A 57671-nucleotide genomic window follows, 5' to 3' on the forward strand; every position below is an offset into this window, starting at 1 on the left:
AGGGCATGTACTCGGTGATCACGGCCACCCGCAGAGCGGACCGCTCGGCGTCGCCGGGCGCCAGGCGATGCATCCGGTCCAAGGACCGCAGCGCCGCGGCTCACTGATCAGTCCGGTCGCGACCGCGGCGATCGAGCCCGTGACGATCCAGGCCGTGACGATCCGGGCCCTGGCGATCCAGACCGCGGCCGATCGGCAGCTCGGAGGCGGGCTCGCGGGCTCGATCTCGCTGGTGCGGCAGACGCACGGCGACGACCGCGACTCGGCCGGTCGCCGCGCCGCCGGTCGCAGCGGGACGGGCACAGAGCCGAGGGCCCGAGCGCGGTTGATCTCGCAGCGCGCGAGGTTGGACCTCACGTTTCGGCGTGCTGGTGGAGGTCGTGCCCGTTGAGCGCCCTACGCTTTCGCATATGGGGCGTCGGCTGCGTGGGAGGGCTTTCGCGGCCGAAGGTCAAACCGGTGCCTGCCCCGACCGCATACGGCGCGTCGGAATTCACGGCGCCAAAGTCTGGGGCGTATGAAGTTACTGCCACATTAGCGCGAATCGGTATGATCCGTATATAACGCCCCCACCCGCTACCCGACGTGGTCTCGAGAGGCCGGCGGTCCCGTGCGCGCGAGTACAGAAGCCGGAGCGGTAGCCGGAAGAAGCCGATGTTCGGCGAGGCGCCGAGGGTCGGGCCAGCGGACGTCGGTGGCCCAGCCGAGGCGCTCGAAAAGACGGATCACCCCGGCGGACAGGTCGATCTGGCCGCGGTCCACACCGTGCCGGGCGCAGGACGGATCGGAGTGGTGGGTGTTGTGCCAGCTCTCGCCCATCGACAGCAGGGCCAGCGGCCACAGGTTCGTGGCCCGGTCGTGCCGGCGGGTCGCGAAAGGCCGCCTACCCAGCAGGTGACACAGGGAGTTGACGCTCCACGTCACATGCTGCAACAGGAACACCCGGGCCAGCCCGGCCCATATCAGCGCCGTGACTCCCGCGGTCCAGGCGAAGCCGCCGATCGCCCAGCCGGCCAGAGCCGGCAAGGCCAAAGACGCCACACACAGCGCGGGGAACAACCCGGAGATACGGCGCATGACCGGTTCGGCCACCAGGTCCGGGGCGAAGTGGCCGACGTCGGTCGGATCGTCGCCGAACAGCCAGCCGAAGTGCGCATGGACCAGGCCGCGCAGTTGGCCCACGGGTCCGGTGCCGTACCGGTAGGGCGAGTGCGGATCACCGGGCCGGTCGGTGAACGCGTGATGCCGCCGGTGGGTCGCGACCCAGCTGATGGCCGCCCCCTGGAAGCTCATCGATCCCGCGACCGCGAGCCCCGCACGCAAAGCCGGCCTGGCGGTGAAGCTCCGGTGGGTCAGCAGTCTGTGGAAGCCGACGGTCACGCCGAACCCGGTCAGGAAGTAGAAGAAGCCCGCCAGAACCAGATCGGTGACACCGACCCCGCGCCCCCACAACAACCACACCGCGGCGACGAGCCCGAGCAGCGGCGCGATGACGAGCAGGGCCGTCACGGCCACCTGGACCCGGCGTTGCAGTGGCGTCGTGGAGGTCGGCGGATGGCCGGGAAACGGCTGAGCGCCGTCATAGGGAACAGCAGCCATGGTGGTCACCTCACTGGTGAATGCAGCGAGGCGGGTCACTGGACCGGCGTGAGGTCTAGACCTGATCGGAAACTCGGTCGACTGCGATGATTCGAGCGTTTCGCACATATTGTACGGCCACAGACCGGGCAGCGGCCAGGCACTGCGCGCAGCGGTGCCGCGCCTCGCGGGGAGAGACGCGGCACCGGTCCAAGGGCGCTACTCGGCGTTCACGGCGTGGCCTCCGATTGCCTCCTCCCGCGCGGGACCACCGCACCCCGGGTGGTGAGCAGGTCGTCGAAGAGTATTTGGTACTGCATCAGGGCTTCGCGCTTCACCTCGACCGGCATCGACGCCGGATCGGCCCGCATACGCTCACTGACCCACAGCGCTTGGCGGTAGCCGGCCAAGACGCCTCCGTGCTCGACCGAAAGCATCGCCAACTGCTCGCCTCGATCGTCGACGGGATAGCCCCTGGCTTCCAGCAGCCGACCGAGCAGCTGCTCGACGCCCGCCAGGGCGAACGCCGGGTCCTCGGGGAAACCGCCCCGGAGGCGCTCCCAGGACGAGATGTAGAGATCCCGGTCGTTCGCGCTGATCGGTTCCAGGCGCATCCTGCTGTGCATCTGGTTGCGCCGCGCCAGCTCACGGTCCGCGGCCCGCGTTCCGCCGTACTCGGACCGCACCCGGTCGTATTCGGGCCCGAACGCGGTTCGGACCTCGCGCCTGGTGTGGTCGCGCCGACCGCTGATCGCGACGACGGCGATGAACAGGACGGCGGCGATGAAAGTGATGATCGCGGCTGTGATCATGTGGGCCTCCTCAAAGGGGCTTCCGCCCATGAGTACCCGAATCGCCGGATCCAAACGGGGTGGCGCACGTACTTCGTGGCGGCACAGGCTTCAGGGCGCCTGGGGCTCGTGCGGCCCGGTCACTTGGCCTTGACGTGCTTGGTGATGCTGAGCTGGCCGACGTTGTCGGCGTCCATCGCCTCGGCCTTGCCCTGGTCGGCCAGCAGCGTGCCGTCGCCCAGCTCGAAACCGCGCTTGAACTGCGCGACCGCGTCCTTGAACGCCGAGACCGTGTCGTCGGAGAACTGACCGGTCTCGCGGACCGTCGCCAGAACGCCGGCGTGGTCGGTCTTCAAGAAGGCGATGAACTCCTTCTCGAAACGGCGCACAGCGGACTCACCACCCGACCCATGAAGTCGTCACCGACCGGCGTGGACAGGATCTCGCCGGTGCGCGTCACAGACTGGCCTTCTGCGATCCGCCCGTAGTCGCCGAGCACGACCACCCCGATCTCGCGGACATCCAGGTTCAGGGCGATGCCCAGGGTGCCGTCCTCAAACTTCAGCAACTCGTTGGTCATGGCCGAGGGCAGACCCTCGACCTTGGCGATACCGTCACCGATCACAGTGACGCCGCCGATCTCAGTTTTCGGGGCCGTCGACGTTTCGTAGGAAGCGACAAAGCGCTTCAACGCGTCCCGGATCTCGTCCGGACGAATGGTGAGCTCCACCATGAAGGATCAGACCGCCTTCACAGTGGTCATCGGCGGGCGAGCTGCCGTTCTCCGGCAGCACCCGGCTCGTAGGGCATCTCGTAATGATGGAACACGGCTTCCTCGTCCTCGAACGGCAGAATGTCGTCGGTGCCGATCGCCGGACTGCCCTTGACGAGCGACTTGGCGTAGTTGACCTTGACGTAGCCGGGTCCCACGATCACGCCGTCCAGGGGGACGAACACCAGGCGGTGGCGGGTGGGCATGCCCACCTGGACGGTGGCCATCGCCGGTTCGTCGGTACTGGTGTCCACGTAGACCGCCTCCAAGGAGCCGATCTTGTGGCCGCCGTTGTCGATCACATCGCAGGTGCGCCACTCCCGCAGGTCCGCTGTCTGGATCATCGTGCCTCCTCACACTGGCCGGGGGCGTGTCCCGCCTCGTCTTGCGACCTTGGCCTGTGTGCTCCCTTGTGCGCCGAACAGCGCAAACCAAACGTTGAGGAAGGATGTCACTTTCTGTGACATATCCACTCAAAGGGGACCAGCGAGTTCAGACCACGGCGTGAACAGCCTCGAATCGTCTAAGGGGTCTGCGTTTCGCCCCTGCAAGCCCGGCGCGAGCGGGACGCGATCCCGCTTGCAAGCACGTCGTGCGAGCGTGTCGACAATCAAGCGCCTGCTCGGCGCTTGACGGCCACGACGAAAGGCATGACATGGCAGCGTTCACTGGACTTCGCAGCAAGCTGGGACGGAAGACCGGCGTCCTCGTCGCGGCGTCGGCGGCCGTGGCGACCAGCTTGGCCGCGGCCCCCGCGCACGCTACCACCTCGTGGTTCTCCACGATCGTCAACGACGGCAGCAACAAGTGCATCGAGGTGTACCACTCCGAGACCACGAACTACGCCAACGTGGACCAGTACACCTGCAACGGCTCCGACACCCAGCAGTGGATGTTCGTCTCCGAGGGCTACAACTCCAACTCGCTGGAGCTCTTCGAGATCGTCAACAACAACAGCGGGAAGTGCCTCGACGTCTACGACGGCGGTACGGCGAACTACACGAACGTCGACCAGTACACCTGCAACCGGACCGGTGCGCAGCTGTGGTACTTCGGGGGCTCGAACCCCTCGTCCGATCCCGGACACGGCATCTCGTTGGTCCTCATCAACAACGGCAGCGGCAAGGCCCTTGACGTGCAGGGCGGCTCCAAGGCGAACTACGGGAACATCGACATCTACCAGGACAACGAATCGGACGCGCAGTTCTTCTCGTACTAAGAAACGCCACTTGCCCGTGACGAATGGCTAGAGTCGCGCCCATGAAGGCACGGAGCTGTCAGGTCTGCGGTGCCCCACTGCCGGTCATGGCCAGCAGCACGAGCGCGTCGTGCTCCGGCGTCCCGGGCGCGGCCTGATAAACCAGCATCCGCTGACTCCCCCCCACGAGGCCGAGTGCCTCGTTGGCGAGGGTGACCCGGCCGATCACCGGATGCTGGAAGTCAGTTGAGCCGGCGCGCTTGGGGCGTACCTCGTGGCGCTGCCACAGGGTGGTGAACTCGGCGCTGGCTTCGGAGATCTCGGCGACCAGTGCGGCGGTTCGGTCCGGGGCCGTCAGTTGGGCGGTGCGCAGCTGCGCCAGGCTGTTGGCGGCCACGCGGTTCCAGTCGGCGAACAGGGTGCGGGCGGTCGGGTGCAGGAAGGTGTAGCGGATCGTGTTGCGCCGGCCGGGGGGCCAGTCGTCCAGGCCGGGCATCAGGGCCAGGGCTTCGGGGTTGGCGGCCAGGAGGTCGTTGATCTCGTCGAGGACGTAGGCCGGGCTCGGGCGGAGCGACTCCAGCAGCAGGTGTACGCCCGGGGTGACCGGGCGCGGATCCGCAGGCGGGCGGCGGGCGGTGCGGCCGGCGGCCTGGTCGGCCAGGCCCAGCAGGTGGGTGTGCTCGTCCGGGGTCAGGTGCAGGGCTTTGGCCAGTGCGCCCAGGACCGCGTCGCTCGGTGCCTTCTCCCGGCCCTGCTCGATGCGGATGTAGTAGTCCACGCTCACTCCGGCCAGGGCGGCCAGTTCCTCACGGCGCAGGCCCGGGGTGCGGCGGGTGCTCAGTCCGCTGGGCAGGCCGACGTCGGTGGGGCTGATGCGGCCGCGCCGGTCGCGCAAGAACTGCGCCATGGCGTTCACCGCTTCAGTCTGCCATCGGTGATCGGGGCCGGGGTGGCCGTGGCACACCTAGGAACGCGGCGGTCTCGTCGCCGGTGGCCGGGCGGGACAGGCTCTCAGGCATGACAAACGCGATCATCATCGGCGGCGGCTCCGGGATGGGCCTGGCCCTGGCTCGGACGCTGCTCGCCGAGGGCATGGAAGTGACGATCGTCGGGCGGTCCGCCGAGCGGCTCGCCGCGGCGCGCGAGGGCTTGGAGTCGTCGACCGGTGGAAGGGTCGCGGCGGTCAGCGCCGACATCGGGCGTGAGGAGGACATAGCCGAGCTGTTCGCCGGGGTGGGCCGGGTGGATCATGTGGCCGTCACCGCCGCCGACGCGACCGGCGTCTACGGACCCACCACCGGCGTCACCACCGCGACCGCGCGCGCCGTCCTGGACACCAAGGTGCTCGGCGCCTGGCTGGTCGCCAAGCACGCGGCGGGGCGGGTCACCGGCTCCATCACCTACACCTCGGGCATCAACGCCTACCGTCCGAACGGCTCCAACACGATCATGGCCGCGGCCAACGGCGCCCTGGAGTCGCTGGTCTACGGCTTGTCGATCGAGCTGGCGCCGGTGCGCGTGAACGCGGTCTCCCCGGGCTGGGTGGACACCCCCATCTGGGACGCGCTCGGCATGGACAAGCTGGCGGCCTTCGCCGAGCTCGCGCAGCGGCTGCCGGCCCGCCGGATCGGCACTCCGGACGACATCGCCAAGGCGTTCTCGTCCGTCATGGGCAACAGCTACATCTCCGGCACCGTGCTGCACGTCGACGGGGGCCATCGCATCAGCTGACGTGATCTTCCGGAGAAATCATGGCAAACGGGTGCGGGATCTTTCCGGCACCCGCTAGCTTTGCGCTGCCGGGGGAGAATTCGGGCCCTGCGATCTACGCGCGAGCGGGAGGTGCTGGGTGGATCCGGCGACGTTGGTGGTGCAGGCGCTGGTCACCGGCGCCGGCGCGGGTCTGGGCGGCACCGCCTCGGCCGCGGTGTCCGACGGCTACGGCGCGCTGAAGCACGTGGTGGTCCGGCGGCTGGCCGGCCGGCACGCGGCGCTGGCGCAGATCCAGGCGATCGACAGCGGCGGCGGGTCCACCGACGGGCTGGTCCACGAGCTGGTCCACGAACTCGTCCTGGCCGGGGCCGTCGACGACCGGCTCCTGGCCGACGCGCGGCAGCTGCTGGCCCTGGCCGACCCGGAGGGCACCAGGTCCGGCACGTACCGGCTCGACCTGCGGGAAGCACGCGGCGTGCAGGTCGGCGACGGCAACACGCAGACCAACACATTCCATTAGGTGCCCGCTGGCGGGACGGCGGGCCGGGGGGAAGGCGAGAGTCAGCCATGCGGATCGGTCAGGCCAAAGGCGCGCAAGTCGGCGACGGCAACACCCAGCACAACACCTACCTGCCGCCACAGAAGAGCGGCGGACGGCACGGCACGCGGGACGACTCGTCGGTGACCGTCACCGCCGGCGACAATTCGACCGTCACCACCACGCAGAGGAACCTGAAGCTCTCGATCCCGGTGATCGGCCCGCTGTTCAGCTTCGCCTCGGTGCACCCGGTGATCGTCGCCACGACGGCCGTGGTCGTCCTCGGCGGCACGGGAGCGGTGGCGACCGGGGCGATGTCGGACTCGAAGAGCGGCGGGTCCACCGAGTTGGTGCGGGGGTTCCATCTCACGGTGGCCGAGGCCGGCGCGCAGCCGGTCGGCTACGACTTCTCCCACACGCCGCCGGTGCTGGCCGGGCCGAACACCGACGCCATCTACGTCCAGGGCGGATTCATCTACTCCACCGCCGGGAAGCTGGCCGGCTGGACGGGCGTGACCAACCCGACGGCGGCCCAGTGCCGCGACGCCATCGCCAAGCAGCCGGTGCGCGAGGTCGTCATCGGCGACGGTGACATGACGTGCTACCTGGACTCCGGGGGCGACGTCGGCTACTTCACGGTCACCTCCAGCCCGATGACCGGCGGCTACATCACCATCGACACCGCGCATCTGAGCTGATCCGCGAGTTCGGGGGCTTGGGGGCTTGGGGCTCGGGGGCTCGGGGACCGATCAGTCGGCGCGGACGATCATCGCGAAGGTCCGACCGACCGTCATCTCCTCGGTCCGCGGCCAGTCGGCTTCGCGCAGTGCCCGGGTGGCGGCCTCGTGGAGGTCGCCGTTCACGCGGACCTCCACGTCCTGCGACGCGGAGCTGGTGGCGAGGTAGAACTTGACGCCGTTCGGCCTGGCCGGGTCGAGGTCCGGGAGCAGGTGCGGGGCGACGAGTCGCCACGGCGGGTTCCGCATGAACCAGTCCTTGTGGGCCTCGTGCTCGTCGCCGACGCCCCAGCCGCCGATGAGGCCGGCGCTGACGGTCCAGCCGGGGACGCCGTGCGAGTGGTCGGGTCCGAAGGTCTCCCCGACCCTGTTGCGGGGTCCCTGGAACATGCCGATGACCGCGCGGGCCGTGGTGTCGGCCCAGGTCTCGACGCCGCGGTTCAGCGCGGTGTTCACATCCGGTCCGGGGATCTGGACGCAGTCCGGCACGTGGGTCACGGTCCCGTCGTCGTTCGCGATCGCGAAGACCAGCCGCACGTGCTCGGGATCCTGGTCGTTCTCGCAGGAGCCGAGGAAGACGATCGACGCGTTCGGTCCGGCCAGGAGCAGGCCGTGCTCCTCGTCCCGGTCGAGGAACCAGGGCCGGAACATCGCGTCCAGATAGGAGTTCGCCAGCCTCAGCTTGAACTCCGCGGCGGACATCGGTTCGGCCGGGGCATGCGGCGCCGAACGCGAGACTTGCCTCTTCAACCAGCCCATGCGCGCACTTTAGCGAGCGCCGCTTCCTCGGCGCACCGTCTGGGGGTTGATAGTCTTGCCGCATGGCGACGATCCGCAAGGCGGTCATCCCGGCAGCCGGGATCGGCTCGCGACTGCTGCCGCTGACCAAGGCCATCCCGAAGGAGATGCTGCCGGTCGGCGACCGGCCGGTCATCGAGCACACGGTGCGGGAACTGGTCGCGTCCGGGATCTGCGACATCACCATCGTGGTGTCCGGCGGCAAGGACCTGATCCAGCAGCACTTCCGGCCGAATCCGGCCCTGGTCGAGCAGCTGCAGGCGGCCGGCAAGACCGACTACGCCCAGGCCGTCGAGGACGTCGGCGAGCTGTCGCGGGCCGGGCACATCACCTACCTCGACCAGATCGGGCCCTACGGCAACGGCACGCCGGTGCTCAACGCCGCGCGGGGGCTCGGGGACGAGCCGATGCTGGTGCTGTGGCCGGACGACGTCTTCGTCGCCGAGGTCCCGCGCGCCCAGCAGCTCATCGCGGCCTTCGAGAAGACCGCGTGCCCGGTGCTGGCGCTGATGCCCATGGCCCGGGGCGACTCGCGGCGGTACGGGGTGCCGGACGTCCAGGAGGACCTGGGCGGCGGGCTGCTGCGGATCACCGGGCTGCTCGAGAAGCCCGAGCCCGAGCAGGCGCCCTCCGAGTTCGCGGCGATCGGCGGGTACGTCGTCACCCCGGCGATCATCGAGGAGCTCCAGCGGATCACGGACGAGTGGGAGCGGCACCGCTCCGGCGAGGTCTACCTGACCGACGCGATCAACGCCCACGCCGCTGAGCACGCGGTGTACGGGCAGGTCATCGCCGGTCAGTGGTACGACACCGGCAATCCCGCGGACTACCTGGTCGCCCAGTTCATGGCGGCGATGGCGCACCCCGAGTACGGCCCGATCCTGCGCGGGCTCTCCGCGCGCCACTCCGCGGCCGACTGACGCCGCTCGCGGCTGGTCCGGTCGACACCGACCGCACCGCCGATCGGGTCCACGCCGGCGGCCGCACCGTCCCTCACCAGACGCGCCGCCGGTACGCCCGGGACCTGGCCGCCACCCCGGCGGCGACGCGCGGGGCGGCGAAGACGGTCCCGCACACGAACCGCATCAGCGGCCCGAACGTACCCGCGGCCGGGAACCCGACGAAGTACAGTCCCGGGACCGACGACTGGAAATCGCCGCCCAGCACGGGCCACCCGCCGCGGCGCGCGAGCCTGGTCCGGATCTCCGGGGCCAGGAACGGAAAGGCTCCCGGCCCGATCCGGTATCCGGTCGCGGCGAGCAGGTGGTCGGCGTGGATCGTCCGCGTCGCGCCGCCGGGGCCCTGCACCCTCAGCGCGATCCGGTCGCCGACCACCGTCCCGCCGGCCACGCGGTGCTCCTCGAGGATCGGCACGACGCCGTCGACGCGGTCGCGCAGCCACCACGCGCCCGAGGGCCCGAGGATGCGCGCCACGAGTTCCTGGCGCGCCCGGCCCGGCAGAAGGCGGAAAGCGGCCGCCCCTTGCACGCAGGCGTACAGCGACAGGCCCGGGCCCAGGGGCGTGGGCGGCTTGGGCACCAGGTGCCGGCGGTCGACGACGCGCCCCACGCCGCGCAGATCCGGATCCGGGGCTTCCGCGAACACCACCTGCGGCCTGCGGGCCACCACGACCGGCAGCCCGCCGGACTCGGCCAGCAGCGCCGCGCTCTCCAGCGCCGACTGGCCGGCGCCGACGACGACCACCTCGCGGTCGGCGAGCGCCGCCATGTCGGCGTGCTCGGAGCTGTGCGACACGAGCTTCGCGCAGGGCCGGCCCTCCCCCGCGCCGGCGTTCGCCCTCCTGGCCAGGGCCGACAGGCTCGGCGGGACGTACGCGTGCCCGATCAGCCCGCTGGCCACGATGACCGCGCCGGCGTCGATCCGCTCGCCCTGCTCGGTGGTGACGACGAACCCGCCGAGGCGCTGCTCGACGCCGCACACCTCGACGGCTTCGACGTCGGGCACCAGGCGCTCGGCGAACCAGAATCCGTAGTCGGTGAACACACCGATCGGCACCGGGTCCACGCCTTCCAGCGTGGGCAGGCCGGCCTCGGCGCAGAAGTCGGCGAGGCTGTGGCCCGGCTGGGGAGCGGCCAGGTTGGAGGCGGCCGGGGCGGACTTGAGGTTCATGCCCTTGGGCATGTGGGCCGTCCAGGACCGCATGGTCCGGCCGAAGATCCGGACCCGCATGCCGTGGTGGCGGAGGAAGGCGCACGTGGACAGGCCGTAGGGACCGGCTCCGATGACCACGACGTCGACCGTGCTGTCGGCCGGACTCGCGGCCGGGACGGCGGCGTCGGGCCTGGAGACTGTCGCGGTCATCGCTGCTCCCCGTTGTAGGTGGGACGAGAGTGGGCGGGGCGGGATCCGACAGCCGTCCTGCGCACCGGCCGGCCCAGTTCGCTCACGATGGTGCGCAGCACACGCCAGCCGTCGGCCCAGGTCCTGAGGTGGCTCTCGCCGAAGGTGCGCGCGTACTCGTAGGACGGCACCTCGGCGAGCTTGAGGCGGGCCGAGGCCGCGTGCGCGGCCAGCAGCGTCTCGATCTCGAACCCGTCGCCGCGCTCGGCGGCCGCGCCGTCGGTGCCCGGCAGCCCCAGGCGGTCCACGCACCGCGCGCGGAAGGCGGTGTAGCCGTAGCAGAGGTCGGTGAACGAGGTGCCGTACAGCGCGTTCATCATCATGGCCAGCACGCGGTTGCCGGCGCGGCGCAGCGGGGTCAGGTCGCTGCTCCCGCCGCCGGCCAGGAAGCGGCTGCCCTTGGCGAAGTCGCATCCGGCGGCCAGGGCGGCGACGAAGTAGGGGATCTCGGCCGGGTCCGTCGATCCGTCCGCGTCCATCGTGACGATGATGTCGCCGCTGCACGCCGCGATGCCGCAGGACAGCGCGTTGCCCTTGCCGCGACGCGTCTGCTGGACCACGACCACGTCGGGACAGACCCGACGGGCCGCGGCGACGGTGCCGTCGTGAGATCCGCCGTCGACGAGGATGATCTCGTGCAGCAACGGGGCCGGCAGCCGGATCAGGACGTCCGGGAGGTTGCGCACTTCGTTCTTGGCGGGGATGACGACGCTGACCTTCAGCGCGGTGCCGGCTCGCGCCCTTGGTCGCGGCTCGGACGGGAACCCGGAGGGCTGCCTCTCCGGTCGCGGAAGAGGACGGAATCCCCCGGTGAGCTGGGTGCTGACGGGCTGCGGGAGTGTCGAAACCCCATCGGGCGACACCGTGTCTCTCGCAGGCATGGTGGCCTCACCTGTCCTCCTGACGCCCGCCGGGCGATCCGCGGGTCGCCGTACGGCGATGCGGTCCCTCGGCTCTGCTCGGTTACTAAGGGAAGATTCGGCGATCGAGATCCAGCGGCCTTCAAGGCCGCATCTGTATTTGCTCAATGCTGTGCGCGGCCGCGCGCGCCGCTCAAGGTGTGGCCCCAGCGGTTCGCGACTAGCCTGGGGTCCGTGTTCGGTGATCGGAACACCTGCTCGGAAGACAGGCGAGATGCGATCGCGGCGCTGGTCGACGCGCTGCGTCCGCTGGACCATGAATCGGCTGACCTTCTCCATGCGGCGTCGCACGAGTTGCGGACGCCGTTGACGAGCATCGTCGGTTTCACCGAGTTGCTCGGCGAGGGCGCGGCCGGACCGGTCACCGCACAGCAGCGGCGGCTGCTGGCCGTCATCGCGGACAACGCGGCCCGTCTGATGGCGATGGTGGACAGTCTCGAGCCCGCGCCGCACGATCCGCACGATCCGCACGGCCGGCGTCGGCCGATCGACGACTACAGGGCGGTCCGCCTTCCGCTTCCCGGCGCGGAACCGCAAGAGGAGGCCGCGCGGGAGACGCGATGGTGACCCGGGACAAAGCGCTGGTCATCGAGGACGCGGCGGACATCCGGCTGCTGCTGCGCGAGACGCTGGTCCAGTCCGGCTTCGAGGTCGCCGAGGCGGGGACCGGGACGCAGGGCCTGGACCTGGCCGCCGCGCTGCGTCCGGACCTGGTCACGCTGGACCTCATCCTGCCGGACATCGACGGGATCGAGGTGTGCCGGCGGCTGCGCACGATGAGCAACGCCTATCTCATCATGCTGACCGCGCGCACCGAGGAGGCGGACCGGCTGGTCGGCCTGGAAGTCGGGGCCGACGACTATATGGTCAAGCCGTTCTCGCCGCGGGAGCTGCGCGCGCGGGTGACGGCGATGCTGCGGCGGCCGCGGATGGACGACCCCGGAGCGGCCGCGGAGCCCTCGGTGCTGCGCAGCCGGGACCTGGTCGTGGACCGGGACATGCGGGAGGTGACGCTGGCCGGCGCCCCGGTCCCGCTCACCCGGACCGAGTTCGACCTGCTGGTCACGTTCATGAGCCAGCCGCGGCGGGTGTGGGAGCGCGAGACGCTGGCGCGGCAGGTGTGGCGGACCGAGTGGGCGGTGAACGACCACGTGATCGACGTGCACGTCGCCAATCTGCGGCACAAGCTGGGCCAGAGCGCCGACGGCGGCGGGCTGGTGCGCACGGTGCGGGGCGTCGGCTACCGGTTCGGCGCCGATGTCGATGTCGAGCAGAGTCCGCTGCAGGGCGGGAGCGGCGTGATGCCGCGGGCCGACTGATATCGGCGCCTGTACCCCGAGTTTCGTCATGCGGCGGGACCGTCGTGCTGCGGAGCGTTTTGCGGCGGGATCGTCATGCGGCGTGGTCGCGCAGCACGCCGGCCAGGTCCTCGGCCACGGCGTCGGCTTCGCGGCGCAGTGCCGCGATCGGACGGGAACCGGCCGCCCGGCCGTCCCGGTAGGCCTGCTCGATCCCGGCGACGAGGCCGGCCAGTCGGCCCGCTCCGAGCATCTCGCTAGCGACCCGCAGGTCATAGGCCGCGCGCAACCCGTCGGCGCGACCGCTCTCGCGGGGCTGCACGATGCGTTTCAAGCGGGGCTGAAGCAGGTCGAGGTACGTCGCGATGAAACGCCGCATCGTGCTCTCGCCGACCTCGTCGCGCACCCTCGCCAGGCGGACGCGGTCCACAGGTTCCGCGGGTCCTGACGTGGGAGTCGGAGGAACCATGGGCCCCAGCTTGAGCGGCGAACACCAAGCGGAGATCTGCTCCACGTCAGGTTCTGCTCAAACGGCCCAGGATGAGGGGTCACGGGTGTCGCCCCACCTGCCGTGGGTGATCTCCTGGAACAGTGGATCCCGTGTGGTGGGAGCGGTGGAACCAGTGGACGCTCACCGAGCTGCCGCTGCTCAACCAGGCTGTCATGCGGCGGCGCCGGCCGGCGCGGGATCTGGTCGCGCAGGCCCGGGCGGCGGTGCTGGCGGATCTGCCCGACGCCGGCGAGTACACGCCGCGGGAGGCACGCCGCGTCCTGGTGATGCTCGGGCTGCTCGGGGCCTCGGCCGCGCGGCACCACCAGGAGGCCGACGTCGCGCGCAAGGCCAAGCCGCAGGAGTCGTTCGGCGGGCTGGAGGTCGGGGCGCGGGGCGTGCCGTTCCTGAGCTACTTCGCGGCGGTGGCCGAGGCCTCCGGGACCGGACACCCGGGACGCGACTGCTACGCGTCGATCGTCAGATGGAATGTGCCCACCGCCGAGGTGCGCGTCGGGGGCGAGACGGTCACGGCCGTGCCGGGGGTCTTCGCGGACGACCGGATCCGCACCTACACCGGCGATCCCGGCGAGCTGGCGTTCCTGGAACTGCTGAAGACGTCGGAAGCCCTGGAGCTGGCGGCGAACGACGTGCTGGAACCGGTCGCGGACGGCTCCTGCGACATCCGCTCCGAGGAGGCGGCCGAGCGGGCTTGGGCCGCGACCCGGTTCCTGACCGCGCTGGCCACGGCCAACCAGGGGTTCGCCGCGCTGGCCCCGGACCACGGCGGGCTCGGCACCGAGCACTTCATGGACGTCTTCCGGCAGTTCGCGGTGCACTGGCAGCCCGACGACATCCCGCCCAGCGGCGCGCAGGACGTCCAGTTCCTGCGTCGCGACCTGCTGCTCGGCATCGACTTCCCCGGATACCACCACCACATGAGGCGCAACTACCCGGCGCTGCTGGACGAGGAGCGGACCTGGCTCGACCGGCAGGCCGCCCGGCCCGACCTGGCTGCGTCGCTGCTGCAGGCCTTCGATCTGTCGCCGCCGGAACTCGCCACGGCCACCCGGGACCAGCTACGGGACCTGGTGCGCGAGCATCCGGGGCTGACCGCCTGGTACTCGCTGCTGGCGGCGAACGCGAAGGTCGGCGGGGTGCACCTGATGCTGATGGAGAAGTACCTGTTCAAGCCGCAGCGCGCGCGGGACGAGTCCGGGGTCGGCGACTCGCCGCTGGTGTCCAACCGGCGCGGGACCAGCGGGATGGAGGAGCCGCTGCTGGTGCGGCTCACGCGGGCGCGGCGCGACCATCCGCTGCGGATGTTCGTGATGCTGCCGGCGGATGAGCTGAGCCGGAGCGCGCCGGCGGGCCATCCGGACGGGGTTCCGACGGTGCGGTACCGGGCCGGAGAGAGCTGAGGTGGCGGGCGGCATATCCGGAACGCGCCGGCGAACCACGCGCCCTCGCCCTTGGCCCGTCCGGTCGACACTCCGGTGGTGCGAACGCGGGATGCCACCGACAATGAACCGGGTCGCCCATGCTGCGGAGGCACTATGAACGGGCAGCGGATCGGCGGTGCGGCGTCGGCCACCGCGCTGAGCCCGGGCGCCGGAGCCGGCTCCGGGTCTTCGGCGCGCAAGCGGCGGTCCGTCGCGGGGCGGCTGCGGGCGCCGAGAGCGCTGAGGTTCGGGGCGCTCTTGGCCGTGGCCGGGGTCGGGACGTGCGCGGTCGCGGGGCGGATGCTGAGCGGACGGCGGTTGGCCGAACAGCATCTGGCGCAGGAGCGGCAGGAGACCGATCGGCTGCTGAAGGTCATCGACAACACCTCCGCGGTCATCTACATGCGCGACAACGAAGGCCGCTACCTGCTGGTGAACCGGCAGTACGAGCAGCTTTTCGGGATCCGGCGGCAGGACATCGTGGGGCTGACCGACCATGACCTGTTCCCCAAGGAGATGGCGGACAACTTCCGGGCCAACGACCTGCGGGCGCTGTCGCGGGGCGCGCCGATCCAGATGGAGGAGGTCGCGCCGCATCCGGACGGTGTGCACACCTACATCACCGTCAAGTACCCGATCCGGGATCTGGCCGGCCGCACCTACGCCATCTGCGGCATCTCCACCGACATCACGCCGCTCAAGCGGGTCGAGGAGAAGGAGCGGCGGCTCAACGCCGAGTTGGAGGGCCGGGTCCGGGACCGGACCGCGGAGCTGGAGGCCACGGCGCGGGAGCTGGACGCCTTCGCCTACTCCGTGTCGCACGACCTGCGGGCGCCGCTGCGGGCCGTGGCCGGCTTCAGCGAGATGCTGCTGGAGGACCACAGCGGGCAGCTCGACGAGGACGGGCGCGACTATCTGGACCGCGTGGTCGCCGCCACCAAGCACATGGGCCGGCTGATCGACGATCTGCTGAACCTGTCCCGGGCCGGCCGGGCCGACCTCTCCCGGCGTCCGGTGGATCTGAGCGCGATGGCGCACCGGGTGGCCGGCGAGCTGGCGGCGGCCGATCCGGAGGCGGCCGGCTCGGTGCGGATCTCCATCGACGACGGCCTGGCCGCGATCGGCGATCCGGCGCTCCTGGAGATCGTGATGCGCAACCTGGTCTCCAACGCGTGGAAGTTCTCCGCCAAGCAGCCGGAGCCGGCGATCCACGTCGGCTCGACCGAGCAGGAGGGCGGCACGGTCCTGTTCGTCCGCGACAACGGCGCCGGGTTCGACATGCGCCACGCCGACCGGCTGTTCGCGCCGTTCCAGCGCCTGCACTCCGCCACCGAGTTCGCCGGCAGCGGCGTCGGCCTGGCGCTGGTCGCCCGGATCATCACCCGGCATGGCGGCCACGTGTGGGCGGAGAGCGAGGTCGGCAAGGGCGCGGCCTTCTACTTCACGCTGCCCGGCGCCCCCGATCCACCGCCGGCCGCCGGGGCCGAGGTCCCATGACCGCCGGCATCTCCCACGAACTCAGGCTCCTGGTCTGCGACGACAGCGACGACGACGCGGTGCTGCTGGTCCGGCATCTGAGGCGGGGCGGCCTGTGGGTGGAGTACGAGCGGGCCCAGACCGCCGGCGAGGTCGCCGGGGCCCTGCGGGACCGTCCCCCGGACCTGGTGATCTCCGACTACGGCATGCCCGGGTTCACCGCGGAGGAGGCGCTGAAGCTGCTGCACGCCAGCGGCCTGGACGTGCCGTTCATCGTGGTGTCCGGCCTGATCGGCGAGGAGTCCGCGGTCACCCTGATGCGGGCCGGCGCCCACGACTTCGTCCTGAAAGGCCGCATGGTGCGGCTGGTGCCGGCGGTGCGCCGGGAGCTGACCCAGGCGTACGCCCGCCGCGAGCGCCGGGCCGCCGAGGAGGCGCTGCGGGTCAGCGAGGAGCGATACCGGCAGCTCACCGAACGCATCCCCGACGCGCTGTACCGGGTCCGGATCCACCCGAGGCTGGAGGTGGAGTACTTCAGCCCCACCACCTCGGTCATCCTCGGGCGGGACCCGGAGGAGCTGTGCGGCGATCCGAGCGCCGTCTTCGCGATCGTCGCCCCCGAGGACCGCGCGCTGCTCCGGCAGGCCTGGGAGAACCCGATGCCCGGGCCGCTGACGATCGGCTGGAACCGGCCCGACGGCACGAAGGTGTGGACGGAGCAGCGGGCCGTCGCCCTGAACGACGCCGAGGGCCGGACCGTGGCCATCGAGGGCATCCTGCGCGACATCACCGACCAGGTCGAGGCCTCCGCCGAGCGCGAGTCCCTGGAGCAGCAGCTGCACCAGGCCGAGCGGCTGGACTCGCTGGGCCGGCTGGCCGGCGGCATCGCCCACGACTTCAACAACCTGCTCGCGGTCATCCTCGGCCACACCGAGCTGGCGCTGGCCGAGAGCCCCGAGGACAGCGGGGTGCGGGCCCATCTGGAGCTGGTCCGGCGGCTGACCGAGCGCGGCGCCGGGCTGACCCGGCAGCTGCTGGTGTTCAGCCGGCAGGAGTCGGTGGCGCCGGAGATCGTGGACGTCAACGAGGCGGTCGTGCTCACCGAGCAGGTGCTGCGCGGGGCGATCGGGGAGGACATCGAGTTCGTCGCCGACCTGGCCCCGGACCTGTGGCGGGTCATGATCGACCGCAGCGAGCTGGAGCGGCTGCTGCTGAACCTGGTGGTCAACGCGCGCAAGGCGATGCCCGACGGCGGCTGCCTGACGGTCCGGACCCGGAACGTCCCGGCGGCCGGGCCGGAGTCCGGCGGCGCGTCCGGCAGCGCGTCCGGCAGCGCGTCCGGCAGCGCGTCCGGCAGCGCGTCCGGCGGCGCGTCCGGCGGCGCGTCCGGCGGTATGTCCGGCGGCGGCCGGTCCGGCGCCGGGCCGGGACCCGGGCCCCACAGCGAGTCCGACAGCGAGCCTGAGAGCGAGCCCGGCGCGGACAGCGGGCCGCGAGTGCGGTTGAGCGTGGCCGACACCGGGATCGGGATGCCCGCGAGCACCGTCGAGCACATCTTCGAGCCCTTCTTCACCACGGACTCGTCCGCGGGCATGGGTCTGGGGCTGTCGACCGCCTACGGCATGGTCACGGCGGCGGGCGGGCGCATCACGATCGACTCCGCGCCGGACGCGGGCACCACCGTGCAGGTGGACCTGCCGGCGGCTCCGGACGCCGTACCGCCGCCGCCCGGCCGGGAACCGGAACCGCCGACCGGCCGCGGCCAGACCGTGCTCGTCGTCGAGGACGACGACGACGTCCGCGAGCTGGTGGCCGTGATGCTCAGCCGGTCCGGCTACCAGGTCGTCGCGGCGCCGTCGCCGGAGGCCGCGCTGGCCCTGGCCGAACGATCGCCGGCCGGCCACGACGCGCTGGTGAGCGACATCGTCATGCCGGAGATGTCCGGGACCGCGCTGGCCGAACGCATGTGGGCCCGGCAACCGGATCTGCCGGTGCTCCTGATGTCGGGCTATACGGCGCGCGAGCTTTCGGAGGGCTTCGCGCCGGTGGGCCCGGTCTCGCTGATCCGCAAACCGTTCACGACCGCGGCGCTGCTCACCGCGCTGGACCAGCTGCTCCGTTCCGCCCGCCCTTGAGCCAACCGCCCGTGAGCGAACCGCCCTTGAGCAAACGCTGAGAAGCACTTGAGGGCGACCGGACCTGCGGCGCCGAGCGTGGGTGCTGAACACTTCGTACCCGGCGCGCGGGAGCAGCGATGGACGAGCAGAACACCCGGTACGCGCCTCCGACGCTCGGACCCTACGCCCCGCCGTCCCGCCGGCGGGCCCCCAAGGCCAAGGACCACTTCTCGCTCGCGGACCGGATCGATCCGAACGCCGCGCCGATCCTGGTCGCCCAGCTCGACCTCGACGATCCGGACCGGACTCCGATCCGCACGGCGCACGCCGGGCAGGTCATGGCCCTGGTCCGGCTGCACCGGCACCCTTTGGGCGTGGTGGGCACCCGCGTCGGCGCGGACCACGACCTGCGCGCGACGCTGCGCCGGGCCGCGGCGCGCGACCTCGCGCCGGAGATCAGCCGGCACCGGCGGATGGACTCCGAACCCATCGGGCGACCGGGCCGGCCGCTGGCCGTCAACGGCTACGCCGGGCTTCCCGCCTGCCTCAGCGGACGGGCCGCGGTCCGCGCCGACCCGCCGCCGATGAGCGTGATCATCGGCACCCGGGAGCGTCCCGCCGAACTGGAGCGCTGCCTGCGCTCGCTGTCGGCCTTGGACTACCCGCGCTTCGAGGTCATCGTCGTCGACAACGACCCGGAGACCGACCAGACCCGGCGGGTCGCCGACCGGGCCCCGGTCTCGGTGCTCTATCTGCGCCAGCCCCGCCGGGGCCTGGCGGCGGCGCGCAACCTGGGCGCGAAGGCGGCGACCGGGGCGATCCTGGCCTTCACCGACGACGACGTGACAGTGGACCGGGACTGGCTCCTGGCGCTGGCCGAGGCCTTCATCGATCCCCGCGTCGGCTGCGTGACCGGGCTGATCATGCCCGGCGAACTGGGCAACCGGACCCAGGCCATGCTGGAGCGGCGCGGCGGGTACTCCCGGGGCTTCGAGCCGCACGTGTTCCAGACCGGCCGGCGCAGCGAGGACCCGCTGTTCCCGTTCACCGCCGGCCGGATGGGGTCCGGCGCCAACATGGCGTTCGCGGCCCCGGCCCTGGAGCGGCTCGACGGCTTCGACCCCGCGCTGGGCCCGGGGACCAAGGCCCGCGCCGGCGAGGACCTGCTCGCCCTGTTCAGCACCGTCGCGACCGGCGGCCGGCTGGTCTACCAGCCCGACGCGGTGGTCTGGCACCACCACCGCCGCGACCCCGAGGCGCTGGCGGCGCAGGCCTTCGGGTACGGCGTCGGACTCGGCGCCTACCTGACGGCGGCCGTGATCCGGGAACCGGCGACGCTGCCCGCGCTGCTCCGGCGGCTGCCGCGCGGACTGGCCTACGCCCTGCGCACCTCCGCCCCGGACCGCGACGACCGCAGCGCCTGGCCGGCCCGCCTGGCCGCGCTGGAACGCCGCGGCATGCTCTGCGGACCGGCCGCCTACCTGCGCGGCCGCTGGCTGTGCCGAAACCTGCCGTCGGGAAAGGAGCTGTGGTGACCTCCACGGTCACCAAACCGCGGCCGCACGCCCGTCCGACCGGCCGCGGCCTTGCCGGCGTGCGCCTGCCGGCCTACCGGGACCAGCTGGTCCGCACCGGCCACCTGCTGACCCTCAGTTCCCTGCTGACCTCGGCGATCGGCGCGATCTACTGGGCTGTCGCCACCCGGGTGTACGGGCCGGCCAGCGTCGGCCGGTCGTACGCCGCGGTCTCGGCGATGACCCTGCTGGCCAGCGTCGGCGGGCTGAACCTGGGCAACGTGCTGGTCCGGTTCCTGCCGACCTCCGGGGCCCGGGCCCGCCGGCTGGTGACGATGATGTACCTGGCGGCCGCGTTCGGCGCCGCCGCCGCCGCGTTCGGCTTCGTCCTGCTGGTCCCGCGGCTGTCCTCCGGGCTCGCCTTCCTGCACGCGCCGCTGATCGGCGGCGGCTTCGTGATCGGCGCGGCGGCGTACGCGATCTTCATCCTGCAGGACGGCGCCCTGACCGGACTGCGCCGGCCCGGCTGGGTCGTCTGGGAGAACGCGCTGTTCGCCCTGGTGAAGATCTTTCTGGTGTCGGTCCTGGCCGTCACGGCCGCGCGGGCCCAGGGGATCCTCGTGTCCTGGATCGTGGCCCTGGTCGCCGCGGTGTTGGTGACCAACGGATTCCTGTACCACCGGCTGGCGGTCCTGGCCCGGACCGAGGCCGGGCCGGCCGGTCCGGTCCCGACCCCCACCGCCGGCTACATCACGGCCGACTACGCCGGGCAGCTGCTGTGGATCACCGCGAGCAGCCTGCCGCCGATCATGGTCCTGGACCGGCTGGGCGCCGTGGACAGCGCGTACTTCTCCGTGTCGTGGTCCATCACCAACGCGCTCTACATGTTCGCCATCAACATGGGGCTGGCGTTCGTGGTGGAGAGCGCCCACCAGCGGACGGTGGACCGGGCCCGGCTGCGGCACATGTTCCGGCACACGATGGTGGTGCTCGGCCCCTGCGTCGTCGTGGCGATCGCGGCCGCACCGCTGATCCTGCGGATATACGGCACCGAATACCAGCACGGGGCCACCGGCCTGCTGCGGATCCTGGTGCTGTCCGCGCTGCCGAACATGGTCCTGGTGATGGCCGTGAGCGTGGCCCGGGCGCGGATGCGCATGAAGGTCGTCGCCCTGGTCTACCTGGTGCAGTGCGTCCTGCTCATCGGACTGACAGTGGTCCTGCTGCCGGTGATGGGCGTGGCCGGCGCCGGGGTCGCGTGGCTGGCGAGCCTGACGGTCGTCGCGGTCGGCCTTTTGTGGAAGCGGCGGGCCTGGCTCACGAGCGACGCGACAGCGGCCGCCCTGGCTCCGACGCCGACACTGGCACCGGCACTGGCACCGAGCCGGGCCGCACTCCCCAGCGTCAGCGTGATCATCTGCGCCTACACCCTGGACCGCTGGGACGACATGCTCGCCGCCGTCGGCTCGGTACGGCACCAGACGGTCCGCCCGGACGAGATCGTCCTGGTCATCGACCACTGCCCCGAGCTGCTGAAGCGCGCGCAGGAGGAGATCGGCGGCATCAGGGTGGTGCCCAACCAGTGCCTGCGGGGGCTCTCCGGCGCGCGCAACACCGGGATCCGGACGGCCTCCCACGACGTCCTGGCCTTCCTCGACGACGACGCCGTCGCCGATCCGGACTGGCTGGAGCGGCTTCTGGCGTCCTACGAGAACGAGTCGGTGCTCGGCGTCGGCGGCCTCGTGACGCCCCGCTGGGACGCCGAACGGCCGGCCTGGTTCGCCCGGGAATTCGACTGGGTCGTCGGCTGCAGCTACCGCGGCATGCAGATCCCCGTCCGCAACTTCATCGGCGCCAACATGTCGTTCCGGCGCGACGTCGCGGTCCGACTCGGCGGATTCCGCACCGATCTGGGACGGGTCGGGACCCGTCCGGTCGGCGGCGAGGACACCGAGTTCTGCATCCGGGCCACCTCCGAGACCGAGGGCGGCTCGCTCGTCTACCAGGAGCGGGCCCGGGTCCGGCACCGCGTGCCCGAAAAGCGCGGCACCCGGCGCTACTTCCTGTCCCGCTGTTTCGCCGAGGGCCTGTCCAAGTCGGTGGTGCGGCGCATGTCCGGCGGCGGGGCGGGGCTGGCCTCGGAACGCGGATATCTGTCCAGCGCGATCCCGGCGGCGTTGGTGCGGCCGCTGCGCCGGGGCCCGGACCGGCCTTCCTTCGCCACGGTGCCGATGCTGATCGCGGGGGTCCTGTACACGGTCTCCGGGTTCGTCGTCGGCAGCGCGAACAAGAGCCTGGCATCGAGTGCGGTCGCCGCGCCGGTTGTCGGCGAACCTACACAGCCACCCGAACCCACACAGTCGCCCGAACTTACAGAGTCGCCCGAAGCCACAGAGCCGCCCGAAGCTCAGGAGCCGGCGCAACCGGTCGACTCGCCGGGACGCCCCGAACCCGAGGCGGCCGCGGCACCGGCCAACCCCCTCATCGCAGCCCACCCGGCGCTGCGGTGGACGCTTGTCGCGGCGACGGTGTCGGCGCTGGTGGTCGCCCTGGCTCTGTGGATCTATTCGCTGCACCACATCCCGCTGGACAAGCTCGGGGACCTCGGGCTGACCGGCATCCTGCCCGCCGGCTACTGGGCCGCGGCGGCCATCCTGACCGTCGGGTTCTGCCTCACCCTCACCGCGGCGCCCGTCCGCAGAGCGGTGTCGCCGGCCGCTTATGTCATAGCCCTGATCTTCATCCAGAACGCCACCCCGATCTTCGTGTACTCCACCCTGCGCTATCCCTGGGCCTTCAAGCACACGCAGGTCGCCTCCTACATCGCCGCGCACGGCAAGGTTCCCCCGCTGCCCGGCAGCAACATCCTGTCCGCGTACAGCGAGTGGCCCGGCTTCTTCGCCCTCAACGCGCTGCTGTCCAAGATGCTCGGCGTCCAGGACGCGACGTCCTACGCCGCCTGGGCCCCACTGGTGTTCAACCTGCTGATGCTGATGCCGCTGCTGCTGCTCTTCCGGTCGGTGACCCGGCGACGGGCCCTGATCTGGACCGGCGTCTGGATCTTCTACGTGGGGGCGTGGATCGGCGAGGACTACTTCTCTCCGCAGTCCTTCTCGCTGCTGCTGTACATCACGTTCATCGCCGTGCTGGTGCACAGGCTTACCGCCGGCAAGCACAGGCCCACCACCGGCAAACCACGGGTCACAGTCCCGGCAGCGCCCCGCTTCGAGACCGCCATGCTGCTGGTCATCGCCGCCGCGATCATCACCAGCCACCAGCTGACGCCGTTCATGCTCCTGGCGGCACTGGTCGCGGTCTCCTGCAAGCGCGCCTACCGCAAGGTCTCGCTGCCGCTGCTGGCCGGGACGGCCCTGATGGTCGTGGTGTGGGCCGGGACCGTCGCCCGGCCGTTCATGGCGGCGAACCTCAGCGGCTTCGTCAGCGCCGTCGGCAAGCTCGGCTTCGGGACCAGTGTCGGGGTGATCAAGCTGGGGACGGTGCCGCCGCACGTGGTGATGATCGCCAACATCGACCGCGCCCTGTCCGCCACGATCGTCGTCCTGGCGCTGCTCGGCATGCTGTGCCGGCGCTGGCCGGCCCGCGTCGCGCTCATCCCCCTGGTCCTGGCGCCGATCCCGATCTTCGCGCTGACCACCTACGGCAGCGCCGTGATCTTCCGGGTCTACCTGTTCATGCTCCCGGCCGCCGCGCTGCTGGCGGCCGCCACGCTCGTGCCTTGGCGCGCCGCGTGGGAGTCGACGCACCACCTGGGGCGCAGGCTGTTCAACGGCGGCGTCCGCGTCGCCGGGGCGGGCGCCCTGGTGGTGATGTTCGTCGCGTACACCTTCGGCAACTACGGCAACGAGCTCGTGAACTACTCGCCGCCGGACCAGGTGGCCGCGGCCGAGTACATGTACTCCGTGGCGCCGCCGCACTCGCTGATCCTGGCCGCCAACGACGAGTTCGACCGCGCGTACACGAACTACTGGGACGACCCGCTCGTGCAGTTCGACGGCCAGGGCGTCCAGGTCATCGACCGGCTGGCGCAGGATCCGGTCGGCGAGCTGCAGGCGTTGTCGCGGGGCACCCCCAACTCCGCCACCTTCGTCATCCTCACCCGCACCCAGGAGGCCGCCGTGACCGACAACAGTCTGATGCCGGCCGGGCTGTACGCGAAGATCCAGGCGGCGCTCGACACGTCGCCGCACGTCCAGACCCTCTACCGGGCGACCGACGCGACCGTCTACCGGCTCATCCCTGAGCCGCAGGCACAGCCCCCTCAGCAACCACCCGGAACCGGCACCACCACCAGCACCGAGGTCCACCCGGAGGTACCACGATGAGATTCCCCCTTCTCCTGATCGTCCTGCTGGCCCTGTCGGGCTGGATCGCGCTGGCCGCGACGGCGATGCCGCCGGAGTCACCGGTCCGTGTCCTGGTCTCTGTCGCGTTCTTGTTCCTGTGCCCGGGAACCGCCGCCGTCCTGCTCGCCGACGCCCTGATGACCAGGCGCGGCATCCGTCCCTACGGCACGCTCGCCTCCGTCGTTCTGGCGGTGGCCGTGAGCCTGGCGCTGGCCACGCTGGTCAGCGAGGCGTTCGCGCTGACCGGGACGTTCACCATGGTGCGCTGCCTGATCACCCTCGCCGCGCTGACCACCGGCCTGGTCCTGATTCCCAGACTCACCCACCTCGGGGAGGTCAAGTCATGAACCCGCTGGCTGTTCTGCTCTATCACACGATCAGCGACGACCCGCCGTCGTGGGTGGCGCCGTTCGCCGTCGGTACCCGCACCTTCCTGGGCCAGCTCGACGCCGTCGTCGACAGCGGACGGCCGATCGTGACGGCGAGCCAGGTGGTGGCGTCCCGGCGCGGCGGGCCGGCCCTGCCGCCGGACGCCGTCGCGCTCACCTTCGACGACGGCTTCCGGGACTTCGCCGAGACGGCCGCGCCGGCGCTGGCCGCGCGCTCGCTGCCGGCGGCGTTGTTCGTCACCACCGGGGCCCTGCACCCGCACCACCGCAGCGTTCTCGGGGACGCACCGATGCTGAGCATGGACGAGGTCGTCGCACTGGACCGGGCGGGCGTCGAGATCTGCTCGCACGCCCACATGCACGAACAACTGGACACGCTGCCGCCGCAACGGATCACCCAGGAACTCCTGATCCCCAAGTGGATCCTCGAAGAGGCGCTGGGGCACGTGGTACCGCTCTACGCCTATCCCTACGGGTATTCGAGCCTTGAGGTGCGGAACCGGACGCGCCACGCGGGCTACCTCGGGTCCTTCGCCGTGCGCAACGCCTTCAGCCCGGACGACGACGATCCCTACCGGATCGCCAGGCTCATGGTCTGTCAGGAAACCAGCCCGGAGACCTTCGCTTCCTGGCTCCGGGGAGCGGGAGCGCCCACGGCCTCGGCGCACGAGCAGCCGCAGACCATGCTGTGGCGCCAGTACCGCCGCTCCCGGGCCCGGCTCCACGCCGTTCGGAGGTGACAGCCATGGCCCCGTCCCTGGACCGGGACGTCCCGGTACTGATCGTCCGGATCGGCCGCTACGCGCCGCACCACGGCACGACCGGCCTGATCCGCAGCCTGGGCCGGCTGGGCGTCCCGGTCTACGCGATCACCAGGAGCGGGCGCCTGCCGGGCGCGCTGTCCCGGTACCTGACCGGCTCCTTCGCCTGGCCGACGACCGGTCTGGAGGACGAGGCCGACCTGGTCGCCGGGCTGCGCCGGATCGCCGGCCGGATCGGCCGCCCGGCGGTCGCGGTCGCCAACGACGACGAGGCCTCGATCCTGCTGGCCGAGCACCGCGACGCGTTCGCCGACCGGCTGATCGCCCCGCCGATCGCCCCCGGCCTGCCCCGCGCTCTGGCCGACAAGCACGAGCTGCACGAGCTCTGCCTCCGGCACGGGATCCCGACGCCGCGCAGCGTGTGCCCGCGGTCCCCCGGCGACCTCGACGAGGCGGTCGCGGCCATCGGCCTGCCCGCGGTGGTCAAGCACCGGGCGCCCTTCAACCGGCTGCGCGCGCCGGTGGTGCCGGCGACCACGGTCCTGCGCACGCGCGAGGACGTGGAGGCGGTGAAGCGCGCGATGTCCGGGCCGGGCCGCGCGACGATCCTGGTGCAGGAGTACCTTCCGTCCGACCCGGCGGCGCACGACCATCCGCCCGACTGGTTCGTGCACGTGTACTGCGACGCCGAGTCCCGGGCGCTCGTCCGCTTCACCGGGGTCAAGCTCCGCGCCTGGCCGGCCGGCGGCGGGGTGACCGCACGCGGTCTGGCGCTGGCCAACCCGGAGTTGGCGGAGCTCAGCGAGCGGTTCTGCCGCTCGATCGGGTACTGCGGGCTCGGGGATCTGGACTGGCGTTTCGACGCGCGTTCGGGCCGGTTCCATCTGGTCGATTTCAATCCCCGCATAGGCGCGCAGGCACAGCTGTTCCGGACGACGGCCGGTGTGGACGGGGTACGGGCCCTGCATCTTGATCTCACCGAAAGGCCGGTTCCGCAGGGGGCGCAGATCGACGGCGTGGAACTGCGGGTCGAGCATCTCGATCTGGCGGCGGGTCTGGTGACGCGGGTGGCCGACCGCCGGACCCCGGTGCGCGCCGTGGACACCCGGCGGGAGACCGCGTGGTTCGCACGGGACGACGTGTTCCCGTTCGTGGTGGCGTCCACGAGGTTCGCCGGCCTCGCCGTCGCGCGCGGGTTCTCGACAGTGGCGGCCGGTGTCCGCCGCGGCATCGATCGGGTGCAGGGGCCATGATCCGGCCCGGGTCCCCGGTCCGGCACCGGTCGCCGATCGCGCTGCTCGCCATGGCCTGCGCGGTCCTGGTGGCGGCGGCGGTGGCCATCCTGTGGCTGCCCGGCGGTTCGGGGCACGCGACCGACCCGCTGGTCGGCCTGCCCGGCGCGCCGGCGGGCTGGACCACCGTGTTCGGCGACGACTTCCAGGGCCGGGCCGGCAGCGCGCCCTCGTCCGGGGTGTGGGCCCATGATGTGGGCCCCGGAAGCACGTACAGCAGCGGCAACGCGCAGACGTACACCGCCGCGACCGCGAACACGCATCTCGACGGCAAGGGCGACCTGGTGATCACCGCGCTGAAGGCGGACGGTTCCTGGACGTCCGGGCGGATCCGCAGCACGGCGCTGGTGGCGGCCCCGGCCGGCGGGGAACTGGAGGTGACGGCGTCCATCGACCAGCCGACTCCGGCGTCCGGGCTCGGCTACTGGGACGCGTTCTGGCTGTTGGGGCCGGGGCAATGGCCGGGCACCGGCGAGGTCGACATCCTGGAGAACGTCAACGCGCTGCCGGACGTCTCGGGAACGTTCCACTGCGGTGTCCTGCCGGGAGGTCCGTGCGACGAGCCGAACGGGATCGGCAGCGGACTGCTCCCGTGCCCGGACTGCCAGAGCGGCTTCCACACGTACAGCGTGCTCATCGACCGCACGACCGCCGGCAAGGAGTCGATGACCTGGTCCGTCGACGGCCGGCAGGTCTTCCGGGTGGCCGAGAGCCAGGTCCCGGCCGCGACCTGGCAGCAGGCGGTGGACCACGGTTTCTCCGTGATCTTCGATGTGGCGGTCGGCGGCAGCTATCCCAATGAGGCCTGCCGGTGCTCGACCCCGACCGCGCGGACGTCTTCGGGCGGCTCGATGACGGTCGCCTACGTCGCCGCGTACGTCAAGAACGGGTGAGTGTCACTGCCTGTGGATCAGTGTGGATCAGGAGTCTGCGCCGGGCCAGGCTGGGCAGTGCCAGTTGTTGCCGTCCCCCTCGATGAGGAAGGGCTCGGCGTGGGGTAGGGGTGTTCCCCAGGTCCGGCCATCGAGCGCGCAGAGCCGGTCGAGGGCGATGGTGAGGCTGGCGACGTGGCCGACCACGGCGACTGTCTGGCCGGGGTGATGTGTGGCGATGTGGTCGAAGGCCGCGGTGGTGCGGGCCATGACTTGGTGGCCGGTCTCGCCGTCCGCGACTTGTTGTGTCAGGTCCTCGTCGAGGATCCAGGCGCGTAGGACATCGGCGGCGGACCGGCCGACGGCGGGATCGGTGCTGCCTTCGGCTCGGCCGATACCGACCTCGGCCAGGCCGGGCAGCACCTGGACCTGGAGGCCGTGTGCGGCAGCGGTCGGGGCGGCGGTCTGCTGGGCGCGAAGCGCGGTGCTGGCGTAGACCGCGCTGATCGGCTCGGCGGCCAGGATGCGGGCCACCGTGGCGGCCTGAGCGTGGCCGCGCTCGGTCAGCGGCGCGGCCGGCACAGCTCCGGCAGCCCCGGCGGTGACGTTCTCGGACTCGCCGTGGCGCAGACACCAAAGGCGGACACTGCCGGTCATGCTGCCATGCTGCCCCACCGTCGCCCTCGACGTGGATGCCAGCCAAGCCGGTCAGGCCGCGTTCCACGGATTCGCGAAGCACTCCTTGATCGCCGAGTCGCCGCGTCCGACGAACGATCCCGGGGAGTCGCTGTGGCCGTTCAACGGATCAGTGCTGTCGACCGACCAGTAGTACAGACCGGGCATGCCCAGCGACCGGGCGCTCTGGCACGCGGCCGCGAACCAGTTCCGCTGGATCGTCGGGTCGATGGGGGCCCCGCTGACGCCGGAGACGTAAGGCGTCTTGTACGTGCCCGGCTGTGCGGGGATGCCGACCTCCTGGATCACCGTTTCCGCCAGCGTGGCGGCCGACCGGTGCTGCAACCAGGCGGTCCACGCGGCGGTGAGCTGGTCGACGGTCGCGCTGTCGGGCAGGTCCACCGGCGGGTAGGCGTCGACTCCGATGACGGGGATGGCCGGCGGCGCCACGCCCGCGACCCAGGTGTCCCAGTTGTCGGCGTAGCTGAGTTCGCCGTGGAAGCGCGCGGCGGCGTCGGTGTACACGTCCTGCCACTGCGGGGCGTGGATCAGCGAGTTCAGCTCGGCGCCGAGCACGAACTCGTCGGCGTGGACGGACTGCGCGGCGTCGAGGTAGGGATCGAGGACGGACCGGTAGCTCGCGAACCACGCGCCGGTGTCGACCGGCGCGATCGAGCCGCGCCACTGGTTCGGGGTGACGGAGATGTTGGTCTCGTCGATGAGCGGCCGGACCGTCACCCGCAGCCCGCGCGCCTTGGCCGCGGCGACCAGGGCGCCCAGCGTCGCGGGATCGGGGGTGGAGGCGGGGTCGGTGTAGACCCGCGTCGGCCGGGCGCCGTCGGTGAAGATCGGGAAGGCCAGAGCGACACTGTTGGCGTGCAGGCCGATGACGTAGTTCAGGATCGGAGCCACGGCGGAGGGTGCGCCGGAGGGGTCGGTCGGGGTGTGCCAATAGACATCAACGCCCAGTTGCGCCTCGGGGGCCTTGGTGGCCGGCGCTTTGGTCTGCGCGCCGCTGCCCGAGCCCTGCCCGCAGCCGGAGGTCGCCAGAACAGCGGCGGCGGCGAACACTGCCGCCACCGCCGACAGACTCCGGACGGCCGGGGACATCCAGCGCTCGCCTCGCATCGGCTCCCTCATCACGCTTCTCGCACTTCATCATCTGGCCGCGGGACCGCCTTCGCCACGCGACACGCGCCCGCATTCAGCTGACGGTCCGTCATTTCCCATCTGGATGATTCAATTCGCGATTACCTATGGGTAACATCCGCGAAGCGGACTCCCCGGTTACCGGCGACGGAACCGGTTGCCGAAGCGGCGGAGCCATCCGGGAGGCGGCGCCGGCGAAGATCCAGAAGCCCGCGCTCACCTGGGGCGGGGAAGCGACCAACACGGCGCGGAAGGGTCGACGGATTCCGTCGTCGGAGTGCGCGCAGCCGCCGACCGCCGCCGCCGGCATTTCGCGAGGTCGGCCCGGTAGTGCTTTACAAACAACGGCTGTTGTGTCGACACCACTTCAGATTTCAACAATTCTCGGCGACCGACCTCGGCAGGGATTCCAGCTGGGACTACTTCCCTGCCGTCATCGTGTTCTGCTACAGTCATATTGACTCCAACGGGGAGGCATAGTCGGGAATTCTTGCCGCGTTGCCTAGGTGTCGCTCCCGGCGATATCGGCTGTTCACTCGGCGGACTTCTCAGACGCTTACGACGGCCTCGCGACGGACCCAGCGGCGGCCGCCGATGGATGCCATTGTGTGTGGGCGAAGGAGGCCGTCCGAATAATGCGCGATGAGACTGTTCCGCACGTGACCGCTCTGTCTGCCGTCGATCAGTACGTGATCGACATCTACTGCCACGCCGTCCGGCACGGCATGATCGAATCGCTGGACAAAACCGCGCTGGAACTGGGGATGGACCCCGGCCAGGTGGTCGCCGCGATCAACCAGCTCATGGATATCGGGCTGATCATCAGGGACACCTGCAACCCGACCCTGTACCTGCCGATCGGCCCGGACGTGGCCACCGCGCTCCTGACTTATCCGATGGAGCGCGAGATCTACCAGCGCCGCGAGTTCATCGCGCGCATCAAGGGGAGTTTCGGCACCCTGGCCCAGTCCGGCGCGCTGAACGCAAACCTGGCGCCGGCCACGCCGGCCGCCATCGAGCGCATCGACGGCGGCGCGGTGCTAAAGGGATTCCTGAAGGAATCCGGGGATGCCTGTGAAAAAGAGATCATCGTTCTCCAGCCGTACATTGAGGACGAGAACGAATTCGACGATTTACTCCAGTGTTTTCACGTCCCGGTGGACCGCGGAATCCGGCTGCGGATCGTGCTCCCGCACCGATGTCGCTCGCACCTGCGCTCGCGGGCCGCGATGAAGCGGCTGATCGAGGCCGGGGCCGAGGTCAGGACCATCAGCCGGGTTCCGCAGTCGCTGATGGTCTTCGACGGCGAGCTGTCGGTGCTGGGCTGCGGCGCGGCCGACGACTGCGTGGTGACCCGGGTGCGGGCCCAGGACGTCGTCAAGTTCCTGATAGACCACTTCCTGCACCTGTGGGACACCGCGAACCCGGTGGACGTCGCGGAGTTCGGCTACGCCGAGGCCGCCGACAGCCTGCAGCAGGACATCGCCAAACTAATGGCCCAGGGGTACACCGACGAGGCGGTCGCCCGGCGGCTCGGCATGTCGGTCCGCACCTGCCGCCGGCACATAGCGGCCCTGATGGGAAGCCTGGACGCGGTCAGCCGGTTCCAGGCCGGAGTGCGCGCGGCCAATTCCGATCTGATCGAACTGGCCTGATCCGCATACGCCCGGTCGGGGGGCCGGGTACGGATTCCGTCGTCTGACTGAACAAATCCCGCGGACGGATCCCAGCGAACGAGTTCGCTTCGGGAAAGCGCTAATAGTACGACCGCAAGGCCGACCAGCGATCACTCCACGTACCGCGAAGGCCGGCGCACACCTGGATCCGGGCACCCTGTTCGTCATTGCTCAGCCCGACACCGTCGTCGACGGTCGCGGCCAGACGGCACCCGGTGAACTCCGACGGCAGGATCTTGTTGTCGGGGAAGAAGACCAGCAGGACCGGCCCGTTCGCCGAGTCCGGCGGCGGACCCCAGTCGTGGTAGCTCATGTGGCCCGAATAGGGCTCGGGCAGACCATATCCAGGTCCGTACATCGCGATGGCGCCCGCCTCCCCGTAGTTCTGGGTGAGGATCACCGCGCGGAGGCGCTGATCGGCCGGGATCGTCTGCCACGCTCCGGCGACCGCGGCGACCAGCTTGGGCCAGCCGACCTGCTCCCCCTGTTCCTTGTTCACCCCGTTGACCGCGCTCAGCGAGCTCGGCGGCAGTATCGGAAGCGTCGCGACCCCGTCGATCACCGCCGTGACCAGCAGTCCGGCCGCCAGGATCGCGGGCCGGGTCCGACCCCGACCCCGACCCCGGCCTCGGCCTCGGCCTCGGCCTCGGGCGGCCCAGCCGATCACCGGCTCGGTGCCGGCCGCGAGCAGGACCAGCAGCAGCGGCAGCACGTAGTAGCACTTGCCGCCGGTCGCCAGGACGACGACGCAGGCCAGCGGGTACGCGACGGTGAAGGCCCGCAGACGGCGCAGATCGGGGTCGCGCCACAACCGCAGCCATCCGGCGATCCACAGCGGGGCCAGCGTCGGGGCGAGATACACGAACTGGAACGGGACGAACGTCGCGCGGTTCAGCATCCCGTCCTTGCGGTCGATGCCCGAGGCCACGGTCAGCTGCGGCCAGCCGTGCCGGGCCTGCCACCACAGGTTCGGCGCGACGATCAGCAGCGCCAGCAGCACAGCGCCGGCCGCCCAGGGCCACGAGCGCGGCGCGGCGGACGCACCGGAAGCCGGCGCACCGGAAGCGGGCGTCCCGGAAGCGGACGCCCCGGCATCCGGCCGGACGGCCGCCGGCCGCGGCCCGACCAGCAGCACCCCGGCGGCCAGACTCGCGATCAGCAGCAGCACCAGGTCCTTGTTGAGCAGCGCGATCCCGGTCGCGGCGCCGATCGCCGGATACCAGCGCCGGTCGCCGGTCCGCAGCAGCCGCGCGGCCAGCAGACAGATCACCAGCCAGGCCAGCAGGTCGAAGGTCGCGGTGGACACCAGGTGCCCGGACATCAGGACCATGGACGAGACCGCCGTGGCCGCCGCCGCCAGCAGCTGCGCCGGCCGGCCGGCCCCGGTCTCGCGGGCCAGGAGCGCCACCGTGAGGACGATCAGCACCCCGGCGGCGGTCGCCACCACGCGCAGCCCCATCGGGCTGGTGCCGAACACCGCGGTGCTGACGCGGGCCAGCAGCGGGGTCAGCGGCGGCTGGTCGACGTAGCCCCAGGCCAGGTGATGCCCGGCCTGCAGGAAGTACAGCTCGTCCCGGTGGAACCCGTACCGGCCGGACAGCGCCGTCAGCACGGCCGCGTACACCGCCGCCACCGCCGCCACCGGACCGGCCGCGAAGGGCGGCAGGGGGCGGAGCGCGGCGCGCGGTTCGGGCATCACAAGCATCGATCATCGCATCCTGATATCCGGGCGTCGACACCGCTCGGTGACGAGATACCGGCCGGCCGGTGGCAACAAGTGCCCGGCAGCAAGTGCCCTCTGGCCGAGGCGCGGAGCGGGCCCGGATAGTGGCAACGGTCCGGGCAGCAGGCGCGTGCCGACCACCTCGACGAGGAAGGCCACGAAGTGCTGGAAGCCATCGGCCTCGTGAAGAACTACGGCACCCTGCGTGCCCTGGACGGTTTCAGCCTGCGGGTCGAACCCGGGGAGATCGTCGGCCTGGTCGGCCACAACGGCGCCGGCAAGTCCACCTTCGTCTCCATGGCCTCCGGCCTGGCCCGGCCGGACGGCGGCCGGATCCTGATCGAGGGCCGCCCGCCGGGCCGGGCCCGGGACCGCGTCGGCGTGGCGCCGCAGCACATCGCGCTGTACCCGTCGGTCACCGTCCGGGAGCACCTGCGGCTGTTCGGCGGGCTGTCCGGGCTGCGGCGCGGCACCCTGCGGGCCGAGATCGACGACCTGGCCGCCGCGCTGCGGCTGACCGCGTTCCTGGACCGGCGGGCCGGTGTGCTCTCCGGCGGCCAGCAGCGCCGGACCCAGGCCGCGTGCGCGCTGATCCACCGGCCCAGCGTCCTGCTGATGGACGAGCCCACCGCCGGCGCCGACCCGGAGACCCGGCAGGCGCTGCTGGACACCGTCAAGCAGCGCGCCACCGACGGCGCCGCGGTCCTGTACACCACGCACTACCTGCCCGAGCTCACCGACCTGCGGGCCACCATCGCGGTGGCCCGGGCGGGCAAGGTGATCGCCCGCGGCACGGCCGAGGATCTGCTGGGCCGGCTGCCCGGCGAGGTCGTCGTCGCCTTCGACGAGGAGACCGTGCGGATCAGCACCGCCGATCCCACGGCCACCCTGGTCACCCTGCTGCACGACGGTCAACGGCCGGTCCGCGGCGTGGAAGTGCACAACCCCTCCCTCGACGACCTCTACCGGTCCCTGGCGGTCACAGATGTCCACGGCAACACAGATGTCCACGGCAACACCTGACACCACCGGCGGCTCCGCGGCCGGTTCCGCGCTCGACGCGGCGCGCCGGATCGGCGTCCTGATCCGGCACCAGGTCATCATGCGCGTCCGCGACCCCGGCCAGGTGATCAGCTACGTGCTGACCCCGATGATCCTGATGCTGGTCTTCAAACCGCTGTACCTGCGCGCCTTCGCCGGCAGCCAGGGCACGCTGCAGGTGGTGACCGGGCCGCTGATCATGTTCTCGGTGTTCACCCTGGCCATCATCGGCAACTCGATCCTGGTCGAGCGCGAGTGGCACACCTGGGACCGGCTGCGGACCAGTTCGGCCTCGGTGACCGAGATCCTGCTCGGCAAGCTGGTCCCGGTCTACCTGATCGTGGTCTTCCAGCAGACGCTGCTGATGGCCTACGGCTGCCTCATCATCGGCCTGCCGTTCCCGCACTCGGTCGGGCTGGTCGCGATCGCGATCTGCAGCTGGGCCCTGGCGCTGCTGGCCCTCGGCGCGGCGCTGGCCACCGTCCTGCGCAGCCACGCCGAACTCGGCATGGTCTCCGATGTCGGCGCCATCACCATCAGCGCCCTGGGCGGCGCCCTGGTCCCGGTGTCGATCATGCCGACCTGGGCCGCGGTCGCCGCGCACGGCTCCCCCGGGTACTGGGCGATCCGGATGATGCAGGCCGCGGTGCGCGGCGACACCGCCGGGACGCTGCGCCCGGCGGCGCTGCTGCTGGCCGGGGCGCTGGCCGCGGGGACGTTCGCCACGTACCGACTGGCCCGCGGCTGGGGCCGCAGCCACCTGCTTTAAGCCTTCGCCGCGCTACTCCCTCTCCCACTCCCCACTGCCACTCCCACTGCCACTCTCACTTCCCGGCCGGCCACTGTTCCGCGCCGGCACGAACCTTTCGCACTTTCGCGACACCGCCCAAGGAGGCGCACTCATGACCGACCCCGACTACGACGGCGCGATAGCGCTGATCGGCATGTCCGGGCGCTTCCCGGGCGCGGAGAGCGTCGCGGCGCTGTGGCGCGGCCTGCTGGCCGGCGTCCCGGGCCTGCGCGCGATCACCGAGGACGAGCTGGCCGCCGCCGGCGTCGGTCCGGACCGGCTCGCCGACCCCGAATACATCCGGGTCGGCGGGCCGCTGCCGCAGGTGGACCGGTTCGACGCCGGGGTGTTCGGCTTCAGCCCCCGCGAGGCCGAGACCATGGAGCCGCAGCACCGGATGTTCCTGGAATGCTCGTGGGAGGCGCTGGAGAGCGCCGGCTACTGCCCCACCGACACCCCCGGGCACGTCGGCGTCTTCGGCGGCAGCGGCTTCCCGCACTACATGATGAGCAACGTCCGGCACGTCGCCGAGGAGCCGGGCGGCGATCTGCTGCTGGGCGTGGGCAACGAGCGCGACTCGCTGGCGAACCTGGTGTCCTACAAGCTGGGCCTGCGCGGCCCGGCGATCGCCGTGCAGTCGTTCTGCTCGACCTCGCTGGTCGCGGTCCACCTGGCGGTGCAGAGCCTGCTGACCTTCGAGTGCGACATCGCGCTGGCCGGCGGCGCCTACATCCCGCTGCCGCAGCCGGTGGGCTACCGGTTCGAGCACGGCGGCATCCTGTCCCCGCACGGCCGGGTCCGCAGCTTCGACGCCGGCGCCGACGGCACGGTGATGGGCAGCGGCGTGGGCGTGGTGGCGCTCAAGCGCATGACCGAGGCCCTGGCCGACGGCGACGTGATCCACGCGGTGCTGCTCGGCTCCTCGGTGAACAACGACGGCCGGGTCCGCGTGGGCTACACCGCGCCCGGCGTCGACGGCCAGGCCGAGGTGATCGCCACCGCACTGGAGGTGGCCGGGGTGAAGCCGGAGACGGTCGGCTACGTGGAGTGCCACGCCACCGGCACGGGCCTGGGCGACTCGATCGAGCTGGCGGCGATGGAGCGGGTGTTCCGGCAGACGCCGGAGGCGCCGTGCGTCCTGGGCTCGCTGAAGCCGAGCATCGGACATCTGGACCGGGCCTCGGGCGTGGCCGGGCTGATGCGCGCCGCGCTGTGCCTGGAGAACAGGATCCTGCCGGCGACGCCGAACTACGAGGCGCCGAACACCGCGATGGCCGGCGCCGGCGACCGGTTCCGGATCCTGACCGAGAACCAGGCGTGGGAGCGCGGAGCCGATCCGCGCCGGGCCGGGGTGAGCTCGTTCGGGCTCGGCGGCACGAACGCGCACGTAGTGCTCGAGGAGGCGCCGGAGCGGGAGGCACGAGCGACGCGGCCGGGGCCGCAGCTGCTGACGTTCTCGGCGGCGGACGCGGGGGCTCTGACCGCGCTGACAGAGCGACTGCGGGAGTTCCTGGCTGGGACGGACAGCGTCGATCTCGCTGATGTGGCCTACACATTGCAGGTCTCGCGCGGCGGTTTCGCGCTGCGGCGGGCCGTGGTGGTGCAGGACCGCGAGGACGCGATGGCCGCGCTGGCGGATCCGGCGCGCTGGATCGACGGCGAGGCTCGGCGGCGGTCGCCTCGGGTACGGCTCACCGAGCCGGCCCCGGAGGCGGTGGACGCGCAGTGGTGGCCGCGGCTCGGTGCGGCGATCGCGGCGCTCGTGCCGGAGGTCGGTACCGCCGCCACGCAGGACACGGTGATGGCGGCCCTCGAGGACGCGTTGCGACTGCTCGGGGTTCGAGCCGGCGAGGACGGCGACGAGGTGGTCGTGGCTCCCGAAGGCGCGACGGACGCAGCCTCGTGGCTCCTGGCGACGGTCGCTCGGCTCTGGGAATCCGGTGCGGCGATCGATTGGCCGCTGCTGCACAACAACGCGGGGCGGCGCGTCGAGCTGCCGACGTACCCCTTTCAGCGCCGGCGCTACTGGGTCGAGGCGCGCCCCGAAGCAGTGGCCGGCGAGCCGGCCGGCCGGGCCGCCGACCCTTCGCAGTGGACGCATTTGCCCGTCTGGGACCCGTTCCCGGTCCCGACCGCCGACCTCGACGAGCGGCTGCGGCTGGCCGGTCCGTGGCTGGTGCTGTCCGACGACGAGCGCACCGAGGCGCTGATCGGGCGGCTGGGCGAGGCCGGAGCCGAGGTGATCGCGGTCCGGCCGGGTCCGGCTTTCGACCAGGACGACGTGGGCGACTTCGTCATCCCGCGCCTGGACGACTTCACCGAGCTCTTCGAGTCGATGCTGGTGGCGCCGCGGACGATCGTGCACGGGTTCAGCCTGGACGGCGGCGTTCCCGACACCGACCCGATCACCGCGTTCAGCGCCGCCCAGGAGCGCGGCTATCACAGCACCCTGGCCCTCGCGCGGCATCTGGTCGACGACGCAGGCTCAGCGCCGCCGCTGGACCTGGTGCTGCTCACCTCCGGGGCCACCACGGTCGCGGGTGCGGATCTGCGGCACCCCGAGCACGCCACGCTGGCCGCACTCGCCGCGACACTGTCGCAGGAGAATCCGCGGCTGAGGACTCGCGAGATCGACATCGACGACTCGCCCGCCTCCCCCGCTTCCACACGCCACCAGGCCGAGGCCGTCCTGGCCGCCGCGACCGCCGACTATCAGGGCCCTGTCGCCGAGCGCGCAGGCCAGACCTGGCTGCGCCGCTACCTGCGCCACCCGCTGCCCCGCACGGACTCGGCCTTCAAGACCGGCGACCGGGTCCTGATCACCGGCGGCCTCGGCGACGTCGGCCTCACCCTGGCCCGTCACCTGGCCACCAGCTACGGCTGCCGCCTCATCCTGTGCACGCGCTCAGCCCTCCCCCCGCGCTCGGCATGGCAGGACTTCCTCGCTGAAGTCCCGGCCGGACAGGAGCGCACCGCGCGCCACGTCCAGAACATCCTCGCCCTCGAAGCCAGCGGCGCCGAGGTGGTGGCGATGACCGCCGACGTCGCCGATCCGGCCGCGATGCGGGCCGTCGTCGACGCCGCGGTGGCGCGCTTCGGCGGGATCGACGTCGCGGTGCACGGCGCGGGCGTGCAGGACTCGCGCTTCTTCGCCTTCGCGCACCTCACCGAGCGCGAGCAGAGCGAGGCGCACCTTGACGCCAAGATCCGCGGCTTCCTGGTGCTGGACCGGGTGCTGGCCGGCCACTGCCCCGACCGGCGCATCACCTTGTCCTCGCTGTCGGCGGTGCTCGGCGGCCTGACTCTGGGCGCGTACGCCGCCTCCAACGCCGGACTGGACGCCTACGCCCGCGCGGCGCGGACAGCCGGCACCGGCCGCTGGGTCACCGTGGACTGGGACACCTGGAACATCGACGCCGACCGGCTCGACGGCCACGGCCCGACCGTCACGGACTTCACCATGGCGCCGGCCGAGGGCGTGGACGTCTTCGAGCGCGCACTGGCCGCCTCGGACCGGATCGGGCACGTGGTGATCTCCACCGGCCCGCTGGCCGCGCGGCTGGCGCAGTGGGTGACCGGCGGCGGCACGGACGGCGGCGACGGACAGGACGACGACGTGCGCGAGCGCTACGCGCGCCCGGACCTCCCGACGGCCTTCGAGGAGCCCCGCCCGGGGACCGAGGCGGCCCTGGCCGAGATCTGGTCCGCCGCGCTCGGGGTGGAGCCGGTCGGCGCGCTGGACGACTTCTTCGCCCTCGGCGGCCACTCGCTGGTGGCGATCAAGGTCACCACCCGGATCCGCAAGACCCTGAACGCCTCGGTGCCGGCCACGGCGCTGCTGGAGGCCCCGACCGTGCGCGGGCTGGCCGCGCTGATCGACGGCTGAGCAGCCGTCCGCCGAGAGGAGCTTCGCGATGAAACCGTCCGACCACGTGCGGGCCGTCCAGGCCTTCACCCGCAGGGAGCTGATCGGGCAGGAAGCGGCACTGGACTCGCTCGCCGCCATGCCGCTGCCGCTCTACTCCCGCTTCGCCGAGGCCGGCCTGGCCAACTGGTGGGTGGGCCAGGAGTACGGCGGCGCCGGGCTGAGCCTGGAGGAGAGCGTGCGCATCGTCGCCGAACTCGCCTACGGCGACGCCGGAGCGGCCTTCACCCTGTTCATCCCGATCCTCACCACGAGCATGGTGGCCTGGTACGCCGAGGATCCGCTCCGCAAGACCCTGCTGTCCGACCTGGTCGCCGGCCACGGCTTCGCCGCGACCCTCGGCAGCGAGCACGAGGCCGGCAGCGAACTGGCGCGCATCACCACAACCGCCCGCCGCGAGGGGGACGAGCTGGTCCTCAACGGCCTGAAGGCCTTCTCCACCGACACCGACTTCGCCCGCTTCACCGTGGTGGTGGCGCGCGCCGAGGACGACCCAGCGGGGTACCTGGCGGTGGTCGTCCCGCGCGACGCACCGGGGCTGACGGTGGACAAGCGCTGGGAGGTCATCGGGCTGCGGTCCTCGGCGACGTATCAGGTCTCGTTGAAGGACGTCCGCGTCCGGGCGGCCAACGCCCTGCGCGGCAACGGCCTGCGCCTGCTGGAGGTGGGCCTGAACGCGAGCCGCATCCTCATCGCCGCCACCGGCCTGGGCATCGCCCGCCGCGCCCGCGACCTGTGCCTGGACTACGCGAAGAGCAAGCAGGTCAAGGGCGCCCCGCTGGCCGGCAACGCGGTCTTCGCCGCGAAGCTGGGCCAGATGGAGATGCAGATCGACGTCATGGCCAACCAGTGCCTGACCGCCGCCCGCGACTACGACGCCATCGCCACCCGCCCCGACGCCGGCGAGGAGTTCCTGCGCGTCGGAACGCTGAAGTCGGCCCTGACGGCGAAGATGTTCTGCGGCCAGGCCGGCTGGCAGGCGGTGTCGACGGCGTCGGAGATGTTCGGCGGGCTCGGGTACACGAACGAGTCGATCGTCGGGAAGCTGCTGCGGGACGTGCGGTACGTGTCGATCGTCGAGGGCGGGGACGACGTGCTGCGGGATCTGGTGTTCCAGCGGTATGTGGTGCCGGTGTCGAAGCGATCGTGAAAAGCGCCGACCACCGCACGACGCACCGCGCCACCAGCGGATCCGTCTTCAACCCGCGCGAAGCCGTCAGAAAACGCATTTGAGCCTTTGACTGTCAACCCACGAACAACCGCAGCACCCGCCACAACGCCCCGCACATATGTCAGGGGCCCCAGAAAAAGCTGTTGCCCACGGCGGCCGGCAGGTCAACGATGACGGAGTGTCCGATCTCCTGGAGCGCGTCACCGCCTTCCGCGCCGCCTTCGCGCGGCGTCAGGCCGCGGAACTCGTCGAGCTGCCCGGAGCCTTCGCTGTGCGCGATCCGGACTTCCCGCGCTCGCAGGAGCACAACCAGCTGATGGTCGAGGCTCCGGACGCCGATCCGGCAGCGCTGCCCGGCTTGGCCGTGCGGGGCCTCGGGCCGCGTCGGCGGTACCGGATCACCGTGCTCGACGAAGCGCTCGGCGAGCGTGCGACCCCGGTGCTGGCAGCGATCGGCTACGCGCGGGACACCGAGCTGATCCTGGCCCGGGACACGGCCGGCTGCCTGCTGCCCAAGCCCGCCGCGCAGCCCGCCGAGCTGGCCGAGCTGCGAGCTCCCGTTTTCCACCAGCAGTTCCAGTGGAGCCCGGACGAGGAGCTGGCCCGGCAGCTCACCGAGCGCCGCGGCGCCCGGCTGCGCGGCGCCGAGACCGTGCTCTTCCTGGCCGCACGGACGCCGGAGGGTGAGATCGCCGCGTGGTGTGACCTCTACCTCGACCCCGCCGCCGGGCTGGCTCAGGTGGAGGATCTGGTCACCGGCGCCGCGCATCGGGGGCGGGGCCACGGCGACACGCTGCTCGCCACCGGCTTGGCGCTGGCCGCCGCTGCCGGGATCCCGCAGCTCTTCCTGATCGCGGACGCGAGCGACTGGCCGCGCGAGTGGTACGGCCGGCGCGGTTTCACCGAGCTCGGCCGTACCCACTCCTTCCTCAACCGGTGACGGCGAGGAGCCGGGCTCACACGTCCAGCGTCACCTTGTACCGCTGCGCCCACTCGTTCCCGCCGAGCGCGCTCTCCAGCCCGTCGCGCAGGCGCGGGTCGGCGTCGGCCGGGGCGGTCAGGATCACCTGCAGGATGAACGGGTTGATGATCGACATGATCGGCGCCTCGGGGTCGTTCGCCACCATCTCCTGTGCCGCCTTCTGCAAGGCCAGGTAGTAGCTCGGGTCCTGAGTCGTCGGATAGGGGCTCTTCACGCGCTGGAGCACCTTCTCCGGCAGGATGTCCGCGACCGCCGCGCGCAGCAGGCTCTTCTCCCGCCCGTCGAACGTCTTCATCGCCCACGGCGTGTTGAACACGTACTGGACCAGCCGGTGGTCGCAGAACGGGACGCGCACCTCCAGCCCGCTGGCCATGCTCAGTCGGTCCTTGCGGTCCAGCAGGATGTTGACGAAACGTGTCAGATGCAGATAGCTGATCTCCCGCATCCGCTTCTCCAGCCCGTCCTCGCCGGCCAGCCGCGGCATCTCCGCCATGGCGTCCGAATACCGGTCCGCGCGGTAGGTCGCCAGGTCCAGCTTCGCCGCCAGCTCCGGCTCCAGGAAGTCCGCGCCGTCCAGGTTGCCCAGGCCCGCCAGCCACGGGAAGGTGTCGGCCTTCACCGCCGCCTCGTCGTGGAACCAGCTGTACCCGCCGAAGACCTCGTCGGCGGCCTCGCCGGACAGGGCGACGGTCGAGTGCTCGCGGATCGCCTTGAACAGCAGGAACATCGAGATGTCGATGTCCCCCTGCGGCGGGGCGTCGCGGGCGACCAGCGCGGCGGTGCGGTTGGCCGGGTCCATCAGGTCGGCGGTGCGCAGGACGATGTCGCGGTGCTCGGTGCCGGCGAACTCGGCCAGGGCGTGCACGTACGGGGTGTCCGCCTCGGCGCGCAGGTGGTCGGCGACGAAGTTCTCGGTCAGCCCCTCGAAGTCGACGCAGAACGAGCGCACCGGGCCCTGGCCGCGGGCGGTCAGCGCGCGCTGGGTCAGGGCCGTGATGGCGCTGGAGTCCAGGCCGCCGGAGAGCAGCGAGCACAGCGGAACGTCCGCCACCACCTGGTGCGCGATGATGTCGTCCAGCAGCTCGCGGATGGTCGCGACGGTGGTCGGCAGGTCGTCGGTGTGCTCGGTGGCCTCCAGGGCCCAGTAGCGGTGCTCCGTGGTCCCCTCGGGACGCACCCGCACGAAGGTACCCGGGCGCACTTCCTTCATGCCGCGGAAGTAGGCGGTGCCCGGGGTCTTCACCGAGGCGAAGATCTCGCGCAGGCCGTCCAGGTCGACGGCCGGGTCCACCAGGCCGGAGGCCATGATGGCCTTGGGCTCGGAACCGAACAGGACGCCGTCGGGCGTGACCTGGTAGTACAGCGGCTTGATCCCCATGCGGTCGCGGATCAGCAGCAGCTCGCTGGTGCGGCCGTCCCAGACCGCGAAGGCGTACATGCCGGTGAGCCGGTCCACGAAGGTGCTGCCCCACTCCAGGTACGCGTGCAGCACGACCTCGGTGTCGCTGGAGGTCCGGAACTTGTGGCCCTTGCCCTCCAGCTCCGCGCGCAGCTCCTGGAAGTTGTAGACCTCGCCGCTGTAGGTGATGGCGACCGGCGCCAGGCCCTCGGCGGCCATCGGCTGCTTGCCGCCCTCGATGTCGATGACCGCCAGGCGCCGGTGCCCCAGGGCGACCGGACCGTCGATGAAGACGCCGCCCTCGTCCGGGCCGCGGCAGATCATCGTCTCGGTCATGGCCTCGACGGTGGCGCGTTCGGCGGACAGGTCACGCTCGTAGCTGACCCACCCGGTGATTCCGCACATGTGATGTCCCTTTCTGGGTTCTTGTCGGTTTGGCAGAATGGGCCGGCTCAGATCAGGCCAGCTCAGATCAGGCCGGCTCAGCTGGAGCGCCTGCGAGCGGCCGCGGTGCGGACACCGGAGCGGCGCAGCTGGGCCCGGACGCCGGCGTCGGCGTCCTGCATCGGGACCGGGGCCCCGGAGCGGGCCTTGTCGACGACCTCGGCCAGCGCGGCCACGGTCGGCGCCTCGTAGAGGGTGTGCGGCGGCAGGTCGTCGAGCCCGAACTCCTTGCGCAGGGCCGTGACGATCGTGACCCCGAGCAGCGAGTTGCCGCCGAGCTCGAAGAAGTTGTCCAGGACGCCGACCAGGTCCAGCCGCAGCGACTCGCGCCACATCCGGGCGATGGTCTCCTCGGTGGCCCCGTCGGGCTCCTGGAACGGCGTCATCAGCTCCGGCCGCGGATGCGGCGTGCCCCCGTCGAGCGCCGCGGTGGCCGCGACGGCGTCCAGCGTGAACTGGGAACTGAGACGGACCAGCGAGCCGAAGTCCTGGGTGGACACGACCACCCGCGGCTCGCCGGCGGCCAGCGCGCGCCGCAGGCAACGCCAGCCCTCGTCGAAGCCGATGCCGATGCGCGTCCGGTTCTCCTCCAGGAAGTCGCGCAGCGCCTCGGCATAGCCGTCCAGACCGGCCGACCACGCGTTCCACAGCCACTCGCCCCAGTCCACGGCGACGACGGGACGACCGGCCGCGGACTGCTGCGCGGCGAACGCGTCCAGGAACGCGTTGGCGGAGCAGTAGTCGACCTGGCCCGGCCCGCCGCCGGTGGCGGAGGTGATGGAGGAGAACAGGACCAGGAAGTCCAGCGGCACCTCGTCGGCCTGGCCGAAGCGCAGCGCCTCGGCCAGGGCCAGCGTCCCGGCGACCTTCGGCGCCAGCACGGCGTCGAGCTGCTCGGGCTCCTTGAACTGCATCAGGCCCATGCCGGGCAGGCCGGCGGCGTGCAGGACGCCGTGCAGGGCGCCGAAGCGGTCCAGGGCGGTGGCCACGGCACGCCGCACATCCTCCGGACGCCCCAGATCACCGACCACGATCTCGACCTCGGCGCCGAGGTCCAGCAGCACCTGCACCTTGCGGACCCGCTCGCGCGTCGCCTCATCGGCGACCTCGGACCACTGCTCGCGCGGCGGAAGACCGGTGCGGCCGAACAGGACGAGCTTGGCGCGGCACTCGGCCGCGAGGCGCTCGGCCATGGCCAGGGCGATGCCGCCGAGGCCGCCGGTGATGAGGTAGACGCCGGATTCGCGGAGCATAGAAGAAGGCTGATCTGCGGGGGACGCCGCCGGATTCGGTGCCGGTGCCGGATCCGGTGTGGCAGCCAGGCCGGCGGTCGGCCCAGCGGCCAAGTCGGCGTTCGCCTCGGCGGGCATGCTCTCGAATCCGCAGATCCACCGCCGCCCATGCCGCAGCGCCACGATCCGGTCGGCAGCCGGCCGCGCGAGTTCCGCGGTCAGCGCCGCGACCGTCTTGGCGGTCGGCTGCGCGTCGAGGTCGATCAGGCGCGCCGTCACACTCGGGTACTCGACCGGGATCACCAGCGCGGGACCGGTGAGCGTGGCGGCCAGCGGATCGGTGGCGTCACCCGGCAGCACCTGCTGCGAGCCGGCGGTCACCACATCCAGAGCCCAGTCATCGATACCGACCTCGCCGGCCGCCCGAGCGAGTGCCACCAGCGTGTGCAGGCCGTCGACCACCGGATCCGAGGACCCGAGCGACCACAGATGCACCACCCGCGAAGGCACCCCGCCGTCCGCACGCAGGTCGCGCAGCATCTGCCGGATGTCGTCCAGGTTGCCCGGCCGGACCGTGTAGGCACCGGCTTCGTCGACATAGGCCTCACCCGGCCGCACCACCGTCACCGCCGCGCCGCTCCCCCGCAGCCGCTCGACCACCCGCTCCGCGGCCCCGTCCCGGCTGAACACCAGCCACGACTCGGGCGGCTCCACGGCCGCCGGTGCCGCGGTCTGCCGCCACACCGGCAGGTGCAGCCACTGCGCCTCCGGCAGCTTCGGCAGGTCCGCGACCGTCTCCAGCGTCGTCTCGCCGCCGCCGAAGCCGCCGGCACCGCCGCCGGTGACTCCGCCCATGTACACGGCGGGCCGCATCGGCGCGTCGATCCAGTGCACCTGCCGCTGGAACGCGTACGTCGGCAGCGGCACGCGGTTCGGCACGGTCGCCGGGTCCTCGGGCCGGGCGCCGGGGTGGCGGTCGTTCACGGTCGGCCAGTCCAGGTCCGCGCCGACCAGCCACAGCCGCGCCAGGCAGTCGGTGAGCACCGCGTCGTCCGCGCGGTTGTCGCTGCCGGCCGGCAGGGTGCTGACGATCGTCGACCAGCGCTCGGGCGGGCAGCCGGCGGCGCGCACCAGCGCGCCGAGCGACTGGCCGGGTCCGATCTCGACCACGGCCAGGTCCGGGTCGGCCAGCAGAGTGCTGATAGCGGTCGCGAACTGCACCGGCTGGCACATGTGCCGGGACCAGTAGCCCGGGTCCGTCACCTGTTCGGCGGTGACCCGGGTGCCGGTGGTGTTGGAGATGTACGGCACCCGCGGCGCGTTCAGCGTCACGTTCGCCTTCACCCACGCGGTCAGCGCCTCGCGCACCGGCTCCAGCATCCGGCTGTGGAAGGCGTGCGTGGTCTGCAACGGCCGGAACGGGATCTGCGCGTCCAACAGCTCCGCGCCGAGGGCGGCAAGGGCATCATCGGGCCCTGCGACGACCGTCACCTCCGGCCCGTTCACCGCCGCGATGTCCAGCCCGCGCCCGGCCAAGCCGTACTTCTCCAGCCCCTTCGGCGACAGCGACACCGCGGCCATCCCGCCGCCGGGCTGCGCGCCGATGAGCTTCGCCCGCTGCGCGACCAGCGCCAGCGCGTCGGACAGCGACAGCACCCCGGCCAGGCAGGCCGAGACGTACTCGCCGAGGCTGTACCCGAGCATCAGCTTGGGCTGCACGCCCCAGGTCATCAGCGTCTTGGCGAGCGCGTACTCCACGGCGAACAGCGCCGGCTGCACCACCTCGGTCCGCTCCAGCGCCGAGGCCCGCTCGTCGGAGGACGAACCGCCGCCGCGTCCCAGCAGCGCCGCCAGATCGGCGCCGCCGCCCCGGGCCCCGGTCAACAGATCGCGAAGATCCGCGTCCGGAATCAGGACCCGCAGATGCTCCAGGCACTCGTCCAGCAGCGTCCGGAACACCGGCTCGCGCCGGTACAGCTCCCGAACCATTCCGGGGTACTGCTCCCCCACGCCGGAGAACAGGAACGCCACCGGCCGGCTCGTCGTGGTGTCCAGCCGCCCCAGCACCGCGGCCTTGTCCGGCCCGGTCAGCGCCGCGGCCAGCTGCTCGACGCCGTCGGCGACGACCGCGCGCCGGTGCTCGAACAGCTTGCGCCCGACCTGCATCGTGTAGGCGACGTCACGCAGCCGCAGGTTCGGGGCACCGGCGCCGGCGCCCAGCAGGTGCGCGCCGAGCCGTTCGGCGGCCGCCTCGACGGCCCCGGAGTTGCGCGCCGACATCGGCACCACGTGGTACCGGCGCGCCGCGTTCGGGTCCACGGGCTCGGCCGGCACCCGCTCGGGGGCGCGCTCGACGACCACGTGGACGTTCGTCCCGCCCATCCCGAGGGAGTTGATCCCGGCGATCGGCGGGCGGCCGTCGCGGGTCTGCCACGGCGACAGCTCGGTGTTGACGTAGAACGGGCTGTCCTCGAAGTCGATGTTCGGGTTCGGCGTCTCGTAGTGCAGGCTCGCCGGGATCATCCGGTCGGTGAGCGCCAGCGAGGTCTTGATCAGACCGGTGACGCCGGCGGCGCGGTCCAGGTGGCCGACGTTGGTCTTCACCGAGCCGATCGGGCAGTACTGCTTGCCGTCGGTCTGACCGAAGGCCCGGGTCAGCGCCGCGACCTCGATCGGGTCGCCGAGCTCGGTGGCCGTGCCGTGGGCCTCGATGTAGCTGATGTCGTCCCCGGTGACCCCGGCGTCGGCCATCGCCTCGATGACCACCGAGGACTGGCCGACGACGCTCGGCGCGGTGAAGCCGACCTTCAGCGCGCCGTCGTTGTTGACCGCCGAGCCGCGGATCACCGACCAGATGTGGTCGCCGTCGCGCAGCGCGTCGGACAGCCGCTTGAGGGCCACGACGGCCGCGCCGTCGCCGAACATGCTGCCGCGCGCGCCGGCGTCGAAGGTGCGCACGTGCCCGTCCGGCGAGGCCATGCCGCCGGCCTCGAAGCGGTGGCCGACCTTCTCCGGCACGTGCACCGAGGACCCGCCGGCCAGCGCGATCTCGCATTCGCCGTTGCGCAGTGCCTGTACGGCCATGTGCGTGGCGACCAGCGAGGTGGAGCAGAAGGTCTGCACCGCGATACTCGGCCCGTACAGGTCCAGCAGATAGGAGACGGTGGTGGTGAGCGCGTCCTTGTCGTTGCCCATCAGCACCTCGTAGACGCTGAACTCCGGGTCGGCGAGGATCTCGGGGTGCCGCATCAGGTAGGTGCTGATGTTGGATCCGCCGTAGACGCCGACGCGGCTGCGGCCTTCGGGAGCCGCGTATCCGGCCTGCTCCAGCGCCTCCCAGCAGACTTCGAGGAACAGCCGCTGCTGCGGGTCGGTCAGGGCCGCCATGCGGGGGCTCATCCCGAAGAAGGACGCGTCGAAGCCGCGCACATCCGGCAGGACCGGACGGGCCCGCACGTACGCCGGATCCGCCAGTTCCTCGGGCGTGACGCCGGAGGCCAGCAGCTCCTCGTCGGTGAAGAAGCTGATGGTCTCGACGCCGCCGCGCACGTTGGTCCAGAACTGCTCGACATCCGAGGCGCCGGGGAAGCGCCCGGCCATGCCGATGACCGCGATGCGGCGGTCGTCGTCGGAGGCGACGAGGCCGGCCGATCCGGTGCCGCCGGCCGCGGCCGGCCGTTCCGCGCGGCGCGCCGCGACCGAGGCCGCTTCCTTGTCGGTCGCGCCCTCGCCGTCGAGGATCGCCGCCAGGCCCCGCACGGTCGGCGCCTCGAACAGCGTGACCGCCGGGATCGCGACCCCGAACCGCTTCTTGACCAGCGCCAGCATCTGCAGCGCCAGCAGCGAGTTGCCGCCGAGGTCGAAGAACGCGTCCTTGACGCCGACCGGCTCCACGCCGAGCAGATGCGACCACAGCTCGGCCAGCGAACGCTCGGCGTCGGTGGACGGCGCGCTGTAGGGCTGCGGCAGGTCCGGGCGCGGGAACTTCTCGCCGCCGCCGACCACGTCCGTGATCGCCATGGCGCGCGGCAGCCGGTCGGTCAGGCCGCCGGCCGCGACCACGAGCGAGGGGCCGGGGCCGGCCAGCGTGGCGTCGAAGGCCGCCAGGGCCTGCTCGCGGGTCATGGAGTGCTTGACCATGACCGCGCCGACGTGGTGGCTCTCGATGGTCACCGACCAGGTGTCCCAGCTGGTGGAGATCCAGCGGGTCGGCGAGTCGCCGGCCAGGAAGCGCGCGTGGTTGCGCTGGCCGATCGCGGCCAGCGCCGCGTTGCCGCCGGCGTAGCAGGCGAAGGCGATGCCGCCGAGGATCGAGGAGGTGGACGAGAACAGCAGGCAGAATTCAGGAGCCTGATGCTCCGGCAGCTCGGCCAGCAGCCCGTCCAGCACCAGGGCGCCGCCGACCTTCGCGCCGAAGTGCAGCCCGACCGCCTCGTCGTCGACCGCGCGCAGGGCGCGGAAGGTGTCCGGGTGGGTGACCGCCGCCGCGTGCACGATGCCGTCCAGGCGGCCGCCGTCGGCGAAGGCATCGGTGAGGACCTCGCGCATCGCGTCGGCGTCGGTGACGTCCACGGCCGGTGTCGAGACCTCCACTCCGGCCGCGCGCAAGGCCTCCAGCCGGTCCAGCCGCTTGCCGCCCTCGGGGGCGCCGGTGCGGCTGGTCAGGATCAGCCGGCCGGCCCCGGAGGCGGCGAAGTGCTCGGCCAGGATCAGGCCGAGGTCACCGAGACCACCGGTGATCAGGTAGCTGCCGCCGCTGCGGATCCGGTGCACCGGTTCGGCCGGCGGCGCGTCGGCGGGCACGTAGTCGCGGACGTGCCGCTCGCCGTCGCGGTAGCCGACCAGGACGTCGTCGACGTCGGAGGGCCGGCCGATCTCGGCGGCCAGGGCGGCGGCGACGGTCGGGGCGTCGGCATCGGCGCCGACATCGACAGTGCCGCACTCCAGGTTCAGGTATTCGAGGTTTGCGACAACCTGGAGCACCGCCGCCGCGTGCTGCGCCGGCCGCGGCACGTCGCCGCCGACCGGCTGGCCGCCGCGGGTGGCGATCAGCATCCGGGCGCTGCCGGTGCCGTCGCTGCCCCAGGCGTCCAGCAGCCGGGCCAGCGGCTGGATGACGTCGCGGCCGTCCAGATCGGCGGCGTCGCCGGCCGGCCGGTCCAGCAGCCGCAGGTCGACGACCGTGGTGCGGTCCTCGGCCGCCTCGCGGGACACGATCGCGGCGTGTTCGTCCCTGGTCAGCGCGGGGCCGCCGGACACAGAGACCACCTCGGCCCCGGCCGCGCCCAGCACCTCGCTCAGCGCCTCTGCGACGCCGTTCTCGTCGGCGACCAGCACGACCTTGCCGAGTGCTTCGGCGCCGGCCGCGATGGGCGCCGCGGACCAGCGCGGTCGCAGGACCTCGACGAGGACTTCCTCGGGCTCGGGCTTCGCCTGCGGCTTCGCGGCGGCGGATGCGGATGCCGGCGCGGGCAGTGCGGTGCGCTTCGGCGCCGCCACCGTGGTCGCGCCGGTCGGGACCTCGGTCCAGTACCGCTGCCGCTGGAAGGGATAGGTGGGCAGCGGGATCCGGCCGGGCAGCAGCGGGTCGTCGCCGCCGTCCGTGTTCCGGCCCTGATACGCCACCCAGTCCGGGTCCGCGCCGACCAGCCACAACCGGGCCAGCGCCTCGGTGAACGCCTGGTCGTCCGACCGCTTGTCGTCGGCGGCGGGCAGCGTGGCCAGGATCAGCGGCCAGCGGTCCGGCGGGCACTTCGCGCCGCGGATCATCGTGCCGAGCGACTGGCCCGGGCCGATCTCCAGAATGGCCAGCTCGGGGTCGGCCAGCAGCGCCGTGATCGCGTCGCCGAAGCGGACGGTGCGGCACATGTGCCGAGACCAGTAGGCCGGGTCGGTCGCGTCCTCGACGCCGACGCGGGCGCCGGTGACATTGGACAGGTAAGGGATCTGCGGCGCGTTCAGCGTCACGTTGGCCGCGACCCACTCGGTCAGCCGGTCCTGCAACGGCTCCAGCATCCGCGAGTGGAAGGCGTGCGTGGTGCTCAGCGCGCGGTGCGGGACCTCGGCCTCGTGCAGTTCGGCGACGAACGCCGTCATCGCCTCCAGCGGGCCCGCGACCACGGTCACCTGCGGTCCGTTGACGGCTGCGATGTCCAGACCGCGCTCGGCCAGCTTGTAGGCGGCCAGATCGGCGGGGGTCGCCGAGACCGCGGTCATGGCCCCGGCCTCGATCGCGGAGATGAGCTCGGCACGGTGCGCGACCAGCTTCAGCGCATCTTCCAACGACAGAACACCGGCCAGGCAGGCCGCGACGTACTCGCCGAGGCTGTAGCCGAGCATCAGCTTGGGCTGCACGCCCCAGGTCATGAGCGTCTTGGCGAGCGCGTACTCGACGGCGAACATCGCCGGCTGCACGATCTCGGTGCGCTCCAACAGCGCCGCGCGCGCATCGTCCCTACCGCCGCCACGGCCCAGCAGGGCGGCCAGATCCGAGCCGCCACCGCCGCCGCGCTCGCCGGTCAGCAGATCCTTCAGATCGGCTTCCGGTATCAGGGTCCGCAGATGCTCCAGGCACTCGTCGAGCAGGGCCCGGAACACCGGCTCACGCCGGTAGAGCTCCCGCACCAGGCCCGGGTACTGCTCCCCCACGCCGGAGAACAGGAACGCCACCGGACGGCCGGTGACCGCGTCGACCCGGCCGAGCAGGTCGCCCTCGCGCAGCTTGTCCTGCACGGCGGCCAGGCCGTCGGCGACCAGAGCCCGGCGATGGTCGAAGCGCTTACGGCCGACCTGCATCGTGTAGGCGACGTCGACCAGGCGGGTCTGCGGCGCGTCGGCCAGGAAGTCAGCGAGCTGATTCGCGGTCGCCTCGACGGCGGCCGGGGTGCGCGCCGACAGCGGGACCACCTGGTAGCGCCGCGCCGTTGAAGTATCAGCAGGGTTTGCGATATCTCGAACCGGCGCCTGCTGCACCACGAGGTGCACGTTCGTGCCGCCCATGCCGAGCGAGTTCAGACCGGCGAGCGCCGGGCGGCCGTCGCGGGTGCGCCACGGGGTCAGCTCGGTGTTGACGTAGAACGGGCTGTTCGCGAAGTCGATCCGCGGGTTCGGGGCGGTGTAGTGCAGGCTCGGCGGGATCACCTGGTCGGTGAGCGCCAGCGAGGTCTTGATCAGGCCGGTGACGCCGGCCGCGCGGTCCAGATGACCGACGTTGGTCTTCACCGAGCCGATCGGGCAGTACTGCTTGGCGTCGGTCTGACCGAAGGCCCGGGTCAGCGCCGTCACCTCGATCGGGTCGCCGAGCTCGGTGGCCGTGCCGTGGGCCTCGATGTAGCTGATGTCGTCGCCGGTGACCCCGGCGTCGGCCATCGCGTCCACGATCACCCGCGACTGGCCGACGACGCTCGGCGCGGTGAAGCCGACCTTGAGCGCGCCGTCGTTGTTCATCGCCGAGCCGCGGATCACCGACCAGATGTGGTCGCCGTCGCGCACCGCGTCGGACAGGCGCTTGAGCACGACCGCCGCCGCGCCGTCGCCGAACATGCTGCCGCGGGCCTCGGCGTCGAAGGTGCGCACGTGGCCGTCGGGCGACTCCATGCCGCCGGGCATGAACTCGTGCCCGATCTTGTCCGGGACGCGGACCGAGACACCGCCGGCGATCGCCATGTCGGACTCGCCGCTGCGCAGGCTCTGGATCGCCAGGTGGGTGGCCACCAGCGAGGTGGAGCAGAAGGTCTGCACCGCGACGCTGGGGCCGTAGAGGTCGAGCAGGTAGGAGACGGTGGTCGTCAGGGCGTCCTTGTCGTTGCCCATGATGACCTCGTAGACGCTGAAGTCGCCGCTGGTCATCTGCTCCGGCATGCGCATCAGGTAGCTGCTGATGTTGGCGCCGCCGTAGACGCCGACGCGGCCCCGCAGCTCCGGCACGACATAGCCGGACTGCTCCAGCGCCTCCCAGCAGACTTCCAGGAACAGCCGCTGCTGCGGGTCGGTGAGGGTGGCCATGCGCGGGTTCATGCCGAAGAACGCGGCGTCGAAGCCCGAGACGTCATCCAGGATCGGCCGGGCCCGGACGTAGGCGGGGTCGGCCAGTTCCTCCGGCGTGACACCGGAGGCTAGCAGTTCCTCGTCGCTGAAGAAGCTGATCGACTCCACACCCTCGCGGATGTTGTGCCAGAAGGCCTCCACGTTCGGCGCGCCGGGGAAGCGGCCGGCCATGCCGACGACGGCGATGAGGCGGTCGTCCTCGGTACCGGCGCGCACGATCGGGCGCTGCGTGACGACCGGGGCGGCCGTGCTCTGCGCGCTCTGTCCGCCCTCGCCGTCCAGGATCGCGGCCAGCGTCTGCACGGTCGGCGCCTCGAACAGCTGCACCGCCGGCACCGACACACCGAAGCGCTTCTTGACCAAAGCCAGCATCTGCAACGCCAGCAGCGAATTGCCGCCGAGGTCGAAGAACGCGTCGCGGGTGCCGACCGGCTCGATGCCCAGCACGTCGGACCACAGCTCGGTCAACGCACGCTCGGTCGCGGTCAACGGCGCGGTGTAGGGCTGCGCCAGCTCGGGGCGCGGGAAGCGCTCACCGGTGCCGATCGCGGCATCCAGGAGCGCGGCGGCGCGCGGCAGCCGGTCGCCGAGGCCGCCGGCCACCACGGCGGTGGCCGCGCGCGGCTTGGCCAGCAGCGCGTCGAGGGCGGCGAAGGCCTGCTCGGTGCTCATGGAGTGGGCGGCCATGCCGGCGCCGAAGCCGGACTGGAGGCGCTCCAGGGTGATCGACCAGGTGTCCCAGGCGGCGGCGAGCCAACGGGTACCGGACGTGTCGCCGAGTTCTGCGACAGCGGTCAGGGCGGCGTTGGCGGCGGCGTAGGAACCGAAGGTGATACCGCCGAGCAGCGAGGAGGTCGAGGAGAACAGCAGGCAGAAGTCAGGAGCCTGGTTCTCCGGCAACTCGGCCAAGACCGCGCGAAGCACCAGCGCGCCCCCGACCTTGGCACCGAAGTGCGTGGCGACCGTCTCGGCGTCCAGGTCGCGCAGGGCCCGGAAGGTGTCAGGGCTCGTTGTCGCGGCCGCGTGGATGACACCGTCGACCCGACCAAGCTCGGCGAACAGCACCCGAACCGCAGCGGCATCGGTCACATCGAGCTGCGGAGTCAGGACCTCCACACCCCGATCGGTCAGCCGGCGCACACCGTCGGAGCGACGGTCCCCGGTGCCTGCCGGAATGCCGCCGCGGCTGGCCAGCACCAGGCGCGACGCGCCGGAAGCCGCCAGATGACCGGCGACCAGCAGACCTACATCGCCGAGTCCACCGGTGATCAGGTAGGTGCCGCCGGAGCGGACCGGCACCGGCTCGCCGCCGGGCAGGCCCGACACGTGCTCGCGGATGTGGCGGCGGCCGTCGCGGTAGGCGACCAGGACATCCTCGCCGGAGCCGGCCGCTTCCGAAGCCAGGAACCGCGCCGATTCCTCATGCCCATCAAGGTCTGTATTCGAAACGAGATCTACGGCGCGGCAGTCGAGGTTCAGGTACTCCTGGTTCGCGACAGCCGGCATCGCGACGAGCGCCGCCTGCGCGGTGTTCGGGATTTCGCCATCAGCGACGACCTGGCCGCCGGCAGTCGCGATGAGGTAGCGCGTGGTGCCGTTGGTGCTGCCCCACGCGTCAAGCGCCGTAGCCAGCTGCGGGATCAGGGCGTCGGGTCCAGCGCTGGAATTGAGAGCGCGCAGGTCGATGACCGTGGTGGAGCCCGTTCCCGCCGAAGCGGTGCCGAAATCGGCGCCGAGACCGGCGAGCCCCACCTCCGCACCGTCGGCGCGTAGCTGGGCCGCGATCCCTTCGGCGAGCTCTGATTCGCCCAGGACCACATACCGGTCCGGCGTCGCGGCCGTCCCGGACAGCTCCGCCGTCGTCCAGCGCGGGCTGAGCAGCTGGACGTGCTCGGCGTCGGCGACCGGCCCGGTCAGCTGCGCGGCCGACTTGGCCTTCACCGCGGCGCGGCCGCCGGCCGGGGCGTCGATCCAGTACCGCTGGCGCTGGAACCGGTACGTCGGCAGGCTGACGCGGCGCGCCGCCGGGTGCTCGTCGCGGTAGCCGGACCAGTCGACCGGCACGCCGGTCAGCCACAGCCGCCCGACCGCCTCGGCCAGCACCGTGGCGCCGGAGCGCGGGTCGGCGCGGCCCGGCAGCGTCGGGACGATCAGCGGCCAGCGCTCCGGCGAGCAGGCGCGGTGTGCGCGGGCCATGGTGCCCAGCGACGGCCCGGGCCCGAGCTCCAGCAGCGCCGGGTCGCCGGCGGCCAGCAGCTCGGCGAGCATCGCGTCGAACTGGACCGGCGCGCACATGTGCTCGGCCCAGTAACCGGGGTCGGCAACCTGCTCGGCGGTGACCGCGGTGCCGGTGACGTTCGACAAGTAAGGAGTCTGCGGCGCGTGGGTGGTGATGTTCGCCGCGACCCACGCGGTCAGTTCCTCCTTGATGCCCGCGAGCATCGAGGAGTGGAAGGCGTGGGTGGTGGTCAGCACGCGGACCGGGATGGCGTCGGGCTCCAGCAGCGCGGTCAGGGCCGCGACCGCTGCGGCGGTGCCAGCGACCACGGTGAGGTCGGGGCCGTTGACGGCGGCGACGTCGAGCTCTGCGATAGCGGCGCGTTCGATGCGCGCGGCCACGTCGGCGGCGGCCAGCGGCACGGCGGCCATCGCGCCGTGCGGCTGGGCGTCGATCAGCTGCGCGCGGTGCGCGACCAGCGCGAGGGCGTCGGGCAGCGACAGCACGCCGGACAGCGCGGCGGCGACGTACTCGCCGAGGCTGTAGCCGACGATCACGCCGGGCCGGATGCCCCAGGACTCCAGCAGCTTCGCGAGGGCGTATTCGACGGCGAACAGCGCCGGCTGCAACACCGCGGTCGCCTGGCCTTCGGTGCTCTCCGTCTCGGCGCCACGGCCGAGCAGCCGTCCCAGATCGCCGCCATTGTCGGTGTCGCGCGGACGCAGCATGTCGGCCAGCACGTCGCGGCCGAGCTTGTCCTGGAGCACCGCACGGCACTCGTCCAGCACCTCGCGGAAGACCGGCTCGGTGCGGTACAGGTCCTCGGCCAGACCCGGGTACTGCTCGCCGGTGCCGGCGATCAGGAAGGCGACCTCGCGGTCGGAGCGACCGTCGGTGCGAGTCAGGACGCTGTTGTCGCGCAACGACACCGCCAGCTCGGCGGTGGTCGAGCCGACGGCGATGCGCCGGTGCTCGAAGACCTTGCGGCCGGTCTGCAGGGTGTTGGCGATGTCGGTGAGGGCGTCGTCGGTGTCCTGCAGGTGCTCGGCGAGCTTCCCGGTCATCGCGTCGGCGGCTTCGGCCGAGCGCGCGGACCAGATGAGCACTTCGGGACGCGTTTCGGTCGCGTCCGCCCCAGCGCGCGCCGGCAACGGCGCTTCCTGCAGCACGACGTGCGCGTTGGTGCCGCCGATGCCGAACGCGCTGACGCCGACCCGGCGCACCGTGTCGGGCGTGCGCGGCCACGGGGTCAGCTCCGTGACCACCTCCAGCTCGGCACCGCCGGCGCCGAGCTGCGGGTTGGGGTCGGTGAAGTTGCGAGTCGGCGGGATCTCGCCGCGGTGCAGGACCAGCGCGGCCTTGATCAGGTTGGTGACGCCGGCGGCCCGATCCAGGTGGCCCAGGTTGGACTTCACCGAGCCGACGCGGACCGAGGCGCCGTCGAAGACCTGCTGGAGCGCGGCCAGTTCGGCGGCGTCGCCGAGCGCGGTGCCGGTGCCGTGCGCCTCGACGTAGCCGACGTCGCAGGGTTCGAGACCGGCGGCGGCCAGCGCCTCGGCGATCACGGCGGCCTGGCCCTGCACGCCGGGCGCGGTGAAGCCGACCTTGCGGCCGCCGTCGTTGTTGACCGCCCAGCCGCGGATCACGGCGTAGACGCGGTCGCCGTCGGCCAGCGCGTCCTCCAGGCGGCGCAGCGCGACCACGCCGACGCCGTTGCCGATCGGGCTGCCCAGGCCCGCGGCGTCGAAGGCCCGGCACTCGCCGTCCGGCGGGGTGATGCCGCCGGGCTGGTACAGGTAGCCGACGCGGTGCGGCACGGACAGCGCGACGCCGCCGGCCAGCACCATGTCGGCCTCGAAGTTGGCCAGCGCGGTGGCGGCGGCGCAGACCGCGACCAGAGAAGTGGAGCAGTAGCTCTGGACGGTGTAGCTGGGGCCGGTCAGGCCGAGCGCGTGCGCGACCCGGGTGGTCAGCGAGTCGCGGTCGTTGGCCAGGCCCACGGCCATCTCGCCGAGCGACTGGCCGATGCCGGCCGGCTCCAGGTTGTTGGTCAGGTACGAGCTCCAGGCGCAGCCGGCGATGACGCCGATCAGGCCCTCGAAGCGCGCCGGGTCGCAGGCCGCGTCCTCCAGCGCTTCCCAACAGTGTTCGAGGAACAGCCGGTGCTGCGGGTCCAGGATCTGCGCCTCCTTCGGGTTCACCCCGAAGAAGCCGGCGTCGAACTGCTCGACGCCGTCCACCACCGGCGCGGCCTTCACGTAGGCGGGGTCGGCGAGCAGGTCCTCGGCGACCCCGGCGGCACGCAGCTCGGCATCGGTGAAGCGGGTCAGACCCGAGGCCCCGGCCCGGATCCCGGACCACAGCGCGCCGACGTCGGCGGCCCCCGGGAACCGCCCGGCCATCCCGACGATCGCGATGTCGGTGCCGGAGGGGCTGTCGGTCTGGTCGGACTCGGAAGTCTCCATGAGACGGTCGTTCACAGTCAGTCCCCTTAGTCGGTTCCCGTACGGGCCCGGCGGCGGCGATGCCCCCGGGCCGAGGATGTGGCGATCAGGTCCCGCGCGGCGGCCTTGCCGCCGACGGGGTCCAGCGCGGCGGAGAAGGCCGCGACGGTCGGATGCTCGAACAGCAGGGCCGGCGCGATCGCCAGGCCCAGCTCCTTCTCGACGGCCAGCACCATGGCCATCCCGACCAGCGAGTTCCCCCCGAGGTCGAAGAACGGGTCGTGCACTCCCACGCGCTCGATGCCCAGGTACGCCTGCCAGATCTCGGCCACGGCGCCCTCGCGCGCGGTACGCGGCGCGACGTACTCGGTCCGCAGCTGCGGACGCGGAAAGCGCTCGGTCGCGGGCGCGACGGAGCTGGCGTCCACCAGCGAGTCCAGGTCGACCATCGCGGCCCACTCCCGGCGCGAGTCCTCCAGCCGCTGCCGGACGGCGACGACGCTGCCGGTCCCGGCAGCGCTGAGCAGGATGCGGTCCAGCAGCGCGCAGCCGGCATCGTCGCTGAAGCCGTAGTGGCGGCGGTAGGCGGCGGCGCGCTCGGCGAGGCCGCTGGCGGGGGCGGCGGACTGCCAGGCGTCGTGGAGCCAGGGGCCCCAGGCGACGGAGACGACTTTGGTGGTGGGGGCGTCGGCCGCCAGCGCGGCGGCGTAGGCGTCGAGGACGGTATTGGCGGCGCAGTAGTCGCCCTCGCCGATACCGCCGAAGACGGTGACCGCCGAGGAGTAGAGGACGAGCAGTTCGGGACGCTCTCCCTCCGGCGTGGCCGGACCGACGAGCTCGGCCAACGGGCCCATCGCGAGGATCTTGGGGGCCAGGACGGTCTCGGCGTCGGCGACGGCGCGGCGCTGCGCCATACCGCCGGCGGGAAGGCCGGCGGCGTGGATGACGCCGGTGAGGGCACCGAAGTGGCGGCGGGTCTCGGACAGAGCGGCGCGCAGAGCGTCGGGGACGCCGGCGTCGGCAGCGAGGAGGAGGACCTCGGCACCGGCGGCTTCGAGGGCTGCGATGCCGGGGGTGGCGGGGTCGGGGCGGGTGCGGCCGACGAGGGCGAGTTTGCGGACGCCGGCGGCCACGAGGTGGTGGGCGAGGGTGAGGCCGAGGCCTCGGGTGCCGCCGGTGATGAGATAGGTGCCTTCGGGGCGCCAAGCAGCCCTGGGCTCAACCGACTCATTGGAGACTGGCAGCTCGGCCCAATCCTGAATCCAGCGGCGGCCTCGACGTCGGGCGGCCAGACCCGGTTCGGCATCCTGCGTCAAGAGTTCGGCGACCAGATCC

The 57671-nt window shown here is 71.9% G+C and carries 38 protein-coding genes and 1 pseudogene (1 of these 39 running past the window's edge); 23 read left to right on the plus strand and 16 right to left on the minus strand.

The features are described from left to right. On the plus strand, positions 1-391 hold a 391-nt coding region (locus ABH926_RS24195), incomplete at its 5' end, for a hypothetical protein (RefSeq protein ID WP_370368023.1). 185 nt (positions 392-576) lie between these two features. Here the strand turns inward: ABH926_RS24195 and ABH926_RS24200 are convergent. From ABH926_RS24200 to ABH926_RS24220, 5 genes and pseudogenes are all read right to left on the minus strand, one after another. Then, entirely contained in the window at positions 577-1599 is a 1023-nt protein-coding gene (locus ABH926_RS24200) for an acyl-CoA desaturase (RefSeq protein ID WP_370368024.1), read from the minus strand. Between the two features lie 209 nt (positions 1600-1808). Beyond that, entirely contained in the window at positions 1809-2390 is a 582-nt protein-coding gene (locus ABH926_RS24205) for a hypothetical protein (protein ID WP_370368025.1), read from the minus strand. Positions 2391-2509: 119 nt separating this feature from the next. After that, complete coding sequence (locus tag ABH926_RS24210; protein WP_370368026.1) at positions 2510-2725, minus strand: hypothetical protein; 216 nt, start codon at positions 2723-2725, stop codon at positions 2510-2512. 32 nt (positions 2726-2757) lie between these two features. Further along, a pseudogene (locus ABH926_RS24215) lies at positions 2758-3102 on the minus strand (F0F1 ATP synthase subunit alpha); the annotation flags it as partial. Positions 3103-3128: 26 nt separating this feature from the next. Beyond that, the gene (locus ABH926_RS24220; protein ID WP_370368027.1) at positions 3129-3485 is read right to left on the minus strand and encodes a PRC-barrel domain-containing protein; all 357 of its coding nucleotides are present in this window, start codon (positions 3483-3485) and stop codon (positions 3129-3131) included. Between the two features lie 311 nt (positions 3486-3796). Between ABH926_RS24220 and ABH926_RS24225 the strand changes: the two genes are divergently transcribed. Beyond that, positions 3797-4360 carry an RICIN domain-containing protein gene (locus ABH926_RS24225; protein ID WP_370368028.1) on the plus strand — a complete coding sequence of 188 codons (564 nt, stop codon included), beginning with the start codon at positions 3797-3799 and terminating at the stop codon, positions 4358-4360. A 58-nt stretch (positions 4361-4418) separates the two neighbouring features. Here ABH926_RS24225 and ABH926_RS24230 read toward each other — a convergent pair whose 3' ends face one another. Beyond that, positions 4419-5246 (minus strand): helix-turn-helix domain-containing protein, encoded by an 828-nt coding sequence (locus ABH926_RS24230; protein WP_370368231.1) that lies wholly within the window; start codon positions 5244-5246, stop codon positions 4419-4421. A gap of 110 nt (positions 5247-5356) precedes the next feature. Between ABH926_RS24230 and ABH926_RS24235 the strand changes: the two genes are divergently transcribed. The 3 genes from ABH926_RS24235 to ABH926_RS24245 all read left to right on the plus strand — a co-directional run bounded on the left by ABH926_RS24235 (position 5357) and on the right by ABH926_RS24245 (position 7288). Next, positions 5357-6070 (plus strand): SDR family oxidoreductase, encoded by a 714-nt coding sequence (locus ABH926_RS24235; protein ID WP_370368029.1) that lies wholly within the window; start codon positions 5357-5359, stop codon positions 6068-6070. A 118-nt stretch (positions 6071-6188) separates the two neighbouring features. Continuing rightward, complete coding sequence (locus tag ABH926_RS24240) at positions 6189-6572, plus strand: hypothetical protein (RefSeq protein WP_370368030.1); 384 nt, start codon at positions 6189-6191, stop codon at positions 6570-6572. A 47-nt stretch (positions 6573-6619) separates the two neighbouring features. Then, positions 6620-7288, plus strand: coding sequence for a hypothetical protein (locus tag ABH926_RS24245; RefSeq protein WP_370368031.1), 669 nt, complete (start codon positions 6620-6622; stop codon positions 7286-7288). A gap of 51 nt (positions 7289-7339) precedes the next feature. Here ABH926_RS24245 and ABH926_RS24250 read toward each other — a convergent pair whose 3' ends face one another. Then, positions 7340-8086 carry a DUF6348 family protein gene (locus ABH926_RS24250; protein ID WP_370368032.1) on the minus strand — a complete coding sequence of 249 codons (747 nt, stop codon included), beginning with the start codon at positions 8084-8086 and terminating at the stop codon, positions 7340-7342. Between the two features lie 62 nt (positions 8087-8148). Here ABH926_RS24250 and ABH926_RS24255 point away from each other — a divergent pair, with 62 nt between their 5' ends. Beyond that, a complete protein-coding gene (locus ABH926_RS24255) occupies positions 8149-9045 on the plus strand; it encodes a UTP--glucose-1-phosphate uridylyltransferase (protein WP_370368033.1) in 897 nt (298 codons plus the stop codon). Positions 9046-9118: 73 nt separating this feature from the next. Here the strand turns inward: ABH926_RS24255 and ABH926_RS24260 are convergent, their stop codons facing one another. Both ABH926_RS24260 and ABH926_RS24265 read right to left on the minus strand, forming a co-directional pair. Beyond that, positions 9119-10447: an FAD-dependent oxidoreductase gene (locus ABH926_RS24260; RefSeq protein ID WP_370368034.1), complete on the minus strand. Its 1329-nt coding sequence runs from the start codon at positions 10445-10447 to the stop codon at positions 9119-9121. Continuing rightward, complete coding sequence (locus tag ABH926_RS24265) at positions 10444-11349, minus strand: glycosyltransferase family 2 protein (RefSeq protein ID WP_370368232.1); 906 nt, start codon at positions 11347-11349, stop codon at positions 10444-10446. The genes ABH926_RS24260 and ABH926_RS24265 overlap by 4 nt, the downstream gene beginning before the upstream one ends. Positions 11350-11580: 231 nt before the next feature. On the opposite strand from ABH926_RS24265, the gene ABH926_RS24270 reads away from it, so the two are divergent. Further along, a complete protein-coding gene (locus ABH926_RS24270) occupies positions 11581-11973 on the plus strand; it encodes a histidine kinase dimerization/phospho-acceptor domain-containing protein (protein WP_370368035.1) in 393 nt (130 codons plus the stop codon). Continuing rightward, positions 11967-12725 (plus strand): response regulator transcription factor, encoded by a 759-nt coding sequence (locus ABH926_RS24275; RefSeq protein WP_370368036.1) that lies wholly within the window; start codon positions 11967-11969, stop codon positions 12723-12725. Before ABH926_RS24270 ends, ABH926_RS24275 begins: the two co-directional genes overlap by 7 nt. A gap of 73 nt (positions 12726-12798) precedes the next feature. Here ABH926_RS24275 and ABH926_RS24280 read toward each other — a convergent pair whose 3' ends face one another. Continuing rightward, complete coding sequence (locus ABH926_RS24280; RefSeq protein WP_370368037.1) at positions 12799-13134, minus strand: hypothetical protein; 336 nt, start codon at positions 13132-13134, stop codon at positions 12799-12801. Between the two features lie 161 nt (positions 13135-13295). Between ABH926_RS24280 and ABH926_RS24285 the strand changes: the two genes are divergently transcribed. The 9 genes from ABH926_RS24285 (at position 13296) to ABH926_RS24325 (ending at position 27442) form a co-directional block, all read left to right on the plus strand. Beyond that, the gene (locus tag ABH926_RS24285) at positions 13296-14615 is read left to right on the plus strand and encodes a hypothetical protein (RefSeq protein WP_370368038.1); all 1320 of its coding nucleotides are present in this window, start codon (positions 13296-13298) and stop codon (positions 14613-14615) included. A 135-nt stretch (positions 14616-14750) separates the two neighbouring features. Next, positions 14751-16133 (plus strand): ATP-binding protein, encoded by a 1383-nt coding sequence (locus ABH926_RS24290; RefSeq protein ID WP_370368039.1) that lies wholly within the window; start codon positions 14751-14753, stop codon positions 16131-16133. Next, a complete protein-coding gene (locus ABH926_RS24295; RefSeq protein WP_370368040.1) occupies positions 16130-18247 on the plus strand; it encodes a response regulator in 2118 nt (705 codons plus the stop codon). The genes ABH926_RS24290 and ABH926_RS24295 overlap by 4 nt, the downstream gene beginning before the upstream one ends. A gap of 119 nt (positions 18248-18366) precedes the next feature. After that, positions 18367-19764 carry a glycosyltransferase family 2 protein gene (locus ABH926_RS24300; protein WP_370368041.1) on the plus strand — a complete coding sequence of 466 codons (1398 nt, stop codon included), beginning with the start codon at positions 18367-18369 and terminating at the stop codon, positions 19762-19764. Next, positions 19761-24086: a glycosyltransferase gene (locus ABH926_RS24305; RefSeq protein ID WP_370368042.1), complete on the plus strand. Its 4326-nt coding sequence runs from the start codon at positions 19761-19763 to the stop codon at positions 24084-24086. Before ABH926_RS24300 ends, ABH926_RS24305 begins: the two co-directional genes overlap by 4 nt. Further along, a complete protein-coding gene (locus ABH926_RS24310; RefSeq protein WP_370368043.1) occupies positions 24083-24454 on the plus strand; it encodes a hypothetical protein in 372 nt (123 codons plus the stop codon). Before ABH926_RS24305 ends, ABH926_RS24310 begins: the two co-directional genes overlap by 4 nt. After that, the gene (locus ABH926_RS24315; RefSeq protein WP_370368044.1) at positions 24451-25236 is read left to right on the plus strand and encodes a polysaccharide deacetylase family protein; all 786 of its coding nucleotides are present in this window, start codon (positions 24451-24453) and stop codon (positions 25234-25236) included. The genes ABH926_RS24310 and ABH926_RS24315 overlap by 4 nt, the downstream gene beginning before the upstream one ends. A gap of 5 nt (positions 25237-25241) precedes the next feature. Then, entirely contained in the window at positions 25242-26510 is a 1269-nt protein-coding gene (locus ABH926_RS24320) for an ATP-grasp domain-containing protein (protein ID WP_370368045.1), read from the plus strand. Then, positions 26507-27442, plus strand: coding sequence for a family 16 glycosylhydrolase (locus ABH926_RS24325; protein WP_370368046.1), 936 nt, complete (start codon positions 26507-26509; stop codon positions 27440-27442). The genes ABH926_RS24320 and ABH926_RS24325 overlap by 4 nt, the downstream gene beginning before the upstream one ends. A 27-nt stretch (positions 27443-27469) precedes the next feature. On the opposite strand, the gene ABH926_RS24330 is transcribed toward ABH926_RS24325, so the two are convergent. After that, complete coding sequence (locus ABH926_RS24330; RefSeq protein ID WP_370368047.1) at positions 27470-28078, minus strand: histidine phosphatase family protein; 609 nt, start codon at positions 28076-28078, stop codon at positions 27470-27472. A gap of 51 nt (positions 28079-28129) precedes the next feature. Next, positions 28130-29224, minus strand: coding sequence for a hypothetical protein (locus ABH926_RS24335; protein ID WP_370368048.1), 1095 nt, complete (start codon positions 29222-29224; stop codon positions 28130-28132). Between the two features lie 680 nt (positions 29225-29904). Between ABH926_RS24335 and ABH926_RS24340 the strand changes: the two genes are divergently transcribed. Next, positions 29905-30900 (plus strand): hypothetical protein, encoded by a 996-nt coding sequence (locus ABH926_RS24340; RefSeq protein ID WP_370368049.1) that lies wholly within the window; start codon positions 29905-29907, stop codon positions 30898-30900. 100 nt (positions 30901-31000) lie between these two features. On the opposite strand, the gene ABH926_RS24345 is transcribed toward ABH926_RS24340, so the two are convergent. After that, the gene (locus ABH926_RS24345) at positions 31001-32626 is read right to left on the minus strand and encodes an ArnT family glycosyltransferase (protein ID WP_370368050.1); all 1626 of its coding nucleotides are present in this window, start codon (positions 32624-32626) and stop codon (positions 31001-31003) included. A gap of 180 nt (positions 32627-32806) precedes the next feature. Between ABH926_RS24345 and ABH926_RS24350 the strand changes: the two genes are divergently transcribed. The 5 genes from ABH926_RS24350 to ABH926_RS24370 all read left to right on the plus strand — a co-directional run bounded on the left by ABH926_RS24350 (position 32807) and on the right by ABH926_RS24370 (position 40511). Then, complete coding sequence (locus tag ABH926_RS24350) at positions 32807-33667, plus strand: ABC transporter ATP-binding protein (RefSeq protein ID WP_370368051.1); 861 nt, start codon at positions 32807-32809, stop codon at positions 33665-33667. Further along, entirely contained in the window at positions 33648-34454 is an 807-nt protein-coding gene (locus tag ABH926_RS24355) for an ABC transporter permease (RefSeq protein ID WP_370368052.1), read from the plus strand. The genes ABH926_RS24350 and ABH926_RS24355 overlap by 20 nt, the downstream gene beginning before the upstream one ends. A 133-nt stretch (positions 34455-34587) precedes the next feature. Continuing rightward, positions 34588-38361 (plus strand): SDR family NAD(P)-dependent oxidoreductase, encoded by a 3774-nt coding sequence (locus ABH926_RS24360; protein ID WP_370368053.1) that lies wholly within the window; start codon positions 34588-34590, stop codon positions 38359-38361. A gap of 28 nt (positions 38362-38389) precedes the next feature. Next, positions 38390-39550, plus strand: a complete 1161-nt coding sequence (locus ABH926_RS24365) for an acyl-CoA dehydrogenase family protein (RefSeq protein ID WP_370368054.1) — start codon at positions 38390-38392, stop codon at positions 39548-39550. Positions 39551-39749: 199 nt separating this feature from the next. Next, on the plus strand, positions 39750-40511 hold the full coding sequence (locus tag ABH926_RS24370) for a GNAT family N-acetyltransferase (protein WP_370368055.1): 762 nt from the start codon (positions 39750-39752) through the stop codon (positions 40509-40511). Positions 40512-40527: 16 nt separating this feature from the next. On the opposite strand, the gene asnB is transcribed toward ABH926_RS24370, so the two are convergent. The 3 genes from asnB to ABH926_RS24385 form a co-directional block, all read right to left on the minus strand. Beyond that, a complete protein-coding gene (gene asnB, locus ABH926_RS24375) occupies positions 40528-42357 on the minus strand; it encodes an asparagine synthase (glutamine-hydrolyzing) (protein ID WP_370368056.1) in 1830 nt (609 codons plus the stop codon). A 77-nt stretch (positions 42358-42434) separates the two neighbouring features. Continuing rightward, entirely contained in the window at positions 42435-56372 is a 13938-nt protein-coding gene (locus ABH926_RS24380; protein WP_370368057.1) for an SDR family NAD(P)-dependent oxidoreductase, read from the minus strand. Between the two features lie 11 nt (positions 56373-56383). Next, on the minus strand, positions 56384-57671 hold the final stretch of the coding sequence (locus ABH926_RS24385) for an SDR family NAD(P)-dependent oxidoreductase (protein ID WP_370368058.1). 3407 nt of this gene lie beyond the right edge of the window; only the last 1288 of its 4695 coding nucleotides appear in the window; its start codon lies off the right edge, out of view; the stop codon is at positions 56384-56386.

It is taken from the genome of Catenulispora sp. GP43 (genome assembly GCF_041260665.1).
Classification (GTDB): domain Bacteria; phylum Actinomycetota; class Actinomycetes; order Streptomycetales; family Catenulisporaceae; genus Catenulispora.

Bases quoted from the DNA above. Each gene is read 5' to 3' on its own strand.
- ABH926_RS24200 (WP_370368024.1), bottom strand. From the start codon at position 1,599: ATGGCTGCTGTTCCCTATGACGGCGCTCAGCCGTTTCCCGGCCATCCG.
- ABH926_RS24205 (WP_370368025.1), bottom strand. From the start codon at position 2,390: ATGATCACAGCCGCGATCATCACTTTCATCGCCGCCGTCCTGTTCATC.
- ABH926_RS24220 (WP_370368027.1), bottom strand. From the start codon at position 3,485: ATGATCCAGACAGCGGACCTGCGGGAGTGGCGCACCTGCGATGTGATC.
- ABH926_RS24225 (WP_370368028.1), top strand. From the start codon at position 3,797: ATGGCAGCGTTCACTGGACTTCGCAGCAAGCTGGGACGGAAGACCGGC.
- ABH926_RS24230 (WP_370368231.1), bottom strand. From the start codon at position 5,246: ATGGCGCAGTTCTTGCGCGACCGGCGCGGCCGCATCAGCCCCACCGAC.
- ABH926_RS24235 (WP_370368029.1), top strand. From the start codon at position 5,357: ATGACAAACGCGATCATCATCGGCGGCGGCTCCGGGATGGGCCTGGCC.
- ABH926_RS24245 (WP_370368031.1), top strand. From the start codon at position 6,620: ATGCGGATCGGTCAGGCCAAAGGCGCGCAAGTCGGCGACGGCAACACC.
- ABH926_RS24250 (WP_370368032.1), bottom strand. From the start codon at position 8,086: ATGGGCTGGTTGAAGAGGCAAGTCTCGCGTTCGGCGCCGCATGCCCCG.
- ABH926_RS24255 (WP_370368033.1), top strand. From the start codon at position 8,149: ATGGCGACGATCCGCAAGGCGGTCATCCCGGCAGCCGGGATCGGCTCG.
- ABH926_RS24260 (WP_370368034.1), bottom strand. From the start codon at position 10,447: ATGACCGCGACAGTCTCCAGGCCCGACGCCGCCGTCCCGGCCGCGAGT.
- ABH926_RS24275 (WP_370368036.1), top strand. From the start codon at position 11,967: ATGGTGACCCGGGACAAAGCGCTGGTCATCGAGGACGCGGCGGACATC.
- ABH926_RS24290 (WP_370368039.1), top strand. From the start codon at position 14,751: ATGAACGGGCAGCGGATCGGCGGTGCGGCGTCGGCCACCGCGCTGAGC.
- ABH926_RS24295 (WP_370368040.1), top strand. From the start codon at position 16,130: ATGACCGCCGGCATCTCCCACGAACTCAGGCTCCTGGTCTGCGACGAC.
- ABH926_RS24300 (WP_370368041.1), top strand. From the start codon at position 18,367: ATGGACGAGCAGAACACCCGGTACGCGCCTCCGACGCTCGGACCCTAC.
- ABH926_RS24310 (WP_370368043.1), top strand. From the start codon at position 24,083: ATGAGATTCCCCCTTCTCCTGATCGTCCTGCTGGCCCTGTCGGGCTGG.
- ABH926_RS24315 (WP_370368044.1), top strand. From the start codon at position 24,451: ATGAACCCGCTGGCTGTTCTGCTCTATCACACGATCAGCGACGACCCG.
- ABH926_RS24320 (WP_370368045.1), top strand. From the start codon at position 25,242: ATGGCCCCGTCCCTGGACCGGGACGTCCCGGTACTGATCGTCCGGATC.
- ABH926_RS24325 (WP_370368046.1), top strand. From the start codon at position 26,507: ATGATCCGGCCCGGGTCCCCGGTCCGGCACCGGTCGCCGATCGCGCTG.
- ABH926_RS24330 (WP_370368047.1), bottom strand. From the start codon at position 28,078: ATGACCGGCAGTGTCCGCCTTTGGTGTCTGCGCCACGGCGAGTCCGAG.
- ABH926_RS24335 (WP_370368048.1), bottom strand. From the start codon at position 29,224: ATGCGAGGCGAGCGCTGGATGTCCCCGGCCGTCCGGAGTCTGTCGGCG.
- ABH926_RS24345 (WP_370368050.1), bottom strand. From the start codon at position 32,626: ATGCTTGTGATGCCCGAACCGCGCGCCGCGCTCCGCCCCCTGCCGCCC.
- ABH926_RS24355 (WP_370368052.1), top strand. From the start codon at position 33,648: ATGTCCACGGCAACACCTGACACCACCGGCGGCTCCGCGGCCGGTTCC.
- ABH926_RS24360 (WP_370368053.1), top strand. From the start codon at position 34,588: ATGACCGACCCCGACTACGACGGCGCGATAGCGCTGATCGGCATGTCC.
- ABH926_RS24365 (WP_370368054.1), top strand. From the start codon at position 38,390: ATGAAACCGTCCGACCACGTGCGGGCCGTCCAGGCCTTCACCCGCAGG.
- asnB (WP_370368056.1), bottom strand. From the start codon at position 42,357: ATGTGCGGAATCACCGGGTGGGTCAGCTACGAGCGTGACCTGTCCGCC.